This is a genomic window from Amycolatopsis speibonae (assembly GCF_042647925.1).
Taxonomy (GTDB): domain Bacteria; phylum Actinomycetota; class Actinomycetes; order Mycobacteriales; family Pseudonocardiaceae; genus Amycolatopsis; species Amycolatopsis speibonae.
Genome location: NZ_JBHRWK010000014.1, coordinates 728,739 through 782,855 on the forward strand (window position 1 = coordinate 728,739; position 54,117 = coordinate 782,855).

A 54,117-nucleotide genomic window follows, 5' to 3' on the forward strand; every position below is an offset into this window, starting at 1 on the left:
TCGCCACCCCAGGTCTCGCCGAGCGATGCACCTCCGTCGTGGTCGAGCGCGCCGAGTCCTACGACCAGCGCTGGTCGGATCACGCTCCCGTGACGGCGACCTACGGGAACTGAGCGTTCGCCGTGACCTGATGGGTCTGGTCAGGCACAATCAGGCTCAGGAGGTGGAGGTCGTGCATGAGTCGATCGAGCTCAAGAAGCGTGAGATCGAGGAGCTTTGCCGGAAACACTCGGTGAGCCGCCTCGATTTGTTCGGCTCCGCCGTGAGTGACAGGTTCGACTTGGTCTCCAGCGATGTCGACGTGCTGGTCGAGTTCGACGCGGGGCAGGGGTTCGACTACTTCGGCACTTACTTCGATCTGAAAGAAGGCCTGGAGCGGATACTGGGCCGCCCGGTCGACCTCGTCAGCGTGACCAGCATTCGCAATCCGTACTTCAAACAGCAGGTGCTGGAGACCCGGGAGCTTCTCTATGCGGCGTGATGCTCGCGCTTACCTGTGGGATGCTGCCAAGGCGGCGGAACTGCTGAGTGAGTTCAGCGAGGGCGAGGATTTCGATGGCTACCGGTCGAACGCGATGCTGTGCTCGGCGGTTGAGCGTCAGTTCGAAATCATCGGCGAGGCGTTGAATCAGCTGTCCGAACTGGACAGCGATCTTGCGGCGCAAGTGCCTGACCTCGGGCGTATCGTCGCATTTCGCAACATCCTGATCCATGGATACGCGACGGTTGACGATGCCTTGGTGTGGCAGGTGCTCACTGAAAGGCTTCCTGGCTTGATCGACGTTCTGCGGCGGTTGCGGGATGCGTGAATCGGGGAGTCATGGAGACTAACGAAGCCAGGCGTATCGAGGCGACGAACGCCGAGCGCTACGCGATGTCCGCCCAGTACGGGTGGGAGTTCAGCCCGGACGCGCCGAACCTCCTGGAGCGCTGGACGGTGCTGCCGTTCAACCAGCGCGGAGACAAGCGGATGGCGTTCGGCGCGCTGAGCGGCGCTTACAACGGGCTTCAGTTCAGCGTCTTCGACTACCACCGCCGCCCGACGGTCACGAGCGTGCATACGCGCTGGACCAACAAGAAGGTCAACGAACTCGACACGATCTCGATCGACACGGTCTGGGTGCTCACCCTGCCCGCGCCGATGCCGAACTTCCAGATCGCGTCGAGCATCGAGGCCGCCTGGGACGTCGATCAGTATCCCGAGCCCGCCACGGCGGACCGGAAGTTCAACCGCTGGTACAAGCTGATCGACACCGACCCGAACGTCGCGGTCGCGGTGCTGACACCGCAGGTCGCCGCCACGATGCGGTCATCGAAGCTGCACACCTGGTCGCTGGTGGGCGCGGAACTGGTCTACGTCGAGAATCCGACGTTCGGCCGGACCAAGCCGGACGACGTGCTCTTGACGCTGGGACTCCTCGGGAACCTGGTGTCGCTTCTGCCGTTTCACCTCGGTGGCGGGCAGCCCGCCGCGCCACCGTCGCACCAGCCCCAGCAACCGCAACAGCCGTATCCGCCGCAGAATCCCGGGTATCCGCAGCAGTACCCGCCTCCGCCGCAGTACGGCCAGCCGCCGTACCCGCCGCAACATCCGGGATATCCGCCGCCCCAGTACCCGCCGCCTCACTATCCGCAACCCCGGTACCCACAACCGCAGTATCCGCCGCCCCAGTACCCGCAGTCCGGGTATCCGCCGCAGGGCTATCCACCGCAGGGATACCCGCCGCGCGGTTACTGACGGGACTTCGCGCTCTCCGTCCACACCGGACTTTCGGTGAAGTGATTGTCGAACTTTTCCTGGCTGTCCAAGAGATCCTGGACGGTCGCTTTGCCGTGGCCGACTTTTTCCAGCAGGCGGAAGTAGTCGAACCGTTCCACGCCGGGGATGAACACGATCAGCACGTCCGCCGATGAGTCCACGGCGGCACGGAAGGCGTGCGTGGTCAGTGGCGGGACGACGAGCATGTCTCCCTCGGAAACGGTGACGATCTCTTCTCCCACAAGGACTTCCAGTCTTCCTCCGAGCATGAAGAACATCTCGGAGGAGCCGGTGTGATAGTGCGGAGCCGCTCCATCGGCGCCGACGCCCAGTTCTGTTCTCGCGCTGCTCATGACCCCGCCTGTGGTCGAGACATCGGCGAGCAGCGTGACGAGGGTGGGGGCCGCGCCGACGGTCTCGGCTTCGGCGGCACGGACGAGGACGGGTTCGCGGGTGTCGATGTGCTGTGTCATACCCGGATAGTTCCACCGCTGATAGTTCGCTGTCAAACTATCTCGTGTCGAATAGACTTCCGGACGTGAGTGAAGAGCGGAACGTCGACGCGATCGACGAGGTGGTCGGCGCGTGGCGGCGGGAACGGCCGGAACTGGACTTGGCGGCGATCGGGGTCGCCGGACGGCTCGGGCGCGTGACGATGCTGACCGCGCCGATGGTCGAGGCCGTGTTCGCGAGACACGGCTTGAAACAAGGTGAGTTCGACGTGCTCGCGGCGCTCAGGCGGTCCGGGAAGCCGTACACGCTGATCCCGTCCGAGCTGTCCGCGACGCTGATGATGTCCAGGGCCGGGATGACCAGCCGGATCGACAGGCTTGAGTCGGCGGGACTGGTCGAGCGGGCGCTCGACCCGGAGGACCGGCGCAGCTTCCGGGTCACGCTGACCGAGCGCGGGTTCGAAGTCGTCGACGCCGCGATGACCGAGCACACGGCGAACGTCGCGAAGCTTCTCTCGCCGCTGGGCGGGGATCTCGATGTCCTGGATGGGGCACTGCGCCGACTTCTCGGCTCTCTCGAATGACGAAGGGGCCCTTCGCTGCATTAGATGCGGCGAAGAGCCCCTTCAGCTCTCTGGATGGATCAGCAGGACAGGTTGCCGCCGGGGTCGACGCCGAGGATGCCGGTGAACTGCTGGTACTTGCTCACGCGGCTCTGCACCTGGCCGGGGTTGCCGCCGTTGCACTCGATGCTGCCGTTGATGCTGCGGATGGTCTCACCGAAGCCGCGGCTGTTGACCATCGCGTTGTGCGGGGTCATCGTGCCCGGGCCGTTCTGGGTCATCCAGTACCAGATGCCGGTCTTCCAGGCGACCGCCGCGTCGTTCTGCACCAGCCACGGGTTGGTCAGCAGCGGCAGGCCCAGCGCGTCGCCGGCGGCCTTGTAGTTGAAGTTCCAGCTCAGCTGGATCGGGCCGCGGCCGTAGTACGCGGCGTTGCCCGCCGGGCAGCCGTAGGACTGGCTCGTGTCGCAGTAGTGCGGGTAGTTGGCTTCGTTCTGCTCGACGATGTAGACCAGACCGCCGGTCTCGTGGCTGACGTTCGCCAGGAAGGCCGCCGCTTCCTGCTTCTTCACGGTGTCGCTGCCCGTGCCCGCGAAGGCCGGGTACGCGCTGAGGGCGGTGACCAGGCCGCTGTAGGTGTAGAAGGCGTTCCGGCCCGGGAACATCTGGTTGAACTGTGCTTCGCTGACCACGAAGCCGGACGGGTTCGGCGGGTTGGTCGTGCCGCCGCCGCAGGCGCCCTGATCTGCCCAAACCTGGGCCGTACCTGGGGTTTCGTTCTGCGTCCACCACTTCGCGGACCAGTTGTGTCCGTTGTGCGAGGCGGTGTTGCCGCCCCAGTAGACCGAGCTCGCGTTCCACGGTGCCACGCAGTCCGCGGCGGAGGCGGACTGGGCCGGGACGACCACGGCGACCGTGGTGGCGGCGAAGGTGGCGGCGACCGCCGCGAGAATACGTCGAAGAGACATCGGTGGCTCCTTCGTACGAGGGGACCATGCAGGGAGATATTGGTCTATACCTTTTAGGGGTATGGCCAACAGGTATAGACCATTGCGCACAAGAAACCAACCGGGGAAAGTCGGATCGTGCCTGTTCGGCCCTGTGGTGACATCCGAACGGCCTAACCCTGTCCGGTTTTGTCAGAAACCGTTTCCACGCACGACAACTCTGAGAAGAGGGGTGCTCGAAAGATCCCCCCTGTGAGGGGCTAGTGTCGTGCCCCGAGTTGATCAGAACCCACAGGTCTTGACACGCTCGGTAGTTTTTTGACCAGCAGCCTGGAAATGCTCACTCTTTCGGGTTAGCGTTCCGGTTCGGCAAAGTCACGTCACGGGAGGCACTCCGGTGCGGAACCCAGTTCATCTCCTGATGCGCTCGGCCCTGCCTGCGGCCAGGGCCACGGCGGTCATCGCGATCCCGGTCGCGCTGCTTGTCGCGGGCGCTGTCCCGGCGTCGGCCGCGGAGTCGACGTCGCGTTCGGAGATGGCGTTCGGTCTTCTGGGCCCGGTCGGCCTGATCGCCGTCGCGCTCGGCATCGTCGGCATGGCCTTCGGTGTGTTCCGTCAGCGTCGGAAGGCCCGCGCGGCCGCTGCCGCCCACGCTCCCGCCGCCCCGGTCCAGCCCGCCGCGCCGCACGTCGCCGCGATGGCCGAGGCAGTCCTCACCGACGAGGCCCTCGCCCGCCAGCGACGCCCCTGACCTGCTGATCTCCCGCCCCAGATCGCGATTAGCCCGCTAAACGCAGGTCGGCGGTAGGGCGGGGCGGGTCGCGATTAGCCCGCTAAAGGCGACGTGCCGGATTTCTTGGGTAGGGACACCTAGTCCGGCCCGGATTGTTTTGGGTAGCGGCGATCGCCACGCTCGGGTACATGACGGTGACGCGGCGTCGCAGCCAGCCCGGGGATCCCTTCCCCCGTGCCCTGGACCGTGCGATCGCGGACAGCGGCCTCGGACTCGACCGGATCCGGCACCGGCTCGCCCAGCAGGGCGTCCGGGTCAGCGTCGCGACCTTGAGCTACTGGCGGACCGGAAGAAGCCGCCCCGAGCGGTGCGACTCCCTGAAGGCGGTCGCGCTGCTGGAGCGGCTCTTCGAACTTCCGCACGGTTCCTTGCTGAACCGGCTGGGACCGCGTCGCCCCAGGGGGCGGTGGGGCGACGCGGGAACCGGATCAGACTCCGGAGTTGGTGCGGATCCAGCTGCGGAAGTAGGGGACGTCCACGTAGATCGACGGCCCGGTCGCGCAGGTGCTGCTGTTGTTCCCGGCGCGGCTGGTGGCGCCGACCAGCTGCCAGACACCGTTGACCTGCTTCACCTGCGGGCCGCCCGAGTCGCCGTAGCAGGCGCCCTTGTTCCCGCCGGGGTTGTTGGTGCAGATCTCGCTCGCGCCGCTGATCCCGAGGCACTTGTTGTCGGCGACGATCGAGGTGTCCAGCTGCTGCAGGGTGACCGGGGCACCGCAGCCGCCCTGCGGGGCGCAGGTCTGGCCCCAGCCGATGATCCGCGTCGCGGTGCCGACGGCCCCGGACGCGTCGGCGATCGTGACCGGCGCCTGCGAAACCGACGACGAGAGCCGCAGCAGCGCCAGGTCGGCGCTCGGGTGGGCGATCCGCTGGGCCACGCGGGCCACGGTGCCGCCGCTGGTGCGGTTCGTGGTGCCGACGCGCACCTGAGCCGGCGTGCCACAGTGCTTCGCGGTGACCACCCAGGTCGCGCTGATCAGTGAGCCACCACACTGGTGCCCACCGGAGCTCGACTGCTGGGACACCATGAACGAGTAGACCTGGGTCGCATTGCCGCCGCCGACGATGTTCGGCTGGACGCCGCCGGTGGGCTCGGCCGCCGTCGCGGCTCCGGGGAGCGTGAACACGGCCGCAGCCGCGATGGCCAAGCCCATCAGCAGGGATCGTGCCTTCATCTGGGTTCTCCTTCGGTGTGGCCGGAAGATCCGGTGCCATGAACGCTAGGAATCGGACACCGCGCCCAGAACCGTCGGAAGTATGTGGCGTTTAACCGTTTAGACCGTTCGGCGGGGGCGACCTCGGATGACCCGCCGCGGCGTGGCCTGACAGAATCCGGGCGTGTCCGACGAACTGAAGCGCCCGCGGGTGCTCTCCGGGATCCAGCCGACCGCCGACTCGTTCCACCTGGGCAACTACCTGGGTGCGCTGCGGCAATGGGTGCGGCTGCAGGACACCCACGAGACCTTCTACATGGTCGTCGACCTGCACGCGATCACCGTCGAGCAGGATCCGAAGGTGCTGCGCCACCGCACGCGCCGCTCGGCCGCGCAGTTGCTCGCCCTCGGCGTCGACCCGGCCCGAAGCGCGCTGTTCGTCCAGAGCCAGGTGCCCGAGCACGCCCAGCTGAGCTGGGTGCTGGAATGCCAGACCGGGTTCGGCGAGGCGAGCCGGATGACGCAGTTCAAGGACAAGGCCGCGAAGCAGGGCACGGATCGCGCCAGCGTCGGCCTGTTCACCTACCCGGTCCTGCAGGCCGCGGACATCCTGCTGTACCAGGCGAACGAGGTCCCCGTCGGCGAGGACCAGCGGCAGCACCTGGAGCTGACGCGCAACCTCGCGCAGCGGTTCAACAACCGCTACGGCAAGACGTTCACCGTGCCGGAGCCGCATATCGTCAAGGACACGGCGAAGATCTACGACCTGCAGGACCCGACCGCGAAGATGAGCAAGTCCTCGTCGACCGGCAACGGCCTCATCGAGTTGCTCGAAGACCCGAAGAAGTCGGCGAAGAAGGTCCGCTCGGCGGTCACCGACACCGGCCGCGAGATCGTCTTCGACACCGAGAACAAGCCGGGTGTCTCGAACCTGCTGACGATCCTCTCCGCGCTGACCGACCAGCCGGTCGCCGAACTCGTCACCGCCTACGAGGGCAAGGGCTACGGCGACCTGAAAAAGGGCGTCGCCGAGGCGTTCGTCGAGTGGGCCACGCCGGTGCAGGAGCGCGTCCAGTCCTACATGGACGACGTCGCCGAGCTCGACAAGGCGCTGGCCCTCGGTGCGCAACGGGCCCGCGAAGTCGCTTCGGTGACGTTGCGGAACGTCTACGAGAACATCGGGTTCCTTCCCCCGGCAGGCTGATTCGCGCTGCGATGTCGCCGACGTGTGGTTAGCGTTTGACGGTGGCGAAAGATGACGGCGCGAAGCCGGAAGAGGACAAGCTGTTACCGCGTTTGCGGCGGAAGTACGGCTGGCTCGATCACCTCATCCGGGCCAACGACGCCTTCACCGAGCGCTACGGCAACCACTACGCCGCCGCCATCACCTACTTCAGTGTGCTTTCGGTGATCCCGATCCTGATGGTCGCGTTCGCGGTCATCGGGATGGTGGTCGCCGGCGATCAGACGGTGCTCAACCAGATCACCGACGGCATCAACAAATCGGTGCCCGACGGCCTGCGCGACCTGGTCGGCGGCATCGTCGGCGCGGCACTGAAGTCCGGCGGCGGCATCGGGATCTTCGGCCTGGTGCTCGCGCTGTACTCCGGCATCGGCTGGATGACGAACCTGCGTGACGCGCTGACCGCCCAATGGGGTCAGGAAAAGCAGCAGCTGCCGCTGGTTTCGACGACGATCAAGGACTTGCTCTCCCTCGTCGGGCTCGGCGTCGCGCTGGCGGTCTCGTTCGGTCTCACCGCCGCGGGCAGCGGGATCGGGCGGTTCCTGCTCGAACTCGTCGGCTTGGAGAACCAGAGCTGGGCCGTGTTCCTGCTGAAGGTCGCGACGATCCTGCTCGGCCTGCTCGCGAACACCCTGGTGTTCCTCTGGGTCATCGCGAGGCTTCCTCGCGAGCACGTCGCGCTGCGCAGCGCGGTCAAGGGCGCGATCTTCGCCGCCGTCGGGTTCATCGTGCTCCAGCAGGGCGCGACCCTCTATCTGGGCAGTGTCACGAAATCACCGGCGTTCACGCTGTTCGGCCCGGTGATCGGCCTGCTCGTGTTCGCGAATCTCGTCTCGCGGTTCCTGCTGTTCGTCACCGCGTGGACGGCGACGGCGAAGGAGAACATGTCGACCGTCATCGAGCCGCCCGCCCCGGTGCTGATCCACCCGAGAGTGACCGTTCAGCAGGGGCCGGGGCTCGGTGCCGTCGGCGGGGCTTTCGCGACCGGAGCGCTTCTGGGCTGGTTCGGCCGCCGGAAGTCCTGATTCCCTACTCGCCCGCCATGGCCTTCTTGCGCTGGTGACCGACGACGAACGACGCCACGATGATCAGGAAGACGGCCAGCGTGATGATCCAGCCGGTCACCCCGAACGGGTCTTCGGCCGCGGCGGCGGCGCCGCTGTTCGACGTGCCGTCGGCGTTCGGCGCGGCCGCCGCCTGGCCCGCGTCCACGGCTTCCGTCGCCTTGTATTCGATGCGCCCGACCGATTCGGCCTTGGCCTCGCGCAGCGCGATGCCGTAATCGAGGAGCTTCGCGGCCTGTTCGGTGACGCGTGTCGGGCGCTGCTCGGCGCGGAGCATCACGACCGCGACCCGGTGGCCGTTCTGGAGCGCGCCGCCGACGTAGGTGTGCCGCGCGTCGTCGGTGAAGCCGGTCTTCCCGCCGATGAACCCGGGGTAGGACCCGAGGAGCTTGTTGTCGTTGTAGATCGTGATGACCGGCTTTCCCGCGATGGGCGGGATTTCGAAGCTCTTGGTCTTCACCACCTGCGCGAATTCCGGCTTCCTCATCGCGTAGTGGAAGATCAGGCTCATGTCGTAGGCCGAGGTCGACATGCCGGGGCCGTCGAGCCCGGACGGCGTCGCGGCCCGGGTGTCCGTGGCGCCGATGCGGGTGGCCAGCGCGTTCATCTTCGCGACGGTGGCGTCGACGCCGCCGAGCACGGTGGAGAGCGCGTGCGCCGCGTCGTTCCCGGAGTGCATCAGCAGTCCGTGCAGCAGCTGGTCCACTGTGTACTGACCGCCGGCCGCGATGCCGACGCAGGTGCACTCCTGCTCGGCGTCCTCCTTGGTCGGGATGATGACCTTCTCCGGCTTGAGCTCGGTGACCACCACCAGTCCGAGCAGGACCTTGATCAGCGACGCCGGCCGCTGACGGGCGTGCGGATCCTTCGCCGCGATGACGTCGCCGGTCTCCAGGTCCTGCAGCACCCAGGACGCGGCGGTGCTTCCTTCCGGCGGGTTCAGCGCGCGCTTCGGGAGCACGAGGCCGCATTCGGCCATCCGGTCGCCGCCCACCGGGACCGGCGGGACCGGCATCGGCTCCGGCACGGCCTCGCCGGGGCGCGGTTTCTCGGAGGTGTCGATCGGTGCGGGCGGTGTCGCCTTGTTCGCGCACGGCTGTGCCTGGACAGGTGGCTTCGGGGCGGCTGTGGCCACCGGCGTCACCGCGAGGGCGAGCACACCGGAAACGAGGACCATGAGCGACCGGGAGATAGCGCTGTGCACCCGAGCAATGTAGCGTCGCCGGGCTCGCTGCATACTCAGGGGCATGCGCATTTCGCGAGGTACTTCGATGTTCCTGCTGGGTTTCGGCGTGTGGTCGTGGATCATCTGGATCACGTTCGCCAAGAACCTCTGGGACAGCGACCGCGCCTGGGCCGCCGACGGGTCGCCCACCGCCTACTTCATCGTGCACGCCGTGCTGACGGTGGTCTCGTTCGTGCTCGGCACCGTCATCGGTCTCATCGGTCTGCGCACGCTTCGTGGCGCCAAGTCACGGGACGCGGAAAAGGCTGACGCCTGATCCGGTTTGTCGTCCTTTTGACGGTGGTGGGCGGGCTTCGGCTCGCTTACGTTCACTCCACCGAATCATGGAGGTGGAATGTCCCGGATCAGACGCCTGCTCGTCCCCGCGCTCGTCGCGGCGGCGGCGGGAAGTGTGTTCGCGGCCCCGTCGGCGAGTGCCGCGCCCGCACCGCAGTGCGACACCGCGAGCGCGCCGTTCAACTACGTTGTGCTCTACAACCCGCGTACCCCGGAGCGCAAGGTCGACACCGAGCTGCGCGCCAAGTGCGGCGAGAAGGTCGCGTACTACCCGGAGATCGGGGTCGCGGTGGCGACCTCGCGCAACGCCGACTTCCAGGCGAAGATCGGCGTCTTCCGCGCCTACTCGGGCGGCCGTGACGTGGCGTTCCCGCCCGCGGCCTCGAACCGTTCGACCCGCTCCGCCGTGGTCGACACCAAGGAAAGCGAAGAGACCACCAGCGTCGCGGCCGAAGAGGACTTGTCGGCCCAGCAGTGGGACATGCGGGCGATCCAGGCTCCCGAGGCGAACAAGGTCTCCGGTGGCAGCCGCTCGGTGACCGTCGGCGTGCTGGATTCGGGCATCGAGCCCACCCACCCCGCGCTGAAGAACGCCCTGGACCCGAAGACGTCGGCCGGATGCAACACCGGCGCGCCGGACACCACGCCCGCCGCCTGGGCGCCGACGAACTCCGACCACGGCACGCACGTCGCCGGCACCATCGCCGGCAAGGACACCGAGCGCGGCTTCACGGGCATCGCGCCCGGCGTCAAGCTGGCCTCGGTGAAGGTCGTGAACGACGACGGCCTGATCCTCCCCGAAGCCGCCGTCTGCGGGTTCATGTGGGCGGCGAAGCACCGCTTCCCGGTCACGAACAACAGCTACTACATCGACCCGGGCATGTTCTACTGCACGAAGGAGCCGGGCGACGCGGCCGCGTTCGAGGCCGTCCGCCGCGCGGTGACCTACTCGACCGGCCGTGGCGTGCTGAACGTCGCCGCCGCCGGCAACAGCGGCTTCGACCCGGACGAGCAGACCACCGACCCGAACCGGCCGCACCCGGTCGACAAGAGCTGCGGCATCCTGCCCAAGGCCATCGACGGCGTCGTCAACGTCTCGGCCATCGGCTACGCGGGCTCGAAGTCGTCGTACAGCAACTACGGTGACGACGTTTCGGTCACCGCTCCCGGTGGCGACCGTGCCCAGCTGCCGCCCACCGGCCAAGGTGCGGGCTGCCCGCTGTCGACCATCTTCAACGGCGCGTACGGCACCAAGTGCGGCACCTCGATGGCGTCCCCGCACGCCGCCGGTGTCGCCGCGCTGCTCGCGTCGCGTTTCCGCGGCGCTCCGCCCGTGGCGCTGAGGTGGCTGCTGGAGCACCAGGCCGACACCGTCCCGTGCGGCACCGCCGCGCCGGTCTGTGAAGGCCCGGCGAAGGACAACTCGTACTACGGCCACGGCCGCGTCAACGCTCTGGACGCGGTGAAGTAGCTCTTTTCGACTACCGGGGCCGGTCCACTTCCGTGGGCCGGCCCCGGTTTCGTTTTCGGGCACTTTCGCCGGATTCGCGACCGGTGCCGGACTCGCTACGTTGTGAACACCTTCGACAGTGGGGAGTTCACGATGTCGGTGTTCGGTCGGTTGGTTCCCGTGCTGGTGGGGTTGGCGGTGCTTCCGCTGGTCAGCGCACCCGCGGCGGTGGCGGCGCCGGTCCAGGCCTGCAGTGAGGAGCCGCGGGAGCTGCCCATCAACGAGTTCACCGACTACCGGGAGATGGTGCGCGAGCTCGGCAGGCTCGAACGGGTGAGCAAAGGCCGGGTGGCGGTCAAGGAGGTCGGGCGGTCGAATCGCGGCCGGGTGATCCATCAGGCGAGTGTCGGGACGGGGCCGAAGGTCTTCGTGGTCTCCAGCGAGATCCACGGGAACGAGAAGACCGGCACCGACGCGCTTCTGCGCATCCTCGACTACCTCGGCACGTCGGAGTCGCGGGACGCCGAGCGGCTGCGAAAGACCATCACGTTCGTCGCGGTGCCGAAACTGAACCCGGACGGCGCCGAACTCGACCGGCGCGGCAACGACCTGTCGTGGGCCGAAGTCCAGCGGAGGCTCCCGCAACTCAAGGAGCGGCCGCCCGCCTGGAACTACCTCAGCGACGTCATCCAGGGCGACGACTACCGGAAGCGTCCCGGTTTCGACGTCAACCGCGATTTCAATCCCGAGCTGAACTACCTCCCGCGCGCGGAGGACTTCCCCGGTGCGCCGGATCAACCGGGCTGGTTCATCACGCCCGAGGCGCGGGCTCTGCGTTCGGTGTACGTCTCGCTGACCGCACAGCGCGGGAAGGTGCCTGACGTGTACGTCGATCTGCACCATCAAGGTGCGTGCGTCCGGCAGGAAGGCAGCGACCGGCTCCTCGACGTCGGCATCGACTATCCGCCGCTGCCCGACAAGTTCTTCGAACCCGGCCGGAAATATGCGAAGTACCGCGATGTGTACACAAAGGACGAATCGCGGCAGCTGGCGATCAGCGGGTTCAACGGGATGACGTCGCGCGGGTTCGTCGGGGCGCGCTATCCGCATGCCCCGGATCGCGATCTGCCGGGGCAGGCGCGGTGTTCGTTCGCGCTGAACGGGACGGGGACGGTGCTGTTCGAGGTGCGCGGGCAGACGCAGACGCTCGGGCAACAGCACCGGGAGCACTTCACGCGCGCGGTGATGGCGGGGCTGTACAACATGCTGCGGGACGTGAGTACGGGTGCTGTGGAGGACATCGACCCGGAGGGTTTCGACCTGCTGCCCGGTACCGCCGATGCTTCCGCGTTGGCGCGGGTGCTGGAGTAGCCGTTGGGTCGTGAAGGCCTCCTTCCCTACCTTCAGAGTAGGGAAGGAGGCCTTCACGGAACCTCAGGCGGCGGTGGAGAGACGAACCTGTGGGCGTGGACGAGAAGCCGCGATCTGCCAGGCGGTTGTCAGGTCCGCGACCACGGCGGCCGGATCATCCAACAGTTGCGAAGGCAGCGTCTGGACGACGACGATCCCGGACGTCGCGTACCGGGTGTTCCTGTCCACGGTCCGCTGATATCCGGCTCGGCGGAAATGGAAGTCGAACGAATCGATTTCCCACACCATGCCGACGTCGTCCCACCACGCGTCCGGCCGCCCCAGATATCTGCCGGAAGTGTCGAAGAGTTCGGCATTCCAATGGCTGGGCGGCGTCTTCAGCCGCTGGCTGAGCACCTTTGCCCGAGACTCGGCCATCGAGCGGATGTCTACCCAGCCCGTCAAGAGACGTCTCGGCACCGCGGTTCCTCGCTGGGTGCCGTGATCGAGTTCCCACAGCAAAGCCTTGGGATGGCATCTACCTTGCTGGACAGCCTCGATAAGCAGCTCTTCCGACTCCAGCGGATCGGTGAGCCGCCGAACAGCGTCGGTAGTCGCGCGGATCAGCGGAGCGAGAGGAACTCCGTTCCGGTTTGCCGGCGAAGGTAGCCGTACCGTTCGTTCGGTGGTGACGAAGCCGACGCTTCGTACCTTCCGCCCGTGCGGTATCAGCAAATGCAGTCCCGAGTCGTCCGGCAGTGCGGACGGTCGGAGTCCGTGTAGCCGACAGGCTTCGATGCCGGTGAGTAGCGTCTTCGCGCCCGCGTACAGGAGCGCCGCTGTCACCAGTTCCGACGAGGTCGGCTTTTGATCGTGCAGCAGGACGATTCCGGGTAGGAGTCGCTGCCATGGACCACCTGGGAGGCATCGGCTGTAGATCGTCTTGCTGGGCATCTCCAGTGATTCCAGGTCGGCGACCCGGACGACGCCCTTATGGCTTCGCGCTAGCAGCAGTTCGGGATGCTGTGCCCATCTTCCCCTCTTGACCACGTGATCCAGGCTGTCCTGGATGGACCCATCCGCGGCAGCCCCACTTTGCGAACCTGTGGATAACTGGGGTGTTGTGGATAACTCCGGGAATGCCGTGAAGGCCTCCTTCCCTACCTTGAGAGTAGGGAAGGAGGCCTTCACGGACCGCTGAACCTAGACGCGCTTGAAGAGGAGGGCGCGTTTGACCTCTTGGATCGCTTTGGTGACCTGGATGCCGCGAGGGCAAGCGTCGGTGCAGTTGAACGTCGTACGGCACCGCCAGACACCCTCGGAGTCGTTCAGGATGTCGAGACGCTCTTCGGCGCCTTCGTCACGCGAGTCGAAGATGAACCGGTGCGCGTTGACGATCGCCGCCGGGCCGAAGTACGAGCCGTCGTTCCAGTACACCGGGCACGAGGACGTGCAGCAGGCGCACAGGATGCACTTGGTCGTGTCGTCGAACCGGTCGCGGTCGGCCTGCGACTGGATCCGCTCGCGCGTGGGCTCGTTCCCGTAGGCGATCAGGTACGGCTTCACCGCACGGTACGCCTCGAAGAACGGGTCCATGTCGACGTAAAGGTCCTTGAGCGTCGTCAGACCCTTGATCGGCGCGATCGTGATGGTCGTCTTCTTGCCGTCCTGCGACAGCAGGTCCTTCATCAGGACCTTGCACGCCAGCCGGTTGATGCCGTTGATCTGCATCGCGTCGGAACCACAGACGCCGTGCGCGCACGAGCGGCGGAACGAGAACGTCCCGTCGATGTAGTCCTTCACGTAGAAGAGCAGGTTCAGCAGCCGGTCGGTGCGCTGCGCCGGGACGTCGTAAGACTCCCAGTGCGGCTCGGTGTCGACCTCGGGGTTGAACCGCAGGATCTTCAGCGTGACGGTGATCGGCGTGTGGTCGGAGGACACGGCCTCCGACTTCTCGGGGGTGGCCGTGGTCATCAGTACTTCCGCTCCATCGGTTCGTAGCGGGTGAAGGTCACCGGCTTGTAGTCCAGTCGGATATCGGAGGCCAGCTCGGAACCCTGCTTGTAGGCCATGGTGTGCCGCATGAAGTTCGTGTCGTCGCGGTTCGGGTAGTCCTCGCGCGCGTGTCCGCCGCGGGATTCCTTGCGCGCCAGGGCGCCGACGACGAGGACCTCGGCGAGTTCGAGCAGGAAGCCCAGCTCGATGGCTTCGAGGACGTCGGTGTTGTACCGCTTCCCCTTGTCCGACACGGTGATCCGCTCGTACCGGTCCTTCAGCGACTGCACGTCGGTCAGCGCCTGCTTCAGCGTGTCCTCGGTGCGGTACACCGAAGCGTGCGAGTCCATCGTCTTCTGCAGTTCGGTGCGGATGTCGGCGACGCGCTCGTCGCCGTGCTCCGACAGCAGACCCGAGAGCTGGTCTTCGACGATGGTGGTCGGGTTCTCCGGCAGCTCGACGAAGTCGTGCGCCAGCGCGTACTCGGCGGCGGCGATGCCGGCGCGACGGCCGAAGACGTTGATGTCCAGCAGCGAGTTGGTGCCGAGCCGGTTCGAGCCGTGCACGGACACGCACGCCACCTCACCCGCGGCGTACAGGCCGGGGATGACGTTCTCGTTGTCCCGCAACGCTTCGCCGTGGATGTTCGTCGGGATTCCGCCCATCACGTAGTGGCAGGTCGGGAACACCGGCACCGGCTCGGTGACCGGGTCGACGCCCAGGTACGTCCGGGAGAACTCCATGATGTCCGGGAGTTTCGCGTTCAGTGTCTCTTCCGGGATGTGCGTGACGTCGAGGACGACGTAGTCCTTGTTCGGCCCGCAACCGCGGCCCTGCAGCACTTCCTGCACCATCGACCGGGCGACGATGTCGCGCGGCGCGAGGTCCTTGATGGTGGGGGCGTAGCGCTCCATGAACCGCTCGCCGTCGGCGTTGCGGAGGATGCCGCCCTCACCGCGCACGGCCTCGGAGATGAGGATGCCGAGCCCGGCCAGACCTGTCGGGTGGAACTGGAAGAACTCCATGTCCTCCAGCGGCAGGCCCTTGCGGAAGATGATGCCGAGCCCGTCACCGGTGAGGGTGTGCGCGTTCGACGTCGTCTTGAAGATCTTGCCCGCGCCGCCGGTGGCGAACACGATCGACTTCGCCTGGAAGACGTGCAGCTCGCCGGTGGCCAGCTCGTAGGCGACGACGCCGGAGGCGACCGGGTTGCCGTTCTCGTCCGGGGTGAGCACCAGGTCGAGCACGTAGAACTCGTTGTAGAACTCGGTGCCGTGCTTGACGCAGTTCTGGTACAGCGTCTGCAGGATCATGTGCCCGGTGCGGTCCGCGGCGTAGCAGGCGCGGCGCACCGCGGCCTTGCCGTGGTCACGGGTGTGCCCGCCGAAGCGTCGCTGGTCGATCTTGCCTTCGGGCGTCCGGTTGAACGGCAGGCCCATTTTCTCGAGGTCGAGGACCGCGTCGATGGCTTCCTTCGCCATGATCTCGGCGGCGTCCTGGTCGACCAGGTAGTCGCCGCCCTTGATCGTGTCGAAGGTGTGCCACTCCCAGTTGTCCTCTTCGACGTTCGCGAGCGCGGCGCACATGCCGCCCTGGGCGGCACCGGTGTGCGAACGTGTCGGGTAGAGCTTGGTGAGGACCGCGGTGCGCGTGCGCTGGCCGGATTCGATGGCCGCGCGCATGCCGGCGCCACCGGCGCCGACGATCACCACGTCGTACTTGTGGAACTGCATGAGGACTCCGCTTAACGTGTGGTGGGCGTCAGTTGGCCGAGATACCGGGATCGAAGGTGAAGATCACCATCGTGCCGACGGCGAGGATGAGCACCATCGAGACGTAGAGCACGATCTTCAGCCAGAACCTGGTGCTGTCCTTGCGGGCGTAGTCGTCGATGATCGTGCGCAGCCCGTTGCCACCGTGGATCTCGGCGAGCCACAGCATCGACAGGTCCCAGAACTGCCAGAACGGCGAAGCCCAGCGGCCGGCGACGAAGCCCCAGTTGATGCGGTGCACGCCGCCGTCGAGGATGTTCATGATGAACAGGTGGCCGAGCACCAGCACGATCAGGGCGAGGCCCGAGATGCGCATGAACAGCCAGCTGTAGAGCTCGAAGTTGCTGCGGCGGGCGGCGGCGCGCTTCGGGGCGCGCGGGCGCTCGAGAGCGAGTTCAGCCATGGTCAGTTACCCCCGAACATAACCTCGACGGTGCGCTTCATCATGAAGAAGGCACCGGGAATCATCACCACGACCCAGATGGCCAGGATGGTCCAGAGCATCGGCTTCTGGAACTTCGGTCCCTTCTCCCAGAAGTCGACCAGCATGACCCGGATGCCGTTGAGCGCGTGGAACAGCACCGCGCCGACGAGGCCGACCTCGAGGAGGTTGACCAGCGGGGTCTTGTAGGTCTCGATGACCTCGTTGTACGTGTCGGGCGACACGCGCACGAGCGCGGTGTCGAGCACGTGCACGAAGAGGAAGAAGAATGTCAGCACGCCGGTGATGCGGTGCAGCACCCAGGACCACATGCCGGGGTCGCCCCGGTAGAAGGTCCCTTGCCGGCGTGAGGCACCCGCCCGATCGCTCGCGGCCGCCTCAGAGGCGGTGCTAGCCGTGGTGGACATCGGTGAACGGCCTCCAACGTCATGGCTTGGGCCCGCTGACCGCTGGTTTCCGCGCCTGCGCCGGGTCGCCCACCTGGGGACGGCTCCGGCGACGGTGCCGAGATCATGGTCATCGAGCGTGGATGAAAAGGATGCTAGACCCGCTCCTCACGGTGGGCTCACTTCCGGGTTCGTCTGTGTGATGGACCAGACATCACGCCCTGTCGCGGGTGATACCGGCGAATCCGCCCCGGCTCCTCGTCGCCGCCCTGGCCACCGGTGCTCCGGACGCCGAACATCTGATCTCTCTCAGCGGTACATCCGGAAAGATTCGGCCAAAGGAGTTGTCGATACAGTGACTTGTTGACGAGTGATATGTCATATCTTACGTTCATCCGGTCAGACATCCGATGAATCGGCCGAGTTCACGATGGGGTGACCATGGGCCAGTCCGCTGGGTTCCCACGACGCGACCTGCTGGGTGGTACCGCCGCCGGGCTCCTCCTCGGGGCACTCCCCGTGACAGCGGCGGAAGCCGCTGAGACCTCTGTGGACACCGGCGATACGACGGCCGGATGCCACGGGATGAGCACGGACGCGGACTGGTCGCGGTTCCTCGCCGGACAGGATCCACGCTGGGAACGGTTGCCGCGCACCTGGTACGAGGGGCCGTTCTTGGGCAACGGTTTCGTCGGCGTGCAGGTCTACCGCGACCAGGACGCGCTGAAGTTCACCGTCGACCACAGCGAATCCCAGGACCACCGGCCTGCCTTCGGTAACGAATGGGGTGTCGCGCGGCTCCCGATCGGGAAGGTGCTGCTCACACCAGTGGGTGAACTCACCGGCGCCCGGCGGCGACTCGACCTCTGGAACGCCGAGCTCACCGGGACCGTGACCACCGACAAGGGCACCCTGGAGATCCGCGCGTTCGTGCACGCTTCACGTGATCTGATGGTGGTGGACGTCGCACCGAGCGCGGGCGAACGAGGGTTCGGTCTCACTTTCGCGCCGGTGCCCGCGGTGAGCCCGCGCATCGTCCGCGAGCAGCCACCGAAGGGTTTCGAGCCCAACCCGCCGCCGGTGACCCGTGTCGAGGGCGACACCACCGTGGTCGTCCAGCCGCTCGTGGCGGGCGGGCGGAACGCGACGGCGTACCGGACGCGCCCGGCGAGCCGCGGCGGCAAGACGCTCTTCCTGTCGACGGCGCACAGCCATCCGGGGCCGGAAGCCGAGGCACGGGTGCGATCCGCCGTCGCGGGAGTGTCTGGAGTGTCCACGGTGGACGCGCTGGCCGTGCTCCACCGGCGCTGGTGGCACGCGTTCCATCGCCGGAGCTTCCTGTCCATTCCGGACGCGAGGCTGCAGAGCTTCTACTGGATCCAGCTGTACAAACTGGCGTCCGCCGCCCGCGCCGAAGCGCCGATCATGGCGACGACCGGTCCTTGGCTGGAGCCGACGCCGTGGCCGTCGGTCTGGTACAACCTCAACGCCCAGCTCGAATACTGGCCGGTGCACGGGGCCAACCACCTCGAACTCGACCCGATCCCGCGCACGATCGCCGAGAACGGCCAGATGCTGATCGACGGTCTGCGGCCCGAGTACCGCGCGGATTCGATGGGACTGCGGCGCAGCGCCGACGCGCGGTTCGCGGACGCCGGGTTCGTCGGCGTGCCGGGGCCGGACGCGGACGCCGAGATCGGCGACCTGCCGTGGCTGCTGCACAACGTCTGGCTGAGCTACCGCCACACGATGGACGCTCCGATCCTGCGCGACGTCCTGTTTCCGGTGCTGCGCAAGGCGATGAACTACTACCTCCACTTCCTGAAGCCCGGCGCCGACGGCCGCCTGCACCTGCCGCCGACGTTCTCACCGGAGTACGGCCGCGCGCCCGACTGCCACTACGACCTCGCGCTGATCCGGTGGAGCTGCCAAACCCTGCTCGACGCCGCGAAGACCTTGCGGATCGACGACCCGCTGGCGCCGAAGTGGCGCGAGGTGCTCGACAAGCTCGTCGCCTTCCCTGTCGACGGAAACGGCCTGATGGTCGGCACCGGCGTCCCGTTCGCCAAGTCTCATCGCCACTACTCACACCTGCTCGCGGCGTACCCGCTGTACTTGCTGAACGTGGACGACCCGGCGCAGGCGGAGCTGATCTCGAAGTCGCTGGCGCACTGGATCAGCTTCGAAGGCGCCCTGCGCGGGTTCAGCTTCACAGGCGCCGCTTCGCTTTCGGCGGCGCTGGGACGCGGGGACGACGCGCTGGACCACCTGCGCGAGTTCGTCACGCGGTTCGTGCAGCCCAACACCATGTACTACGAAGCGGGCCCGGTCATCGAAACGCCGTTGTCCGCGGCGCAGTCGATCCACGACATCCTCTGCCAGAGCTGGGGCGACACGATCCGGATCTTCCCCGCGGTGCCCGCCACCTGGCGCGACGTCACCTTGCACGACTTCCGCACGCAGGGCGCGTTCCTGGTCAGCGCGGTGCGCAAGGCCGGGGTCACGAAGTTCGTCCGCGTCCGGAGCCTGGCGGGCGAGCCGCTGAAGCTCAGGCCGTCCATCCCCGGACGGCTCGAGGTCGAAGGCGCCCGGTCCTGGCGGCAGCGTCCCGACGGCACGGTGACCATCGACCTCGCGCGAGGTCGCGAAGTGCTGGTCTACGCGAGGGGAAGGCGTCCGGACACGACGATCGCGCCGGTGCCGGTCGGCGAACCCTCGACCGCGTGGGGGCTGCCCGCGCTGCCGCCCGCCGGGGACCTCGTCCCGGTGGATCTGGCCGCCGTGCTGAACTCCGACGGCGCGACCAGCGAGTTCTACCTCGGCGACGGCGATTTCGACGGTTCGGGCAACACCTATCCGGCCGCCCAGCTGCCGCAGACCGGGCAGACCGCCGACGACGGTGTCCCGTTCCTGTTCGTCAACGGCAGCGAGGGCACGCCGAACAACGTCGTCGGCGCGACGATCCCGTTGCCCGCCGGGAGGTACGCCACCCTGCACCTGCTCGGCGCCGCCGACACCGGCAACGCCGTGACCACGCTGAAGGTGTCCTATGTGGATGGATCGGTCGACCTCCCCCTCCGGCTCACCGGATGGCGTGCGGCGGCGGCGTTCGGCGAGAGCGAGGCCGTCACCACGAACCAGCTGCACTCGCGGGCCGGGATCCAGTCCGTGAAGCTCGCGATCTTCCACCAGCGGATCCCGCTCGACCCGGCGCGTGAGGTCGTGTCGGTCACGCTCCCCTCCGCCGCCACCCCGAGGCCGCACGTGTTCGCGGTCACCCTGGAGAAGGGAAAGTAGCCATGGAGAACTTCGACCGCCGGAAGGCGCTCATCCTGGGGGCGGGCGTGCTCGGCGCGGCCGCGCTCGGCACCGGGACCGCGCACGCGGCCACCTGGACACCGCGGTGGAGCCCGGACCCGGCGAAGGACGGCCTGCGCGCGTTCGAAGGCCTGGAGGACGACCGCGCCGGATCGCATCCCGGCGTGAAACACATCTACCCCGAAGGCGACCACTGGCGCTTCGACATGCACACGCGAGATGTCGACACGTCGACCGACCGGCAGCGCAACGAGTCGAAGGGGATGCGTGACGGCGACAAGACGTACAAGATCCTGAAGGACGAGACCTGGCGGATCTCGTACCAGGCCTTTTGGCCCACCGAACTGACCGCGACGACGGCGTTCACCCACCTGTTCCAGATGAAGGTGCCCGACGTCGGTGCTCCGCAGTGGACCCTCACGCCGCGCCAAAAGGGCGGCGAAGGGGTGCTGACCATCAGCGGTGACTCGGGCGCGGAAGCCGACCTCGCCGACTACGCGCCGCTGCAGAACAAGTGGATCGACGTGTCCTGGGAGTTCAAGGCTTCGCACAGCGGCTATCTGCGCTGCGTGCTCAAGGACGGTTCCCGGACCGTCGCCGACGTCCGGAAGGCCGCGGATCTGTGGCGCGACGTGAACTATCTGCGGCCGAAATGGGGCGTCTACCGCAGCCTGAACTCCGCCGGCCTGAAGAACTGCCACCAGAACATCCGCGGCCTGAAGTCTTCCCAGCTCGTCTGAGGTCACCGACGGTGGCGACGGCGTCCCCGCGACAGGGCTGTCAGCCGTCGCCTCGGCGCACCCTCGCAGGGCCCTGAACAGCGCGTGAACGCCCTCGTCGCCCGCCTCGAACGGGGTCCCGCGACTACTCCATTGTGATCACCGTAAGTACTCCCTTCGTCGCGCTTACGACTCATGAGTAAACGTTTGTGTTACGTAGCGTGCCTTTCCTATGGCAGCAAAGCGGCCGTTAGGTACCGTCTCTCGGTCGAACCCGGCAGCGTTGCCGGGTCGCTTTCTTCGGACCATCCGCTGGATCAGCGGGGAGGGAGACACACGTTGCGTCGCATGCGTGGAACCGCGCTGGCCGCCGCCGCCATGGCCGGTGCTTTGGTACTGACCGGGTGCGCGAAGGATTCGGGTGCGGGGAACAACAACAACGCGAGCACGGGGGACCAGTCCGCCAGCTGCGTGACGGCGCCGAAGCCGCCCGCCGCGGCGGCCGCGTCGACAAGCTCCGCGCAGGCGGGTGAGAAGGTCGACGGCAGCAAGCTCAAGGTCGCGCTGGCCTTCGACGTCGGCGGCCGTGGCGACGCGTCGTTCAACGACTCCGCCGCCGCCGGTACCGACAAGGCCAAGAGCGACCTCGGCGTCACCGCGGTCACCGAAAGCACCGCCGCGGCGACCGAGGACGAGGCCGCCAAGTCGCAGCGTCTCGACCAGCTCGCGTCGCAGGGCTTCAGCCCGGTCATCGCGGTCGGCTTCGCCTACGCCAAGGCCGTCGGCGCCATCGCGCCGAAGTACCCGAACACCCAGTTCGCGATCGTCGACGACGACTCCGTCAAGGCGCCGAACGTCACCCCGCTGGTCTTCGCCGAGGAGCAGGGCTCGTTCCTGGCCGGTGTCGCCGCCGCGTACAAGTCGAAGAAGTGCCACGTGGGCTTCGTCGGTGGCGTGAACACGCCGCTGATCCAGAAGTTCGAGGCCGGCTTCCTCCAGGGTGTGAAGGCCGCTTCGACCAAGGCCGTCATCGAGGACGAGTACCTCACCCCGGCCGGTGACTTCTCCGGGTTCCAGGACCCGGCGAAGGGCAACGTGAAGGCCGCCGCGCAGATCGCCAAGGGCGCGGACGTCGTCTACCACGCCGCCGGCGCCTCCGGTAAGGGCGTTTTCGAGGCCGCGAAGTCGAACAACGCGCTCGCCATCGGCGTCGACTCCGACCAGTACAACCAGAAGACGGTCGAGGCGTCGAAGGACGTCATCATCACCTCGATGCTCAAGCGCGTCGACGTGGCGGTGTTCGACTACCTCCGCGCGCTCGCGAAGGGCGACCTGACGTCGCTGCCGAAGCGCTTCGACCTCAAGGTCGACGGCGTCGGCTACGCCACCTCCGGTGGCAAGATCGACGACATCAAGGACGTCCTCGACGGCTACAAGGCGCAGATCGTCTCCGGGGCGATCACCGTCTCGGACAAGCCGCAGAAGTAAGCTCCACCAGGTAGCAGGGCTCGGAAGGACGACCCTTCCGAGCCCTCACCTGTTTACCCAGAACTGGATGGCTTTTTGATGAGCGCTCCCCAGGCCGAGGTCACCGACGCCCCCGACCGGGGTGAACCGGCCGTGCAGCTGACCGGGATCACGAAGCGATTCCCCGGTGTCGTGGCCAACTCCGACGTCAACCTCACCGTCACCAAGGGCGAGGTGCACGCCGTCTGCGGCGAGAACGGCGCGGGCAAATCGACCCTGATGAAAATCCTCTACGGCATGCAACAGCCGGACGAGGGCGACATCGCGATCAACGGCGAACCGGTGAAACTGCGCAACCCGCAGGACGCCATCAAGACCGGGATCGGGATGGTCCACCAGCACTTCATGCTGGCCGACAACCTGACCGTCGGGGAGAACGTCTTCCTCGGCGCGGAGAACCTGCACGGCATCGGCCGCGCGGCGAGGGCCAAGCTGGCGGAACTCGCCGGACGCGTCGGCCTGCACGCCCGCCCGGACGCGCTGCTGGAAGAGCTCGGCGTCGCCGACCGCCAGCGCGTGGAGATCGTCAAGGTGCTCTACCGCGGCGCGCGGATCATCATCCTCGACGAGCCCACCGCGGTGCTCGTGCCGCAGGAGGTCGACGCGCTGTTCGAGACCGTCCGTGCCATGCAGAAGGACGGCTTCACCTTCATCTTCATCTCGCACAAACTCGACGAGGTGCGCGCGATCGCCGACACGGTCACCGTGATCCGCCGCGGCACCACCGTCGGCACGGCCGATCCGAAGGCGATCACCTCGCGCCAGCTGGCCGAGATGATGGTCGGCTCGGAGCTGCCCAGCCCCGAGACCCGCGAGTCCACCGTGACCGATCGGGACGTCCTGCGCCTGGACGACGTCTGCCTGAAGGTCGAAGGTTCCGAGCGGAACGTGCTCGACCACATCTCCTTCACCGTGCACGCGGGTGAGGTGCTCGGCATCGCCGGCGTCGAGGGCAACGGCCAGACCGAGCTCGTCGAGACGATCATGGGCATGCGCAAGGGCGGCGGCCGCATCGAGCTGACCGAAGCCGATGGCGAGGTCGTCGAACTGCACAAACTGGGGACGCTCGCCCGCCGCGAGGCCGGGATCGGCTACATCGCCGAAGACCGCACGCGGCACAGCCTCCTGCTCACGCAACCCTTGTGGGTCAACCGGATCCTCGGTTACCAGACGCGCGAGCCGGTCGCCAAGGGCCAGCTGCTCGACATCGCCGGCGCGCGTGAGGACACCCGCCGCATCGTCGAGCAGTACGACGTCCGCACGCCGGGCATCGACGTCCCGGCCGCCGCGCTTTCCGGTGGCAACCAGCAGAAGCTGATCGTCGGACGCGAGCTTTCCGGCAACCCGGTCCTGCTGATCGCCTCACATCCGACGCGTGGTGTCGACGTCGGCGCGCAGGCGCTGATCTGGGAGCAGATCCGCCAGGCCCGCGCGGCCGGGCTGGCCGTCCTGCTGGTTTCGGCCGACCTCGACGAGCTGATCGGGCTGTCGGACACCATCCAGGTCATGCTCCGCGGCCGTCTGGTCGGCGAGGCCGACCCCGCGACCGTGACCCCGCAGCAACTGGGCTCCGCGATGACGGGTGCTTCCGAAGACTCCGAAGAAGAAGGTGCATCGTGAGTTCCTGGCGTACGAGGCTGCTGCCGCCTCTGCTCGCGATCGTTTTCGCGGTCATCCTGACCGCCATCGCGCTGATCATCTCGGGCGCGGACCCGCTCCAGGCCTACGGCACGATGGTCGGGCAGCTCTTCAAGGGTTCGACAGCCGTCGACACGGTGAACCTCGCGACGATCTACTACCTGTCCGGGCTCGCGGTGGCCATCGGCTTCCAGATGAACCTCTTCAACATCGGTGTCGAGGGCCAGTACCGGTTCGCCGCCATCGTCACCGCCATCATCGGCGGGGCGCTGCGGCTGCCGCCGGTGATCCATGTGCTCGCGATCTTGGTCGTCGCGGTCGCCAGCGGCATGCTCTACGCGGCGATCCCCGCGGTGCTGAAGGTGACCCGAGGCGTTTCCGAGGTCATCTCGACGATCATGCTCAACGCGATCGTCGGCGGCATCGTGGCGTTCCTGGTCAACGCCGACCAGTTCGGCGTGCAGACCGGCAACAACATCGCCACCCGCGAGATCGCCGAAACCGGCCGCATTCCCGGGATCCCGATCGGATCGGGCGAGCTGTTCGGCTTCGTGATCATCGCGGCGCTGATCGGCGCGGCCTACTGGTTCATGCTCAACCGGACCAGGTTCGGGTTCGAGCTGAAGGCCTCCGGCGAATCGACGACGGCCGCGGCGGCGGGTGGCGTCAACGCCAAGAAGATGACGCTGATCGCGATGCTGCTTTCCGGCGGTGTCGCCGGTCTGATCGCGATGCCGGAACTGCTCGGCCGCGACTTCACCTACGGCATCACCTCGACCCAGATGTACGGCTTCACCGGCATCGCGGTCGCGCTGCTCGGCCGGAACCACCCGGCGGGGATCGCGCTGGGCGCCCTGCTGTGGGCGTTCCTCGACCGGTCCGCGGTGTCGCTGGAGCAGATCAACGTGTCCAAAGAGATCGCCACGATCATGCAGGGCGTGATCGTGCTGTCGGTCGTCATCGCGTACGAGATCGTGCGCCGCGCGGACCTGGCCGCCGAACAGCGTCGCGTGGGTCGCGCGCTGGCGGGTAAGGGTTCCAGCGTTTCCGAGGGAGGTGCGGTGTGAGCACGGATGTTCTTTCGTCCAACACGGGCGGGACCACCATGCCGGTGAAGCCGCCGAAGCGGCGTATCCCGGGCTGGCTCAAGGGCGCCATCTGGGGTCTGCTGGCTGTCGGGGTGCTCGCGATCGCGTCGTACGCCACCGGCGTCAACACGCTGACCTCGACCAACACCGCGCACACCGCGCTGCGGCTGGCGCTGCCGATCCTGCTGTGCGCGCTCGGCGGGCTCTGGGCCGAACGCGCGGGCGTGATCAACATCGGCCTCGAAGGCATGATGATCCTCGGCACCTGGGGTGCCGCGTGGGGCGCGTACCACGGCGGGGTCTGGGCCGGGCTGATCTCGGCGATCGTGTTCGGCGCGCTCGGCGGTCTGCTGCACGCCGTCGCGACGGTGACCTTCAACGTCAACCACATCGTCTCCGGTGTGGCGATCAACCTGCTCGGTCTCGGGGTCGCGAAGTACCTGGCGAACCTGATCTTCACCCCGCTTTCGGGGAACCCGCGCCAGTCGCCGCCGGTGCCGAAGTTCGACACCTATTCGGCGACGTTCCTTTCGGACTGGCTCGCGGATCTGGAGAAGATGCAGCGGGTCTTCATCTCCGACCTCGCCGGGATCCTCAACGGCCTGGTGACCGAGGTCGCGCCGCTGACGATGATCGCGATCGCGCTGGTCCCGATCAGCTACCTCGTGCTGTGGCGCACGCGGTTCGGCCTGCGGTTGCGGTCCTGCGGTGAGAACCCGGTCGCGGCCGAGTCCCTCGGCGTCAACGTCTACCTGCACAAGTACGTCGCCATGATCATCTCCGGCGGGCTCGCCGGGATGGGTGGCGCGTCGCTCGTGCTGCTCGCCGGCGGCGCGGACTACCTGGAGAACCAGACCAACAACCGCGGGTACATCGGTCTCGCGGCGATGATCTTCGGCAACTGGCGGCCGGGTGGCCTGCTCGGTGGCGCCGCGCTGTTCGGGTACGCCGACGGTCTCCAGCTCGCCGGCGGCGGCACCGCGGTGCTCGCGCTGCTGTACGGCGCGGTGATCCTGCTGGCCGTGATCGTGGCCGTGCAGCTGTTCCGCCGTCAGTGGATCGCCGCCGCGCTCGGTGTCTTCGGCGCGGCTCTGCTGTACGCGATCTACTGGACGAACGACGATCTGCCCAGCGACCTCATCCCGTACACGGCGCACTTCGTGACGCTGATCGTGCTGGCGGTGGCTTCGCAGCGGCTGCGGCCGCCCAAGGCGGACGGCGCGCTGTACCGACGAGGTGAGGACTGACATGGCCGAGTACGACTGGGAAGCCCTGCGGGCTCAAGCCGTCGAGGCGGCGAAGTCGGCGTACGCGCCGTACTCGGGGCTGCACGTCGGTGTGGCGGCCGTGGTGGACGACGGCCGGATCGTCGTCGGCTGCAACGTCGAAAACGCTTCGTACGGCTTGGGAATGTGCGCGGAATGCACGATGGCGGGGCAGTTGCGGCTGACCGGTGGCGGCAAACTCGTCGCCGTCGCGTGCCGCAGTGGTGAAGGCGCTCTGCTGATGCCGTGCGGGCGTTGCCGTCAGATCCTGTTCGAGCACGGAGGCGCGGAGTGCCTGGTGGACACCCCGAGCGGGATCCTGCCGATGTCTTCGGTGCTGCCGGACGCCTTCGGCCCGGACGATCTGCCATGAGCGAGTTCGCCGCCGTCGACGTCATCCGCGCGAAGCGGGACGGCGGACGGCTCTCCGACGAGCAGATCGACTGGACGATCGACGCGTACACGCGCGGCGACATCGCCGAAGAACAGATGGCCGCGCTCGCGATGGCCATCTTCCTGCGGGGGATGGATTCGGGCGAGATCGCGCGCTGGACCGGCGCGATGATCTCCTCGGGGGAGCGGCTTGATCTGAAGGTCAGCCGTCCGACGATCGACAAGCATTCGACGGGCGGGGTCGGCGACAAGATCACGCTGCCGCTGGCGCCGCTCGTCGCGGCGTGCGGGGCGGCCGTGCCGCAGCTGTCCGGGCGCGGGCTCGGGCACACCGGCGGGACGCTGGACAAACTGGAGTCGATCCCGGGCTGGCGTGCCGCGTTGTCGACGTCGGAGATCATCCGGCAGCTCGACGAGGTCGGCGCGGTGGTCTGCGCGGCGACGTCCGGGCTGGCTCCGGCGGACAAGAAGCTGTACGCGCTGCGGGACGTGACTTCGACGGTGGAGTCGATCCCGCTGATCGCGAGCTCGATCATGAGCAAGAAGATCGCGGAAGGCTCGGCCGGGCTGGTCCTCGACGTGAAGACCGGTTCGGGCGCGTTCATGAAGACGCTTCCGCAGGCGCGGGAACTCGCGCGGACGCTGGTGGAGATCGGGACCGCGCACGGCGTCGCGACGACGGCGCTGATCACGGACATGAACGTGCCTTTGGGATATGCCGTCGGGAACGCGATCGAGGTCGCGGAGTCGGTCGAGGTGCTGCGCGGCGGCGGTCCGGCCGACGTCGTCGAGCTGACCGTGGCTTTGGCGCGGGAGATGCTGGCGCTGGCGGGACTGTCCGATGTGGACCCGGCCGCGGTGCTCGCGTCGGGGAAGGCCTACGAGACGTGGTGCCGGATGATCGCCGCTCAGGGCGGGGATCCCGAAGCCGCTCTGCCGCGGCCTAAGCACGTGCACGTCGTCCCGGCGCCCGCTGATGGCGTGTTGACGTCTTTGGACGCGTACTCGGTCGGGGTCGCCGCTTGGCGGCTCGGGGCCGGGCGGGCGCGCAAGGAGGATCCGGTGCAGGCCGCGGCCGGTGTGCTGTGCCTGGCGAAGCCGGGCGACAAGGTGTCGGCCGGGCAGCCGCTGCTGGAGCTGCACACCGACACTCCGGACGCCGTTGCTTCGGCTCTCGCTGCGCTCACTGACGCCTACGCGGTCAGCTCCTCGGAGGCCCCGGACTCCGCTCCGCTCGTCCTGGAGACCGTGCGCCCCTGACCTGCGTTTAGCGGGCTAAACGCGATCTGTGGCGGCGCCCGACCCCGGGTCGCGGCCTCGTGTCCTGAAGGCCCCCTTTGAGACGTTGAACGTCTCAAAGGGGGCCTTCACGCGGAACCTGTCGCGGTCAGTCGGTGGTCTCGTCGGTGCCGTCGGCCTTCGCCTTGGCGTCGGCCGCCTTGGGCGCCCGGCCGTTGCGCGAGCTGCGACGCGGCTGACGCGGCGCGGGCGGCGGCGGGGAGATCTGCTGCACGGCCGGGCCACCGCCGAGCATCAGCTCCGCGAAGGTCGCCATGGCCTCGTCCAGCTGACCACCGATGCGGCGCACGGACTCGTCGTTGCTCTTGCGCACCAGCGTGTCGACCGAGTCGGTGTCCGGCTGCTTCTGCAGCGTGCTCTCGACCTTCGACAGACCACTGCGGATCGAGCCGTCGAGGTCGCCGAGGCGCCCGGTGAAGCCGTCCTCGACCTTGTCGAGCCGCTCGGCCAGCTGGTCGAGGCGCGAGGTGACCTTCTCGAGGCGGTCGCCGAGGCCGTCGAGACGGTCCGAGGCGTCGATCATCTCGCCGGTCTCGGTCAGTGCGGTCTTCAGCGCTTCGGTGTTCGCGGTGAGGCTTTCCTTGGTGGCCTTGTCGAGGTTCTCGACGCGGGTGCGCAGCTCGCGGTCGACGGTGTCGACGCGGTCGCGCAAGGCCGACTCGGCCTGCTCGACGCGCTCGCGCACCGGGCCGATCACCGACTGCGGCAGCGAGTCGGTCTTCACGTCCTGCTTGTCCAGGTGCGCGCCGAGCTCGTCGAGACGGCGGTGGATGTTCTGGAGCTTGTCCTCGAGCCCGTCCATCCGCCCCCCGACGCCTTCGAGGCGCGCGGCCATGCCGTCGAGGCGGCCGTCGAGCTGGGCGAACGGCTTGGCCAGCTTGTCGACGATGCTCTCGACGGCGCGGGTCAGCGCGGCGATCGCGGTGTCCTGCGCTTCGAGCCGCGACATGGTCTCGTCGAGGCGCTCGGCGAGCACGCCGGTCTCGGTGCGGTCGGGCATCTCCGAGAGGCGCTTGCGGACCGCGCCGAGCGAGTCGACCGGCGCCAGACGTGCGTAGATGTCGTCGAGCGCGTCGAAGATCTGCTGCTGTTCGCTCTCACGCACTTCGGCCGCGCGCACCAGCATGTTGCGCATCCGGTCGAAGGACGGGGCTGCAATGTGGTTGTCAGTGGTCACTGCGGTGTCCTTCGGGGGCGGGGAAATGGGAGGGACGTGACGTGAAGCTTATCCATTGCGAAATTGCTGTGCGTATGGCCCCCGGGTATCGGACAATGCCGAGCTCTGCCCCTGATGGCCGATTCAGCCCGTGATCGACAAAGCTGAGGGTTAACCAGAGCCGGTGACTTACCACCATGTAGGGGAATGACAGCCTGGTTACCGTTACGTATGTCCTCTGAAAGCAGCAGATCCCGCATCCCGGAGGCGGTACTGACCCGCGCTCCCAAGGTTCTCCTCCACGACCACCTGGACGGCGGATTGCGTCCCGCCACGGTCGCCGAACTCGCCGAGCGGACCGGGTACCGGGCCTTGCCCACCACCGATCCCGTCGCACTCGGCCGTTGGTTCCGCGAGGCCGCCGACTCCGGCTCTCTCGTCTCGTACCTTGAGACGTTCGCGCATACCTGTGGCGTGATGCAGACCGAGGAAGCGCTGGTCAGAGTGGCCGCCGAGGCGGTGGAAGACCTCGCGGCCGACGGCGTCGCCTACGCCGAGGTGCGGTATGCCCCCGAACTCTTCGTCGAACGCGGACTGTCACTCGATGCGGTGGTCGAGGCTATTCAGGCAGGGTTCGCGGAAGGTGAACGGAGAGTGGCGGCCGCCGGTGGCCGGATCCGCGTCGGGACGTTGCTCTGCGCGATGCGCCAGCACGCCAGGGCCCTCGAGATCGCCGGTCTCGCCGTCCGCTACCGCGACGCCGGCGTGGTCGGGTTCGACATCGCCGGACCGGAAGACGGATTTCCGCCTACCAGGAATCTCGACGCATTCGAGTTTCTGCGGACGAATAATGCGCATTTCACCATTCATGCCGGCGAGGCGTTCGGGCTCGCGTCGATTTGGGAGGCGATTCAGCATTGCGGCGCGGAGCGGCTCGGCCACGGTGTGCGCATCGTCGACGACATCAAGACCGACAGTGACGGCACGGTCCATTTGGGACGGTTGGCCGCCTACGTCCGCGACCGCCGGATCCCGCTGGAGATCTGCCCCACGTCCAATGTCCAGACGGGGGCGGCGCGCTCGATCGGCGAACATCCCATCGGCCTGCTCGCCCGGCTGCGCTTCCGGGTCACCGTCAACACCGACAACCGGCTGATGAGCGGCTGCTCGATGACCAGCGAATTCGCCGCCCTGGCCGAGGCCTTCGGCTTCGGGCTGGCCGATCTCGAGTGGTTCACCATCAATGCGATGAAATCCGCGTTCCTCGATTTCGACCAGCGGCTCGACATCATCAACACGGTCATCAAGCCCGGGTACGCCGCCTTGCGTTAGTTAGCACCGGCAACTATCGTTCACTATGTAGGAGAGCTTTCTCAAATAATGAAACGGTGACGATGATGGCGCAGGTCGCGGACGTGGGGATCGGCGGAAAACGACGCTGGCTCATCCTCGCGCTCGGCCTCGCCGCGCAGACCGCGAGCTGTTCGTTCCTCTACGGGATCCCGTTCCTGGTGCCGTCCATGCAGCGTGCGGAGGGACTCACGCTCGCCGAAGCGGGAACGGTGGTCGCGGCGCCGAGTCTTGGCCTGCTGTTCACCTTGATCCTGTGGGGTGCGGCCGCGGACCGTTACGGAGAGCGTTTGGTAATGGCTCTCGGACTCGGCGTCTCGGGGTTACTCCTCGTGTACGCGGCCGCCGGCGATCACTCGCTCGGGACCCTCTTTGGGGTGTTCCTGCTCGCCGGCGCGAGCACCGCGTCAGTGAACGCCGCGAGCGGCCGGGCCGTCCTCGGCTGGTTCGGCCCGGCCGAACGCGGCCTCGCGATGGGTATCCGCCAGATGGCCCAGCCGCTCGGGGTGGGCGTCGCCGCCTTCGGCCTCCCGCCGCTCGCGGATCGCTGGGGGTTCCAGGTCTCGCTCATGCTGCCCGCGCTGACCGCGGTCGTCGTCGCGCTGCTCGTGGCCTGGCTGCTGGTCGATCCGCCGCGGCCGGGGTCCGGGACCGCGCCGGGGGAGAAGCCGCCGTCGCCGTACCGGAAGCCGGCGTTGTGGCGGGTCCACGGCGCGAGCGCGCTGCTCGTCGTCCCGCAGTTCACGGTTTCCGCGTTCACTCCCGTGTACCTGGTGACCATGCATCACTGGATGGCGGCGTCCGCGGGCTGGTTCGTCGGCGCCGTCCAGATCCTCGGCGCGCTGGGCAGGCTGGTGTCGGGCTACTGGTCCGACCGCGTCGGCAGCAGGCTGCGGCCGATGCGGCAGCTGGCGATCTCGAGCGCCGGGGCGATGCTGCTGGTCGCGCTCGGGGACGCGACGTGGCCGTGGCTGGTGCTGCTCGCGCTCGTCCTGGCCGCGGTGATCACCGTGTCCGACAACGGGCTCGGGTTCACCGCGTCGGCGGAGATGGCCGGGCTCGCGTGGGCGGGGCGGGCGATGGGCACGCAGAACACCGGCCAGAACGTCGCCGCCGCACTGACGCCGCCGATGCTGGGCTTGGTGATCGGTGATTCGCGGTACGCGCTGGCCTTCTGCGTGGCCGCGGTCTTCCCGGTGCTGGCCGTGGCCCTGATCCCCGTCAAACACGAAAAGAGCCCCTCAGGACGAACCTGAGGGGCCCGCGAGGTGACCGGCGGACTGTCTCTCGGAAGCGCGTCAGCGCGACGAGAGACTTCACCGCGCGCGCCCTCTTTCGGGCCGAAGGCCCACGAAAACGCGATGAAGGGGCGCCCTCCGCACCCAACGCGAGTTGCGTACGGCCCGGCGCCCCTTCGGCGCGCTTTTCGTCAGCGCGCGAGCTACAACACAGCCAACCTGTTCTCGAAGGTCTCGACGAGCTTGCGCCACTCGGACTGCTCGGCGTCGAACGGAGCGCTCGGCTCGAGGCGCGTGGGGTCCGGCCGCAGCACGAACGACACCAGCCAGCCGAGGCTTTCGTTGGCGGCCAGTGCGGTGTCGACGCTGTCGTCGTCGGCCCATTCGGCGGCGTCGGTGATCAGCTCGACGGCCAGCTCCAGCTGGGTCGGGTCGATCGACTCCGGGCCTTCGGCGATGTCGTCGGCGATACCGGTCAGCACGTAGGTGTTCTCGGTGTCGACCTCGATCTCGAGCTCGCCCGCGGTGGCCTTCGTGGTCACCTCGTCCCAAGTGGACACTTGGGCGAGGTCGTTGTCCGCCAGCTCCTTGCCGTCCGCGATCGCGCGGATGAGGGCCTTCTCGGAGGAGAAGACGTCGATCTCGCCTTCGCTGCCGAGGAAGATCGGCTTGTCGTCGAGGTAGCAGCGCAGCGTGTAGTACTCGGCGCCGGAGGTGATGATCTTGATCGGGTCGATGCCGACCTCGCCCCAGAAGCCGACGGGCTCGTCGTCTTCGTCGTCATCGTCCTCGTCGACGTCTTCGAGGTCGTCGTCCTCGGCGGCGGCCGCCTCGGCTTCGGCGGACTCCGCGAGGAAGGTCGCGAGCTCCTCCGCCGTCTGCTCCAGCACCTTCTCGTCGACGTCGGGAGCGGTCGCCAGACCGTCGATCGCGTCGAGCACGATGTCCCACTTCTCGGAGACCGCTTGTGACAGGTCCGCCCACAGGCGTTCGCCGTCGCGGCCGGAGAAGGGCAGCGTGCCCTGGTCCAGCAGCGAGAAGCTCTCGTGCGCGTCGAGGACCTCGTGGACCTCTTCGAGCTCGCACACGTCCGCGAGCGAACGCACGATGCCGATGATCTCGGCGAGCTCGCCCAGCGTCCACTGGTCCGGCTTCTCGGCGACCAGCTCGGGGACGCCCACCAGGTCGTAGGTGTGGTCGTCGTCCGGGATCAGCTCGGGCACGTTCAGCGCCGGCACGACCTCCCACGCGGGGTGGTCGAGCAGGTCGTGCTGCTCGGAAGTCCGCACGAAGGCGGCGAGATGCGCGGCGTCCGGGAAGGCGTACAGGTCCTCCTCGTCGCCGAGGAAGGCTTCCCATTCCTCGCCGTCTTCCCGCCAGCGCGGCGCCCAGAGAGTGACGACGTCACCCTGTGGCAGGCCGAGTTCGATCGGGATGATGTCCTGTGCCATTCCTTAGCCCTCTCGGATTACCGCCTGTGTGCGCGCGGCCGGGTGATGCTGCCCGGTGGGTGCGCGGTACCGCGAAGCCTACGGGTTTCCACCGATGGGCGCGATCACCCCTGGGCAAGAAGCGACCAACGGATGGCACGATAGGTCCTCTGATGACACTTACAGACCTCCTGCCTGCGGCTCCCGACCCCGACTCGCTGTTCGAAGCCTTCTCGACCTGGACAGCCGAGCGCGGGTTAGAGCTGTACCCCGCGCAGGAGGAGGCCATCATCGAAGTGGTCTCCGGGGCGAACCTGATCCTGTCGACGCCGACGGGCTCGGGAAAGAGCCTGGTCGCCGTCGGGGCCCACTTCACCGCCCTCGCGCGCGGCCTCCGCAGCTACTACACGGCGCCGATCAAGGCGCTGGTCTCGGAGAAGTTCTTCCAGCTCATCGAGATCTTCGGCGCGGAGAACGTCGGCATGATGACCGGCGACTCGGCGGTGAACGCCGACGCGCCGATCATCTGCTGTACGGCGGAAATCCTGGCGAACATGGCGCTGCGGTTCGGCGCGGACGCGCCGGTCGGCCAGGTCATCGCGGACGAGTTCCACTTCTATTCGGAGCCGGATCGCGGCTGGGCCTGGCAGGTGCCGCTGCTGGAACTGCCGAAGGCGCAGTTCGTGCTGATGTCGGCGACGCTGGGCGACGTCTCGTTCTTCGAAAAAGATCTCACCCGGCGCACAGGCCGCCCGACCGCGGTGGTCACCTCGGCGGAACGGCCGGTGCCGCTCACCTTCCGCTACGCGCTGACACCATTGCACGAGACGATGTCCGAGCTGCTCCACGGCGGTCAGTCGCCGGTCTACGTCGTGCACTTCTCACAGGCGGCGGCGATCGAGCGCGCGCAGACACTGATGAGCATCAACGTCACCTCGAAGGCGGAGAAGGAGGCCATCGCCGAGATGCTCGGCGACTTCCGCTTCTCGGCCGGGTTCGGGAAGACGTTGTCGCGGCTTGTCCGGCACGGTATCGGCGTGCACCACGCCGGCATGCTGCCGAAGTACCGGCGCCTGGTCGAGCAGCTCGCGCAAGCCGGGCTGCTGAAGGTGATCTGCGGGACCGACACGCTCGGCGTCGGCATCAACGTACCTATCCGCACAGTGGTCTTCTCCGCGCTGACGAAGTACGACGGGGTCCGGCAACGGCATCTCAAGGCGCGTGAGTTCCATCAGATCGCCGGGCGGGCGGGCCGCGCCGGGTACGACACCGACGGCTATGTCGTCGTGCAGGCGCCGGACCACGTCGTCGAAAACGCCAAGGCGCTGGAGAAGGCGGGCGACGACCCCAAGAAGAAAAAGAAGATCGTCCGCAAGAAGGCGCCCGAAGGGTTCGTCAACTGGACGGAAAGCACCTTCGACCGGTTGATCGCGGCCGAGCCGGAGCCGCTGACGTCGAGTTTCCACGTCAGCCACTCGATGCTGCTGAACGTCGTTTCCCGGCCGGGCAACGCGTTCGACTCCATGCGGCATCTGCTGGAGGACAACCATTCCGACCGTCCAGCCCAGCGGAAACTGATCCTGCGCGCGATCGCGATCTACCGCGCGCTGCTCGCGGCCGGTGTCGTGGAGCGGCTCGACGAGCCCGACGAGCAGGGCCGGATCGTCCGGCTCACCGTGGACCTGCAGTTCGATTTCGCGCTGAACCAGCCGCTTTCGCCGTTCGCGCTGGCCGCGATCGAACTCCTCGACCTCGAATCGCCGTCCTATCCGCTCGACGTCGTGTCCACTGTGGAATCCACTGTGGACAACCCGAGGCCGGTGCTTTCGCAGCAGCAGTTCAAGGCGCGCGGCGAGGCCGTGCAGGCGATGAAGGCCGAGGGCATCGAGTACGACGAGCGGATGGAACTGCTCGAAAACGTCACGTACCCGAAACCGCTGGAGGAACTGCTGGAGGCGGCGTATTCCCGCTACCGGCAAGGGCATCCGTGGGTCGACGACTACGAGCTCAAGCCGAAGTCCGTCGTGCGCGACATGTACGAGCGCGCGATGAACTTCGTGGAGTACATCGGTTTCTACCAGCTCGCCCGCTCGGAAGGGCTGGTGCTGCGGTATCTCACCGACACCTACGACTCGCTCCGGCACACGGTTCCCGACGAGGCCAAGGACGAGGGGCTGCAGGACCTCATCGAATGGCTCGGTGAGCTGGTGCGGCAGGTCGACTCCAGCCTCCTCGACGAGTGGGAAGCCTTGCGGAATCCCGAAGAGGAAGGCCCCGTTTCGGCGAGGCCGCCGTCCGAGCCGCCCGCGGTCACGCGGAACGAGCGGGCTTTCCGGGTGCTCGTGCGGAACGAGCTGTTCCGCCGGGTCGAGCTCGCCGCGCGGCGTTCTTACGGGACGCTCGGCGAGCTGGACGCCGCTTCGGGCTGGGACGCGGAGGCGTGGGAAGACGCCATCGAGGACTACTTCGACGAGCACGAAACGCTCGGCATCGGGCCGGACGCGCGCGGGCCCAAGCTGCTGATCATCGAGAAGGAACCCGAGATCTGGCGGGTGCGGCAGATCTTCGACGATCCGGCGGGCGATCACGACTGGGGTATCGGCGCCGAGGTCGACCTGGCGGCGTCGGACGAGGCGGGTTCGGCGGTCATCCGGATCACGGCGGTGGACCAGCTCTGAGGTCGGCCGCGCGCTACGAGTAGCCGTCCGTGAAGGCCTCCTTCCCTACGCTGAAAGTAGGGAAGGAGGCCTTCACGACCTTGGGGCAGTGAGCTCCCGACGGCGTCGGACCAGCTGGACGACCAGCACGATCAGCGAGAGCGCGGGCAACGGTGCCACCGGCAGTTTCGCGCCTGTGCGGGCCTTTCCCCACGGTTTCGCGATCGAAAGCCAAGCCTGGAAAGCCAAAGCGCTCGCCATCAGCGCCGTTCCGGCCACCAGCGCCGGCGGTGTGGGCGCCGCCACGACGGAATCCCGCAAAGCGCCCGACAGCAGGAAGATCCCGGCGTGGAGCTGCACGAGCGTGATCGCGAACTTCGCCAGCACCCACCAATGCCGGGTGAACCCCCAGGCCGTCGCCGCCGCGAGCATGAAGCCGGTGAAGGCCGACGCGTTGGCGAGCGGTGCCAGCAGGAGCGAGTCGATCTCGTGCGCCATGGACGTCGCGGCGGCGCGGATCGCGCCGTCGGTGGTGGTGCGGCTGATCGCCAGGAGGGTGAACAGTGCCAGCGCCTCTCCCATCCAGCCCACCGAAGTGATCACGTGCAGCCACACGGTCAGCTGCCGCCAAGTCTTCTTCTCCATGCCGCACACCTTCGCCCGGCCGCCCGGCCCGGCACATCGGGGACGACCCTGAACTCAGGCGGGAAGGGGCGGGAAGCAGGCCTGCGCGTCGTGACCGTCGAACCACAGCCCGACCATGAACGCCATGGTCGCCTCCATGAGCTCCGCCCGGTCGAGCCCGCCGGCGTTCAGGGGCGTGCAACCGAGGTCGCGGACCAAAGAACTCACCACCTCGACGGCGTCCGGCGAGCCGCAGAGCGGCACCGCGAGCGGGCGGCCGCCGAACACCGGGGGAGTCATCCGCCAGACGTCCACCGGGCACAGGGTGAACGCCTTGACCACGTGCGCGTCCGGCGCGGCGGCGGCGATCCGCTCCGCCTGGTCGGGGATCGTGAGAACGGCGCCGGGGCCGACCGCGTTGGTGCAGTCGATCAGCACCTTTCCGGCGAGATCTCCTGCCATGGCAACGACTTCCGCCACCGACGGCGCGGGGACGGCGAGCAGGATCACGTCGCTCCAGTGCGCGGTTTCCGCCCAGGTGCCCACGCGGGCGGAGACCTTCGCGGCCTTGGCCCCGTCGCGTGCGGCGACCATCACCTCGTGCCCGGCCCCGGCCCACTGGCCCCCGAGCGCCTCCGCCATCCCGCCCGCGCCGAAAATACCGATACGCATGTGCCGCTCCCTAAGATCGAGTCACGACACGACCGTAGAAAGCCGCGCGGGTACCAAGTGGTTACCGGAGGTCCCATGAACGACGTCTTCCTCGCCGACTGCCGGGCCCGGCTGGCCTTCGACCTGATGGCGAACACGTGGAACCCGGTCGTCCTGTGGGCGCTGCGCGACGGGCCACAGCGGCCCGCCGAGGTACGGCGACGGCTGGGCGGGATCAGCACGAAGGTGCTCACGGAGACCGTCCGGCGGCTGGAGTTCAACGGCCTGGTCCACCGGCGTGACTGTGGGCGGACGGCGAAGGTCGAGTACTCGCTGACGGACCTCGGGGCCGGCCTTCTCGGTCCGATCGAGGCCTTTGGGGAGTGGGCCCATCGCCACGGCGACGAGGTGATGGCAGCTCAGGACAGGGCGGCCCAGGAGAAGGCGGTCGGTCTCGTGAGTGGCAAGGACGGTTCTTGAGGGGTAAGTCAGTCGTGTCGTGCCGGGACACACTGCCCTGACTTTCGGTACAGCACATACGAGGCCGGCGACACCCGGAGCCGACAGACGCGCGAGCGGCCGAGTACGAAACCTTTGCCTTACCTCTCAATAGAACCCGTACCTGCGGCCGGGCGGTTTCGCGTGATCGGTGGGACGACACCCGGTGGATTCGGCGTCGCCGAGTGTAGTCTCACTGGTCGCGGGTGTCGTGATCAGGCGGCGATCTCGCGTGATTGGAAGGCGATCACGCGTGATTGAAGGCGGAACTCGCGTGATCGGTCAGGGGAGCGGGCGAGCCTCGGCCAGTCGGAGGAGCGGGATGGCCGCGGCGGCGTCGGTGATCAGCGTCGCAACCATGCCGGAGCGCAGGACGGCGTCTATCGCTTCGGCCTTCGGTTCCGTGTAGCCGAGCGCGATCACTTCAGGAACCGCCAGCAGTTCCTCGGCGCTGATGGCCAGCACGTGGTGGGCCAGCCCGGTGGACATCGGCGTCCCGTCGGCGTCGAACAGGCGCGCGGACACCTCCGCTTTGGCCCCGCGTTTCGCTATCGCGCTCCGCTCCGTCTCGTCGAGCGCGTCGTAGACCGTCGACTCCTCGGGTTTCCACGCGCCGATGCTGACGACGGCCTTGGTCAGGTTCTTGAACTGCCCGAAGGTCTCCGCGATCCCGGGCTGCCTGCGCAGCGTCTCGGTGGTGCGGCGGTCGGGGAGGACGAGCGGGCCGAAGATCGGGTACGGCTCGCCGCCGGAGACCGACGCGACCCGGCTGACCGTTTCCACCGACCGGTCCCGCATGTCCATCCCCGCCTGCACCCCGCACAGTTGCACGACCGGGCATTTCGGCAGCGACTCGATCGCGTCGGTCATCGCGTTCACGGAACGTGCCCACGACAGCCCGAGAACGTCGCCGGGAGTGATGATTTCGGTCAGGAGCCGGGCGGCGAGCGCGCCGATCTTCCGCCGAGCCACTTCGCGGGTTTCGGGTTCCGGCGCTCGTTCGAGCACGAGGACGCGGTCCAGCCGGTACGCGGAGCGGATCTCCTCGGACAGCACGAGATCGACCGGGGCGGGCAAGCGGAACTCGACCGTGACGATTCCGGTTTCCCTGGCCGTGTCCAGCATCCGGGCGACCTTGAACCGGCTGATCCCGAACTCGTCGGCGATTTCCAGTTTCGAGGCGCCCTGCTCGTAGAAACGCCGGGCCACGGCGGCCAGGCGCAGCGACTCCACCAGGCCGGGACCCACCTTCTTCCCGCTCATCTGAGCACTGTACCGCGAAATGGGCTCGAAAGGTTGACGTAACACCTGGGAAAAGTTCACCATGCGGGGACATCAACAGCCTCGACATGCAGTCCGAAGCATAGGCCCGTCCCGCTCATTTGAGCGGAGAGAAGAGGAGCTGGCATGCGTGCCGCGATCGTGGACAAGCCCGGGGAGATCAGGGTCGGCGAAGTACCCGATCCCAAACCGGGGGATCGCCAGGTCGTCGTCAAGGTGGGTGCCTGCGGGATCTGCGGGACCGACCTCCACATCGCCGACGGGCATTTCCCGCCGACGCCCTACCCGATCGTCCCCGGCCACGAATTCGCCGGTGAGATCGTCGAACTCGGCGCCGACGTGCCGGGCGGCTGGAAGGTCGGCGACCGGGTGGCCGTCGACCCGTCGCTGTTCTGCGGCTACTGCAAGCCTTGCCGGTCCGGCCGCGGCAACCTCTGCGAGAACTGGAACGCGACCGGCGACACCGTCAACGGCGCTTTCGCCGAGTACGTCGCCGTTCCCTCCGCGAACTGCTACCGCATGCCGGACACGATGACCTGGGAGCAGGGCGCCCTCGTCGAGCCGGTCTCCTGCGCGGTCCACGGCGTGCGCCGGATCGGCGTCGAGGCGGGGGAGCGGTTCCTCGTCGTCGGCGCGGGCACGATGGGGCTGATCATGCAGCAGTTGCTGCAGCGCGCGGGTGCCCAGGTCACGGTGGTCGACCGCAACACCGCTCGCCTCGGCCGGGCCATGGACCTCGGCGCTGTCGCCGTCGCGGGTGATGTGAAAGACCTGGACGACGAGAAGTTCGACGCCGCCGCGGACTGCACCGGCGCCGCGCCGGCCATCGAAGCCGCCTTCGACTCGCTCCAGCGCGGAGGCCGCCTGCTGGTCTTCGGCGTCGCGCCGGAGGAAGCACGCGTCGCGCTTTCGCCGTTCCGGATCTACAACGACGAGATCACCGTCGTCGGCTCGATGGCCGTCATGAACAGCTTCGGTGCCGCGCTCGACCTGGTCGCCAGTGGCGCCGTCGACACCGGTGCGCTGCTCACCGACACCCTGCCGCTGGAGCGGTACCCCGACGCTCTCGCCCTCATGCGCAGCGGCGCCGGCCTGAAGGTGCAGGTAATACCGGGAGGCGAAAGTGCGTAAAGCAGCCGCCCTGTTCGCGGTCCTCCTGCTGAGTCTCACCGGATGCGCCGGTGCGGGCGCGCTCGGGACCGGTGACCGGACACTCGTCGTCGGGATCGTCGCGAACCCGCAGATGAAGGACGCCATCGAGCTTTCCGGCGAGTTCGAGAAGGCGAACCCCGGAGTCACCCTCAAGTTCGTTTCGCTGCCGGAAAACCAGGCCCGCGCGAAGATCACCGCGTCGACGGCCACCGAAGGCGGCGAATTCGACGTCGTCATGATCAGCAACTACGAGGCGCCGCAGTGGGCCGCGAACGGCTGGCTCGAAAACCTCGAGCCGCATATCGCGGCGAACCCCTCCTACGACGCGGGCGACTTCATCCCGAGCATCAAGGAATCCTTGTCGCACAACGGATCGCTCTACGCGGTGCCGTTCTATGGCGAGTCTTCGTTCCTGGCCTACCGCAAGGATCTGTTCGAGCAGGCCGGGCTCACGATGCCCGCCAAGCCGACGTGGTCGCAGATCGCCGAGTTCGCCGCGAAGCTCGACGACAAGGCGAAGGGCGTGGCCGGGATCTGCCTGCGCGGCAAGCCCGGCTGGGGCGAGAGTCTCGCGCCGTTCACCACGGTCGCCAACACCTTCGGCGCGCAGTGGTTCGACAAGGACTGGAACGCCAAGCTGACCAGCCCCGAATTCAAGGCGGCCGCCGAGTTCTACGTGAATCTCGTGCGGAACCACGGCGAGGTGGGCGCGTCGAGCGCGGGCTTCTCCGAATGCGGCACGCGGTACACGCAGGGCCAGGCCGCGATGTGGTACGACGCCACGGTCATGGCGGGCACGAACGAGGACCCGTCGGCGAGCAAGGTCGTCGGGAAGTCCGGCTACGCCCCGGCTCCGGTGGAGAAGACGCAGGCGAGCGGGTGGCTCTACACCTGGGCGCTGGCGATCCCGAAGGTCGCCAAGGACAAGGAAGCCGCCTTCAGGTTCATGGCCTGGATGACCGACAAGGCCTACGTGCAGCGGGTCGCCGGCGAGTTCAAGGACTGGAACAGGGTCCCGCCGGGCGTGCGGAAGTCGACCTACGACATCCCCCAATACCGCGAGGCCGCCAAGGCCTACGCGCAGCCGACGCTGGACGGGATCGCGGACGCCGACCAGCGGAAGGCGATGGCGAATCCGGTGCCCTACCCCGGCATCCAGTTCGTCGGCATCCCCGAGTTCCAGGATCTCGGCACGCGGGTGAGCCAGCAGCTTTCGGCGGCGATCGCGGGCCAGATCACCGTGGACGAAGCGCTGAAGCAGTCACAGGAGTACGCGCAGACCGTCGGCAAGTCGTATCAGGAGGTGCAGTGATGGCCACGCTCTCCGCTCCTGCCCGCACCGAGCCCGCCGAAGCCAGGAAGGCGGCCCCGAAGCGCGGCACCGACACGCCGTTCAAACGACGGCTACCGCTGCTGCCCGCCCTGCTGTTCGTCGTCGCCGTGACGCAGCTTCCGTTCGTGCTGACGGTGTTCTACTCGTTCCAGTCGTGGAACCTGGTGCGGCCGGGGTCGCGGCATTTCGTCGGGCTGCAGAACTACATCGACGTCTTCGCCGACTCGACGTTCCTCGGCGCGCTGCTGAACACCGTCGTCCTCACGGTCGTCTGCGTGTTCTTCTCACTGCTGCTCGGCCTGGGACTCGCGATCCTGCTGGACCGTAAGTTCCTCGGCCGCGGCGTGGTCCGGACCCTGCTGATCACGCCGTTCCTGATCCTGCCCGCGGCGGGCGCGCTGCTGTGGAAGACGACGATGTTCGACCCGACCTACGGGTTGCTGCACTTCGTCTTCGGCACCGACGTCGACTGGCTTTCGGAGTTCCCGCTCGCCGCGGTGATGGCCCAGGTCGTCTGGCAGTGGACGCCGTTCATGATGCTGCTGATCCTGGCCGGGCTGCAGAGCCAGCCGAAGGACGTCCTGGAGGCCGCGTCGGTCGACGGCGCCGGCCGCTGGCGGACGTTCACCGCGATCACGCTCCCGCATCTGAGCCGGTTCCTGCAGCTGGCGACGCTGCTGGGCGCGATCTACATCGTGAACAGCTTCGACGCGATCTTCCTGATGACCCAGGGTGGTCCGGGAACGGCCAGCACGAACCTGCCCTTCTACATCTACCAACGGGCTTTCCAAGGTTTCGACGTCGGGCAGTCGTCCGCGATGGGCGTGATCGTCGTGATCCTGACGATGATCGTCGCGACTTTCGCGCTGCGCCTGATGTTCCGCTCGTTCTCGGTGCAGGGAGGCGTGAAATGAAGGCCCGGTTCGGCGCGGGCGCGCTGACTGTCGCGACCTGGGTGATCGCGATCCTGTTCGTGTTCCCGCTGCTGTGGATGATCCTCACGGCCTTCAAACAGGAGGCCGACGCCTACACCGATCCGCCGCGGCTGTTCTTCACCCCGACACTCGACCAGTTCGCCGGGGTGCTCGAACGCGGTTTCCTGCCGTACCTGTCGAATTCCGCGTTCGTCACCGTCGTTTCGACGATTTTCGTGCTGCTGCTGGGAATCCCGGCGGCGTACGCGCTGTCGCTGGCGCCGGTGAAGGGGACGAGCAACGCGCTCGGCTTCTTCCTGTCGACGAAGATGCTGCCGATCGTGGCGGCGATCATCCCGCTCTACGTGATCTCGCAGAACGTCCAGCTGCTGGACAACGTGTGGGCGCTGATCATCCTGTACACCTCGATGAACCTGCCGCTGGCCATCTGGATGATGCGGTCGTTCTTCCTCGAAGTGCCGCACGAGATGATCGAAGCCGGCCGGATCGACGGCGCGACCCTGCCGGTGCTGCTGCGGAAGATCATCATGCCGGTCGTCGCGCCCGGGGTGGCCGCGACCGCGCTGATCTGCGTGATCTTCTCGTGGACCGAGTTCTTCTACTCGGTCAACCTCACCGCCGCGCGCGCCGGGACCGTGCCGGTGTTCCTGGTCGGGTTCATCACCAGCGAGGGCCTGTACTGGGCGCAGCTGTCCGCGGCCGCCCTGCTCGCGTCGCTGCCGGTGATGATCGTCGGCTGGATCGCGCAGAACCACCTGGTGCGCGGGCTGTCGATGGGCGCGGTCAAGTAAAAGCCTCGTGAGTGGTGAGGACGGTTCTAACCGTCCTCACCACTCACGAGCCCCAACGCCTACGCGAGCGACAACGCCTGACCCGGGCAGATGTGCACGGCCGTGCGTGCGTTCTCCTCGGCCTCTTCGCCTTCGGGCTCGGCGTTCAGCACGAGGACCGTGCCGTCGTCCTCGCTCTGATCGAACAGATCGGGATCGGTGAGCACGCACTGGCCCGCGCCCACACATTTCCCGGTGTCCGCGATGATCTTCATGGCTCCTCCTACCAGGTGACCGGGAGGGCGTGGAGGCCGTAGATCGTCGAGTCGTGCTTGAACTGCAGCTCGTCGACCGGAACGGCGACCTTGATTCCCGGCATACGACGGAACAACGTATCGAACACGATCTGGAGTTCCATCCGCGCCAGATTCTGGCCGAGGCACTGGTGCACCCCGAACCCGAACGCGACATGGTGCCGCGCGCCGCGCTCGATGTCGAAGTCGTCGGGGTTCTCGAACCCGTCCGGGTCGTGGTTGCCGGCGTTGCTCAGCCCGACGACGCCTTCACCCGCGCGGATGAGCGTGCCGCCGATCTCGACGTCCGCCGTCGCGACGCGTGAGGTCGCCGTCTCGGCGATGGTGAAGACCCGCAGGAGTTCTTCGATCGCGGCGAGGGTCTTGCCCGGGTCCGCCTTGATCTTCGCCAGCTGGTCGGGATTCTCCAGCAAGGTCACCGTGCCGAGGGAAATCATGTTCGCCGTCGTCTCGTGACCGGCGATGAGCAGCAGGAACGCCAGGCCGACGAGTTCGTCGTGGTCGGCTTCGCCGGTTTCCCGTTGTTTGAGGATCTGGCGGCCGAGGAGGTCTTCCTCGGTGGCGTTCGCTTCCTTCTTGGTGACGAGCTCGACGAGATAGCCTTCGAGTTTCTCGAAAGCCACCATTCGCTCTTCGGCGCTCACTTCCCGGCTGAGCAGCTGGGAACTGCAGCCCTGGAAGAACTCGTGATCCGAATAGGGGACACCCAGCAGTTCGCAGATCACCAGTGACGGAATCGGCAGTGAGAGCGCCTGGACGAGATCGGCGGGTTTGGGCCCGGCGAGCAGGGCGTCGATGTGTTCGTCGACGATCTGCTGGATTCGCGGCTGCAGCGCTTTCATGCGCTTGACCGTGAATTCCCCGACGACGTCACGCCGGGCCTGGCTGTGTTCCGGCGGGTCCATCGCGATGAGGGACGCGCGGAACGGCTTGTCCTCGCGCCGGATCTGGCGCTTCACCATCAGCGGAAAATCCGGATTCTGCCGGTCGGAGCTGAAATGCGGGCTGCTCAGCATTTCGCGGATGTCTTCGAGCCGGGTGAGTGCCCACGCCGTTTGCCCGGACGGGAGACCGACCCGGGAAATCGGACTTTCCGCGCGAAGCTTCTCATATTCCGGAGGCGGGGAAAACGGGCATTTGCGCATGAGCGGCAAGGTCGCGGTGGTTTCCTCGACGTCAGTCATCGGGTTTGTCCTTCCCCAGGTGTCGGGTGGGTTCGGGCGATATCGGACAGGAGGCCCCAAAACGTATGCGGATGGTTTCATTCCGCTTATGTCACCAAGGTACTCAAGTGGAGGCAGGTCGTCCACTCGCGAAGGGGTGGTTTCCCGGGAAGCGTGAGGGGCACGCCCTTACGTGCGAGAATCACTGCGCCAAAGGACCCCTGAGAGGCGAGGACCATGACAGCCGACCCCGAGACCCGCTTGCGTGCCGACGCGCGCCGGAACCGGGATCAGATCCTGGCCGCGGCGAGAACCATCTTCGCCGCGCAAGGCGCCGAGATCCCGATGGAGGAGATCGCGCGCTCGGCGGGCGTCGGCGTCGGCACCCTTTACCGGCGTTTCCCGGACCGGGACGCGCTGATCCGCGCGGTCGCCGTCGACAACTTCGATCGGGTCCTGAGGGACGCGAAGGCCGCGAAGGAGCAGGAGCCCTCGGACTGGGACGCCCTGATCCGGCTCCTGCACCAGTCGATGGAACTCCAGTTGAGCATTCAGCTCGCGATGGTGTCGCCTCGCGCGCTGGTGATCCTCAGGAGTGATCCCGCGATCAAGGCCCTGCGTGACGAGCTGCTGGTGGTGCTGAGCGGTTTCGTCCAGGGCGCGCAGGCGGAGGGCAAGCTCCGCAAGGACGTCGCCACCGGGGACGTCGCGATGTTGTTCGCGACGTTGCTGCGGCAGATGCCGGGCAAGAACGAAGAGGTCGCGCGGATGGCGATCCGGCGCTGCATCGGCATCATGATCGACGGTCTGCGGGCCGGGGATACCGAGCCGCTCCCGGGCCGGGCGCTGACCGGCTCCGACCTCGACCCCTGACGCTCTCGCTGCTTCCGGATGTCATGAAAGGGTCGTTCAGGACGTTTTTCGTCCTGAACGACCCTTTCATGACATGTGGGACTCGGTAATCCCGCCGCATTCAGAGGACTAAACGCGGACGTCAGACGCCCAGCGGGTGCCAGACGGTCTTCGCTTCCAGGTACCGCCGCAGCCGCGCGATGTCGGCGTCGGCCGTCCAGTCCGGCTCGGCGTCCGGGACGGTCAGGACGCGCTTCACGGTGCCCGCGGCGTCACGCGCCAGGTCCGCCCGCGCGGACGGCTCCGCGCCTGTCGGGTCGAGCGCGTTGACGTCGCCGTGCGAGGCCAGCCACGAGCCCAGCTCCGACGCCCGTCCGGTCAGGATGTTCGCGACCCCGCCGGGCAGGTCGGACGTCGCCAGGACCTCCGAAAGCGTGATCGCGGGCAACGGCCGCTCCGCGCTGGAGACGACCACCGCGGTCGAACCCGTCGCCAGCACCGGCGCCAGCACGCTCACCAGGCCCAGCAGCGACGACTGCTGCGGCGCCAGCACACCCACGACACCGGTCGGTTCGGGCACGGTGAAGGAGAAGTACGGGCCCGCGACGGGGTTGGCCGCGCCGAGCACGGTCGCGATCTTGTCCGTCCAGCCCGCGTACCAGACCCAGCGGTCGATCGAAGCGTCCACAAGGGACTGTGCCTTCTTCGCCGCGACGCCTTCGGAAGCGGCGACCTCCGCGACGAACTGCTCGCGGCGGCCTTCCAGCATCTCCGCGACCCGGTACAGCACCTGGCCGCGGTTGTACGCCGTCGCCGCCGACCAGCCGCCGAAAGCCTTGCGGGCGGCGGAAACCGCGTCGCGGACGTCCTTGCGGGACGCGTGCGAGGCGTTCGCCAGGAACTTGCCCTTGCTGTCGGCGACGGGGTACACGCGGCCCGACTCCGAGCGCGGGAACTTGCCGCCGATGTAGAGCTTGTAGGTCTTGGCTACCGAAATACGGTCAGACATCGAGGTAGGCCTCCAGTCCGGTGCGTCCGCCTTCGCGGCCGAAACCCGACTCCTGGTAGCCGCCGAACGGCGCGGCGGGATCGAAGCGGTTGAACGTGTTGGCCCAGACGACGCCGGCGCGGAGCTGGTTCGCCATCCACAGGATGCGCGAGCCCTTCTCGGTCCAGATACCGGCCGACAGCCCGTACGGCGTGTTGTTCGCCTTGGTGACGGCCTCGTCCGGCGTGCGGAAGGTCAGCACCGAGAGCACCGGCCCGAAGATCTCCTCGCGGGCGATGCGCATCGACTGCTGGACGTCCGAGAACACCGTGGGGGCGAAGAAGAAACCGCGTTCCGGCACCGGGCACGGGCTGGTCCAGCGCTGCGCGCCCTCGGCGTCGCCGGACTCCACCAGTCCCTTGATCTTCGCGAGCTGCTCGGCGGAGTTGATCGCGCCGATGTCGGTGTTCTTGTCCAGCGGGTCGCCCAGCCGCAGCGTCGAGACGCGGTAGCGGAGCTTTTCGAGCAGCTCCTCGGCGATGGACTCCTGCACCAGCAGACGCGAGCCCGCGCAGCAGACGTGGCCCTGGTTGAAGAAGATCCCGTTGACGATCCCCTCGACGGCCTGGTCCAGCGCGGCGTCGTCGAACACGATGTTCGCCGCCTTGCCGCCCAGTTCCAGGGTGAGCTTCTTCGAGGTGCCCGCCACCTGACGCTGGATGGCCTTGCCGACGTCGGTCGACCCGGTGAAGGCGACCTTGTTGACGTCGCCGTGGCCCACCAGCGCGGCGCCGATGTCCCCGGCGCCGGGCAGGATGTTGACCACGCCGGGCGGGAGTTCGGCCTGCTGGCAGATCTCCGCGAACACCAGCGCTGTCAGCGGGGTGGTCTCCGCGGGCTTGAGCACCACGGTGTTGCCGGTGGCCAGCGCGGGCGCGATCTTCCACGCCAGCATCAGCAGCGGGAAGTTCCAGGGGATTACCTGGCCCGCGACGCCCAGCGGCTTCGGGTTCGGGCCGTAGCCCGCGTAGTCGAGCTTGTCGGCCCAACCGGCGTGGTAGAAGAAGTGCGCGGCGGCCGTCGGCACGTCGGAATCGCGCGATTCCTTGATCGGCTTGCCGTTGTCGAGGCTCTCCAGGACAGCCAGCTCCCGCGAACGCTCCTGGATCAGGCGCGCGATGCGGAACAGGTACTTGGCGCGTTCCGAGCCCGGCATCTTGGACCAGACATTGTTGTACGCCTTGCGCGCGGCCTTCACCGCGATGTCCACATCGGACACCGACGCGGTGCCGACCTCGGCGAGCACCTCTTCGGTGGCCGGGTTGATCGTCTTGAGCGGCTCACCCGAGCCGTCGACGAATTCGCCGTTCACGAACGGCCGGTAGTGCGGTTTGAGGTTCGCGAGGTCGCGCGATTCGGGCGCGGGCGCGTACTCGAAGATGCCCATGGATCAGTCCACCGTCACGTAGTCGGGGCCGCTGTAGTGGCCGTCGGCCTGGGTGCGGCGCTGCAGCAGGAGGTCGTTGAGCAGGCTGGACGCCCCGAAACGGAACAGATCCGGGGTCAGCCACTGCTCGCCGGCGACCTCGTGCACCGCGACCAGGTACTTGATCGCGTCCTTGGTCGTCCGGATGCCACCGGCGGGTTTGACGCCGCGCAGTTCCCCGGTCTGGACGAACCAGTCGCGGACGGCCTGCAGCATGACGTGGGTGACCGGCAGCGTCGCGGCGGGCGAGACCTTGCCGGTGGAGGTCTTGATGAAGTCGCCGCCTGCCAGCAGCGCGAGCCAGGAGGCGCGGCGGACGTTGTCGTAGGTGACGAGTTCGCCGGTCTCCAGGATGACCTTGAGGTGAGCGCTGCCACAGGCGGCCTTGATCGCCTGGATCTCCTCGAAGACCTCCAGGTAGCGGCCTTCCAGGAACGCGCCGCGATCGATCACCATGTCGATCTCGGCGGCTCCGGCGTCGACGGCGATCTTGGTGTCGGCCAGCTTGATCTCACGGCTCGTGCGCCCGGCGGGGAAGCCGGTGGCGACACTCGCGACGTGGATGCCGGTGCCGCGAAGCGCCTCGACAGCCGTCTCGACCATGTCCGGGTACACGCACACGGCCGCCACCCGCGGGGTGTCCGGGCGTTCCGGGTCCGGCCGCTTGGCCTTCGCCGCGAGCGCGCGGACCTTGCCCTGGGTGTCGGCGCCTTCGAGGGTCGTCAGGTCGACCATCGAAATGGCGGTGTCGATCGCCCAGAGCTTGGCGGCCTTCTTGATGCTGCGCGTGCCGAGGCCCGCCGCCCGCTGCTCGACGCCGACCTGGTCGACACCAGGCAGCCCGTGCAGGAACCGGCGCAGGCTCGCCTCGTCGCGAGTCGCGTCCGTCAGTGGCGCCGGGGTCCCCGGCGCCACTGACGAGCTGGTCGTAGCTGTCATACGGGTGAGTGTAAGCGGCCTACAAGCTGGGCACCGGGGCCTGGGCGGCGGCCTTGGCCGAGGGCACCGCCGGGGCGCAGAACTCGGTGACCATCGGCAGCTGGCGTTTGAGCGCGGCGTCCGGCGACGCGGTGAGGTCCACCGTGGCCATCGTGGAGATGTTCTTGCCGGACTCGTCGTGGAAGCTGAGGGTGTTGTACCCCGGCAGGTCGCCGCCGTGCCCCCAGATGACGTGGTCCTCCGCGCAGCCGCCCGCGGTCTTGAGGTTCAGCTTCATCAGGCCGAGGCCGTACTCGAGGGCGCCGCCCGCCGGGACCGTCTTCTTCATCTGGGTGAGGAGGTCGGCGGGCAGCAGACGGCCACCCAGCAGGGCCTCGAAGAACCGGTTGAGGTCCTTGCCCGAAGAGACGACGCCTCCCGCGCCGAAGTAGCGCGAGTAGTTGTAGGTGGTGACGTCGGTGAGGCCGCGCGGAGCGTCGTACAGCTGCTCGTAGCCGCGGGCGGCCGCGCCGATCAGGAAGGGGAAGTCGCGCGGCAGCGAGGTGTCGCGCAGGTGCAGCGGCCCGGTGATGCGTTCGGCCAGCACACGTTCCAACGGCTTCCTGGTGGTCTTCTCGACCAGCAGGCCGAGGACGTTGTAGCCGGTGTTGGAGTAGGCCCAGCTCGTCCCGGGCTTGAACTGAAGCAGCTGCTTCGTCACGCTCAGGCGGATTTCGTCGTCGCTGTCGAAGTGCTCGAAGCGTTCGGTGTCGATCTCCGGTCCGGACGCCCAGGAGTCCTCGGGGAGCAGGTCACGCGGCAGGCCGCTGGTGTGCTGCAGCAGCTGGCGGACGGTGATCGGCTCGGGATACGGCAGCAGGCCGGGCAGGTAGCGCTGCACGGATTCGTCCAGCCCGACGCGCTTTTCGGCCACGAGCTGCAGGACGAGAGTCGCGACGAACACCTTGGAGACGCTCGCCACCCGCCAGCGTCCCGAGGCGTCGGGTTTGCCGGGCCGTTCGATGTTCGCGACGCCACTGGCGCCACGGAAGTCATCGGCGACGGCGACCATCCCCGGAATGCCCGCGGCGACAGCCGCGTCCATCGCGGTCTGGCGCGGATCGGCCTTCCCGGCGGCCGCCGCCGGGAAGGCGGTGGCGGAAAGCAGTGCGGCACAAGCGATGGCGACGAAACTTCGGCGCATCAGATGGTCCCCCGGATGTGTGGTCAGCCTTCGATTTCAGGTACGTCTTTCCGGCGTGGCTTCCGCTTCACGACGACGCCGCCCCAGAACGCCAAGCCGTTGATCTTCACCGTCGGCGCTGTCGGCGGCGCGGGCGGCGCGCCGCTGCGGTCCTCCAGCTCGAAGGCGCCCATGAAGCCGATTCCGGTGACGTCGACGTTGATGTCGTCGGGCACGATGATGTCGATCCCGCCCATGATCGCGACCGCGGTGATCGTCGTGTGCTTCTCGGCGAACCGCGCGTTTCGCAGGTCGAGGTCGGCGCCGCCCCAGAACGCGAAACTGTTGTGCTGCGGCGGGACGACCCAGCTGCCCTTGCGCGACACGCCGGACATGACGGCGATCGAGGCGCCCGAGCCCGGGTGCCCGCCGATGCGGTCGTCGGGCAGGCCCAGCGCCCGCGAGGTCGCCGGTTCGATCGCCGATCGTGCCTGCTGCGGCAGATCCGCGGTGACCGGTTTCAGGTCCCCGACGGTCTTGGCCGCGTATACGATGGTGAGCCGTTCTTCCAGCTCGTTGATGGTGATGCGCCCTTCGGACATCGCCGCGTGCAGCACCTGCGCGACCTGCTCGCGGTCGGCGTCGGAGATGCGCATCTGTTCGGGTCCTGGCAAGGCCGGCTCTTCGCTCACCCGCAGAAGCCTAGCGCTGGTGGGAGAGCCGGACGTCCAACTTATGGCCGACAGTGGCATTCTCGCGTGATGGGGAACTCACTACCCGACGCCTTGGAGCTGCCGGACGGGGTGAAGGTACGGGGACGGGGCCTGGGTCGGCCCTGGCCAGACGGGCCTTCACCGGATTTCGGGCTGTATCTCGGCGGCGCGAAGCTGCGCCGGAAGCACGACCACAAAATGGACTGGGAGCGGGCGTGGATCCGCTGGCCAGACTTCCTGCTGCCGACGGACTGGGCGGACGCGCGGCGGCGGATCGTGGACCTGCACGAGCGCGCGGCGGCGGGGGAAAGTGTCGAGGTCGCCTGTCACGGCGGTGTCGGGCGGACCGGGACCGTGTTGTCCTGTCTGGCCACGCTCGGCGGGCTGACCGCCGACGAAGCCGTGGCGTGGGCGCGGGCGAACCACGACAAGCGTTCGGTGGAGACGCCGTGGCAGCGCCGCTGGGTCGGCTGGTTCGCGCGGCAGGCCTGAGGAGATAAATTGACGGGCATGGATGTGCACGTCGTTGATCACCCGCTGGCCAAGGCCAGGCTCTCCACCATGCGCGACGCGCGCACCGACAGCGCCGCCTTCCGCGCGGCGCTGCACGAACTGACGGTCATGCTGGTCTACGAAGCCACCCGCGCCATGCCTGTGCGCATCGAGCGGATCCACACGCCGGTCGCGCGCACCGACGGCTACGCGCTGGCGAGCCCGCCGCTGCTGGTGCCGGTGCTGCGGGCCGGGCTGGGGATGGCGGACCAGGCGCACAAGCTGATCCCGGACGCCCAAATGGGCTTCGTCGGGCTCGCCCGCGACGAGGAGACGCTCAAGCCGACGCCGTATCTCGAATCGCTGCCCGAATCGCTCGCCGACCGGCCGGTGCTGGTGCTCGACCCGATGCTGGCGACAGGTGGGTCGATGGAGTACACGATCCGGTTGCTCACCGACCGGGGCGCCACCGACGTCACCGCGATCTGCGCGCTGGCGGCTCCCGAAGGCATCGAGCACCTGGAGAAGACCGGGCTGCCGCTGCGCGTGGTGACCGCGAGCATCGACGAGCGGCTGAACGACTCCGGCTTCATCGTGCCCGGTCTCGGGGACGCGGGGGACCGGCAATACGGCGCGGTCTGACCCCCTCCGGATCGCGTTTAGCGGGCTAAACGCGATCCGGTGCCCGGGTGTCGCAACATCTCGCCGGGTGCCGGTCACTGATGGACGTGACCAGAACAGCGACCGGATCGGCGGGGGTGCCGGTGGATTCGTCCGGACCTCCTCCCGACAGGAGCGACACGGAGCTTTGGCACGCGGCCGCGGGCGGTGATCACGGGGCGTTCACCGAGCTCTTCGAACGCCATGCCCAAGCGGTGTGGAACCACGCGTACCGGCTGACGGGGTCGTGGGCGTCGGCGGAAGACCTGACGTCGACGACCTTCCTCACCGCTTGGCGGCGCAGGGCGGACATCACGCTCATCCGCGACAGCGCGCTGCCGTGGCTGTACACCGTCGCGGGGAATCTCGCGCGCAGTGAACATCGCAGCTCGGGGCGGCGGCTCCGGCTCGTCCGGCGGCTGCCGGAGCCCCGGTCGGTGTCCGACCACGCCGAAACCGTCGTCGACCAGCTCGACGGTGAAGAGCGTCTCCGGAGAGTGCTCGCGTTGGTCGCGAAGCTGCCGAAGTCACAACGCCAGGCCGTCGAACTCTGTCTGCTCGGGGATCTCTCCCTCCCGGACGCCGCCGAACTGCTCGGCGTCGCCGAGGTGACCGTTCGCGCCCACATCTCGCGGGCCCGCGCGCAGCTGCGGGTCGCCCTGGAGGAGAAATGACCGACGACCTCGGCCTGCCCGACAGGCGTGAACTCCCTCCGGAAGTGCTGGACAACCTGCGGATGTCGCTGCGGGAGGGGATGGGAAAACCCGTGCGGCGCCGATGGCCGATCGTCGCCGCCGCGGCCGCCGTCGTCGGAGTCCTCGTGGGCGCACTGGTCGCGACCGTGCTCGTCCGGGAGCCGGACGGGCCGGGCCCGGCCGTCGCGTCGGACCCTGACTTCGCCCTCGACCTGCCGAAGGCGATCCCGGCCTTGGACAGGTGCTGGGCGGCGATCCAGAGGCAGAACCGGACAGCGGACTTTCCCGCCCGTGACGAATGGGTGCCGCAGTTCACCGTCGCTCCATACTGGACGTCCGTCACCGTCGTCGCGGTGAAAACGGGAGACAAGGTCTTCTTCTGCGAGACCACGGTGACCACGGTGACCGTCTCCGATCCCGGTGCCGCCCCGTCCTACGCCACGGGTACCAAGACCGCCGCCTTGCTGACGAGCCGCTCCGGGACGGTGGCGGGGGTGGCGGACCCCGGCTGGGAGAAAATGGTGATCTTCTCCCGGACCGCGGACTCGACCGGCTCGACCGACGTGAACGTCTTCGGGAACGGGAACCTGTTCGTGATGATTTCGCAGAGCATCCCTTCGCGGACGACGTACTCGGTCGGGCCGTACCCCGGGGCGCCGGGTGACGGGAGCGGTGCCGGGCCGTACGGCCTTCGGCCCGCGCCCGACCCGGCCGTGACGGACATCGATCGCGTCCCGCCCTCGGTGCCGGCCCGGGACACGCCGGCGGGGGAGTTCTTCACCACTTGCGTGCGGGGGGCGACCGAACCGCTGCCCGACGAGGACAGTTACGAGGTCGGCACGCTACTCGAAGGCGATGACGTCAAGGTGGTCGTCGCCCGGTTCGGCGACCGGTTCGTGGTCTGCCAGGGCGGGCTCGGCTATCACGACGGGAAGAGCGAGTACTACCGCCTCTTCCCCGAACTGGGTGCCCAGGCCGACCCCCGAGCGGTGCGCGACCTGTTCACCGAAACACTCGGCGGCGCCGAACAGGGCGGGTCCGGCCGTTCGAAGACCCCGTTCATCGGGGTCGTGCCCGAGGCCGCGGCCAAGGTGAAGCTCGACTTCGGGGCGGGGAAGAAGGTCGAGGCGGCGGTCGTCGGGGGGACGTTCGCGGTGTGGCGACCGGAAGGCGTCAACGCGGCCGGGCCGGACGCGCGGGTGGGCATCGTCGTCCTCGACGCTGGGGGGAAGACGCTGCACGACGGCACTCTGCCGCTCTCGTGAGATCGCGTTTAGCCCGCTAAACGCGATCCGGTACCCGGTGGGCGAGGTAGTGAAGGCCTCCTTCGCAACCCTGAGAGGCTGTTGCGTTTTGGGGCGACCTGCTGGTGATGATTTTGGTGTGGGCTGGTGATGCTGGGAGAATCCTGGTGTGGCTATGGGTTTTCGTCCGGTGGA

The 54,117-nt window shown here is 67.8% G+C and carries 53 protein-coding genes (1 of these 53 cut by a window edge); 32 read left to right on the forward strand and 21 right to left on the reverse strand.

The features are described 5' to 3' along the window. The 4 genes in view from ACFOSH_RS11635 to ACFOSH_RS11650 are tightly spaced (at most 59 nt apart) and all read left to right on the forward strand, a layout consistent with a single transcriptional unit that may run on beyond the window. On the forward strand, positions 1-113 hold the final stretch of the coding sequence (locus tag ACFOSH_RS11635; protein WP_378238750.1) for an exodeoxyribonuclease III. 694 nt of this gene lie to the left of the window's left edge; only the last 113 of its 807 coding nucleotides appear in the window; its start codon lies beyond the left edge, outside the window; its stop codon occupies positions 111-113. Positions 114-172: 59 nt separating this feature from the next. Next, the gene (locus ACFOSH_RS11640) at positions 173-481 is read left to right on the forward strand and encodes a nucleotidyltransferase family protein (protein WP_378238751.1); all 309 of its coding nucleotides are present in this window, start codon (positions 173-175) and stop codon (positions 479-481) included. Beyond that, positions 471-809, forward strand: a complete 339-nt coding sequence (locus ACFOSH_RS11645; RefSeq protein WP_378238752.1) for a HepT-like ribonuclease domain-containing protein — start codon at positions 471-473, stop codon at positions 807-809. Before ACFOSH_RS11640 ends, ACFOSH_RS11645 begins: the two co-directional genes overlap by 11 nt. A gap of 11 nt (positions 810-820) precedes the next feature. Continuing rightward, entirely contained in the window at positions 821-1,738 is a 918-nt protein-coding gene (locus tag ACFOSH_RS11650; RefSeq protein ID WP_378238753.1) for a hypothetical protein, read from the forward strand. On the opposite strand, the gene ACFOSH_RS11655 is transcribed toward ACFOSH_RS11650, so the two are convergent. Then, on the reverse strand, positions 1,732-2,232 hold the full coding sequence (locus tag ACFOSH_RS11655; protein ID WP_378238754.1) for a cupin domain-containing protein: 501 nt from the start codon (positions 2,230-2,232) through the stop codon (positions 1,732-1,734). The genes ACFOSH_RS11650 and ACFOSH_RS11655 overlap by 7 nt on opposite strands. A gap of 65 nt (positions 2,233-2,297) precedes the next feature. On the opposite strand from ACFOSH_RS11655, the gene ACFOSH_RS11660 reads away from it, so the two are divergent. Further along, a complete protein-coding gene (locus ACFOSH_RS11660) occupies positions 2,298-2,795 on the forward strand; it encodes a MarR family winged helix-turn-helix transcriptional regulator (RefSeq protein ID WP_378238755.1) in 498 nt (165 codons plus the stop codon). A gap of 59 nt (positions 2,796-2,854) precedes the next feature. Here ACFOSH_RS11660 and ACFOSH_RS11665 read toward each other — a convergent pair whose 3' ends face one another. After that, a complete protein-coding gene (locus ACFOSH_RS11665; RefSeq protein WP_378238756.1) occupies positions 2,855-3,742 on the reverse strand; it encodes a glycoside hydrolase family 19 protein in 888 nt (295 codons plus the stop codon). A 400-nt stretch (positions 3,743-4,142) separates the two neighbouring features. On the opposite strand from ACFOSH_RS11665, the gene ACFOSH_RS11670 reads away from it, so the two are divergent. After that, a complete protein-coding gene (locus tag ACFOSH_RS11670) occupies positions 4,143-4,472 on the forward strand; it encodes a hypothetical protein (protein ID WP_378238836.1) in 330 nt (109 codons plus the stop codon). Positions 4,473-4,942: 470 nt separating this feature from the next. On the opposite strand, the gene ACFOSH_RS11675 is transcribed toward ACFOSH_RS11670, so the two are convergent. Further along, on the reverse strand, positions 4,943-5,689 hold the full coding sequence (locus tag ACFOSH_RS11675) for a S1 family peptidase (RefSeq protein ID WP_378238758.1): 747 nt from the start codon (positions 5,687-5,689) through the stop codon (positions 4,943-4,945). 163 nt (positions 5,690-5,852) lie between these two features. Between ACFOSH_RS11675 and trpS the strand changes: the two genes are divergently transcribed. Then, on the forward strand, positions 5,853-6,872 hold the full coding sequence (gene trpS / locus ACFOSH_RS11680) for a tryptophan--tRNA ligase (protein WP_378238759.1): 1,020 nt from the start codon (positions 5,853-5,855) through the stop codon (positions 6,870-6,872). 35 nt (positions 6,873-6,907) lie between these two features. After that, positions 6,908-7,936, forward strand: coding sequence for a YhjD/YihY/BrkB family envelope integrity protein (locus ACFOSH_RS11685; RefSeq protein ID WP_378238760.1), 1,029 nt, complete (start codon positions 6,908-6,910; stop codon positions 7,934-7,936). A gap of 4 nt (positions 7,937-7,940) precedes the next feature. Here ACFOSH_RS11685 and ACFOSH_RS11690 read toward each other — a convergent pair whose 3' ends face one another. After that, positions 7,941-9,179, reverse strand: coding sequence for a D-alanyl-D-alanine carboxypeptidase family protein (locus ACFOSH_RS11690; RefSeq protein ID WP_378238761.1), 1,239 nt, complete (start codon positions 9,177-9,179; stop codon positions 7,941-7,943). A gap of 43 nt (positions 9,180-9,222) precedes the next feature. Between ACFOSH_RS11690 and ACFOSH_RS11695 the strand changes: the two genes are divergently transcribed. The 3 genes from ACFOSH_RS11695 to ACFOSH_RS11705 all read left to right on the forward strand — a co-directional run bounded on the left by ACFOSH_RS11695 (position 9,223) and on the right by ACFOSH_RS11705 (position 12,318). Further along, a complete protein-coding gene (locus tag ACFOSH_RS11695; protein ID WP_276366612.1) occupies positions 9,223-9,477 on the forward strand; it encodes an SCO4848 family membrane protein in 255 nt (84 codons plus the stop codon). 78 nt (positions 9,478-9,555) lie between these two features. Further along, positions 9,556-10,968 (forward strand): S8 family peptidase, encoded by a 1,413-nt coding sequence (locus ACFOSH_RS11700; RefSeq protein WP_378238762.1) that lies wholly within the window; start codon positions 9,556-9,558, stop codon positions 10,966-10,968. A gap of 132 nt (positions 10,969-11,100) precedes the next feature. After that, on the forward strand, positions 11,101-12,318 hold the full coding sequence (locus ACFOSH_RS11705) for a M14 family zinc carboxypeptidase (RefSeq protein WP_378238763.1): 1,218 nt from the start codon (positions 11,101-11,103) through the stop codon (positions 12,316-12,318). Between the two features lie 63 nt (positions 12,319-12,381). Here the strand turns inward: ACFOSH_RS11705 and ACFOSH_RS11710 are convergent, their stop codons facing one another. The 5 genes from ACFOSH_RS11710 to sdhC all read right to left on the reverse strand — a co-directional run bounded on the left by ACFOSH_RS11710 (position 12,382) and on the right by sdhC (position 16,913). Next, positions 12,382-13,347, reverse strand: coding sequence for a hypothetical protein (locus ACFOSH_RS11710; RefSeq protein WP_378238764.1), 966 nt, complete (start codon positions 13,345-13,347; stop codon positions 12,382-12,384). 153 nt (positions 13,348-13,500) lie between these two features. Continuing rightward, positions 13,501-14,271, reverse strand: coding sequence for a succinate dehydrogenase iron-sulfur subunit (locus ACFOSH_RS11715; protein ID WP_005165560.1), 771 nt, complete (start codon positions 14,269-14,271; stop codon positions 13,501-13,503). Beyond that, complete coding sequence (gene sdhA / locus ACFOSH_RS11720; RefSeq protein WP_378238765.1) at positions 14,271-16,025, reverse strand: succinate dehydrogenase flavoprotein subunit; 1,755 nt, start codon at positions 16,023-16,025, stop codon at positions 14,271-14,273. Before sdhA ends, ACFOSH_RS11715 begins: the two co-directional genes overlap by 1 nt. A 28-nt stretch (positions 16,026-16,053) precedes the next feature. After that, positions 16,054-16,467: a succinate dehydrogenase hydrophobic membrane anchor subunit gene (locus ACFOSH_RS11725; protein WP_005165555.1), complete on the reverse strand. Its 414-nt coding sequence runs from the start codon at positions 16,465-16,467 to the stop codon at positions 16,054-16,056. Positions 16,468-16,469: 2 nt separating this feature from the next. After that, positions 16,470-16,913 (reverse strand): succinate dehydrogenase, cytochrome b556 subunit, encoded by a 444-nt coding sequence (sdhC, locus tag ACFOSH_RS11730; protein WP_378238766.1) that lies wholly within the window; start codon positions 16,911-16,913, stop codon positions 16,470-16,472. A gap of 420 nt (positions 16,914-17,333) precedes the next feature. Between sdhC and ACFOSH_RS11735 the strand changes: the two genes are divergently transcribed. From ACFOSH_RS11735 to ACFOSH_RS11770, 8 genes are all read left to right on the forward strand, one after another. Further along, positions 17,334-20,189 (forward strand): glycosyl hydrolase family 95 catalytic domain-containing protein, encoded by a 2,856-nt coding sequence (locus ACFOSH_RS11735; RefSeq protein ID WP_378238767.1) that lies wholly within the window; start codon positions 17,334-17,336, stop codon positions 20,187-20,189. Between the two features lie 2 nt (positions 20,190-20,191). Then, on the forward strand, positions 20,192-20,950 hold the full coding sequence (locus tag ACFOSH_RS11740) for a Tat pathway signal sequence domain protein (RefSeq protein WP_378238768.1): 759 nt from the start codon (positions 20,192-20,194) through the stop codon (positions 20,948-20,950). Positions 20,951-21,277: 327 nt separating this feature from the next. Further along, positions 21,278-22,417: a BMP family lipoprotein gene (locus tag ACFOSH_RS11745; protein WP_378238769.1), complete on the forward strand. Its 1,140-nt coding sequence runs from the start codon at positions 21,278-21,280 to the stop codon at positions 22,415-22,417. Between the two features lie 78 nt (positions 22,418-22,495). Beyond that, the gene (locus ACFOSH_RS11750; RefSeq protein WP_378238770.1) at positions 22,496-24,076 is read left to right on the forward strand and encodes an ABC transporter ATP-binding protein; all 1,581 of its coding nucleotides are present in this window, start codon (positions 22,496-22,498) and stop codon (positions 24,074-24,076) included. Continuing rightward, positions 24,073-25,161 (forward strand): ABC transporter permease, encoded by a 1,089-nt coding sequence (locus ACFOSH_RS11755; protein WP_378238771.1) that lies wholly within the window; start codon positions 24,073-24,075, stop codon positions 25,159-25,161. The genes ACFOSH_RS11750 and ACFOSH_RS11755 overlap by 4 nt, the downstream gene beginning before the upstream one ends. Before the next feature lie 38 nt (positions 25,162-25,199). Beyond that, entirely contained in the window at positions 25,200-26,429 is a 1,230-nt protein-coding gene (locus tag ACFOSH_RS11760) for an ABC transporter permease (protein WP_378238837.1), read from the forward strand. A 1-nt stretch (position 26,430) separates the two neighbouring features. Further along, positions 26,431-26,820, forward strand: coding sequence for a cytidine deaminase (locus ACFOSH_RS11765; RefSeq protein WP_378238773.1), 390 nt, complete (start codon positions 26,431-26,433; stop codon positions 26,818-26,820). Next, positions 26,817-28,100 (forward strand): thymidine phosphorylase, encoded by a 1,284-nt coding sequence (locus ACFOSH_RS11770; protein ID WP_378238774.1) that lies wholly within the window; start codon positions 26,817-26,819, stop codon positions 28,098-28,100. Before ACFOSH_RS11765 ends, ACFOSH_RS11770 begins: the two co-directional genes overlap by 4 nt. A 127-nt stretch (positions 28,101-28,227) precedes the next feature. On the opposite strand, the gene ACFOSH_RS11775 is transcribed toward ACFOSH_RS11770, so the two are convergent. After that, complete coding sequence (locus ACFOSH_RS11775) at positions 28,228-29,316, reverse strand: PA containing protein (RefSeq protein ID WP_378238775.1); 1,089 nt, start codon at positions 29,314-29,316, stop codon at positions 28,228-28,230. A gap of 210 nt (positions 29,317-29,526) precedes the next feature. Here ACFOSH_RS11775 and ACFOSH_RS11780 point away from each other — a divergent pair, with 210 nt between their 5' ends. Together ACFOSH_RS11780 and ACFOSH_RS11785 are read left to right on the forward strand one after the other, a co-directional pair. Then, positions 29,527-30,627, forward strand: a complete 1,101-nt coding sequence (locus ACFOSH_RS11780; RefSeq protein WP_378238776.1) for an adenosine deaminase — start codon at positions 29,527-29,529, stop codon at positions 30,625-30,627. A gap of 65 nt (positions 30,628-30,692) precedes the next feature. Next, complete coding sequence (locus ACFOSH_RS11785) at positions 30,693-31,901, forward strand: MFS transporter (RefSeq protein WP_378238838.1); 1,209 nt, start codon at positions 30,693-30,695, stop codon at positions 31,899-31,901. Positions 31,902-32,086: 185 nt separating this feature from the next. Here the strand turns inward: ACFOSH_RS11785 and ACFOSH_RS11790 are convergent, their stop codons facing one another. Continuing rightward, positions 32,087-33,334: a primosomal protein gene (locus tag ACFOSH_RS11790; protein ID WP_378238777.1), complete on the reverse strand. Its 1,248-nt coding sequence runs from the start codon at positions 33,332-33,334 to the stop codon at positions 32,087-32,089. Between the two features lie 152 nt (positions 33,335-33,486). Here ACFOSH_RS11790 and ACFOSH_RS11795 point away from each other — a divergent pair, with 152 nt between their 5' ends. Continuing rightward, the gene (locus ACFOSH_RS11795; protein WP_378238779.1) at positions 33,487-35,991 is read left to right on the forward strand and encodes a DEAD/DEAH box helicase; all 2,505 of its coding nucleotides are present in this window, start codon (positions 33,487-33,489) and stop codon (positions 35,989-35,991) included. Between the two features lie 72 nt (positions 35,992-36,063). Here the strand turns inward: ACFOSH_RS11795 and ACFOSH_RS11800 are convergent, their stop codons facing one another. Together ACFOSH_RS11800 and ACFOSH_RS11805 are read right to left on the reverse strand one after the other, a co-directional pair. Further along, a complete protein-coding gene (locus ACFOSH_RS11800; protein WP_378238780.1) occupies positions 36,064-36,615 on the reverse strand; it encodes a hypothetical protein in 552 nt (183 codons plus the stop codon). A gap of 54 nt (positions 36,616-36,669) precedes the next feature. Continuing rightward, positions 36,670-37,266, reverse strand: coding sequence for an NADPH-dependent F420 reductase (locus ACFOSH_RS11805; protein ID WP_378238781.1), 597 nt, complete (start codon positions 37,264-37,266; stop codon positions 36,670-36,672). Positions 37,267-37,341: 75 nt separating this feature from the next. Here ACFOSH_RS11805 and ACFOSH_RS11810 point away from each other — a divergent pair, with 75 nt between their 5' ends. Next, positions 37,342-37,725, forward strand: a complete 384-nt coding sequence (locus ACFOSH_RS11810) for a winged helix-turn-helix transcriptional regulator (protein ID WP_378238782.1) — start codon at positions 37,342-37,344, stop codon at positions 37,723-37,725. Positions 37,726-38,025: 300 nt separating this feature from the next. Here the strand turns inward: ACFOSH_RS11810 and ACFOSH_RS11815 are convergent, their stop codons facing one another. Further along, on the reverse strand, positions 38,026-39,006 hold the full coding sequence (locus tag ACFOSH_RS11815) for a sugar-binding transcriptional regulator (protein ID WP_378238784.1): 981 nt from the start codon (positions 39,004-39,006) through the stop codon (positions 38,026-38,028). Between the two features lie 144 nt (positions 39,007-39,150). Between ACFOSH_RS11815 and ACFOSH_RS11820 the strand changes: the two genes are divergently transcribed. The 4 genes from ACFOSH_RS11820 to ACFOSH_RS11835 are packed head-to-tail and all read left to right on the forward strand — an operon-like array spanning position 39,151 to position 43,235. Next, positions 39,151-40,155, forward strand: coding sequence for a zinc-dependent alcohol dehydrogenase family protein (locus ACFOSH_RS11820; RefSeq protein WP_378238785.1), 1,005 nt, complete (start codon positions 39,151-39,153; stop codon positions 40,153-40,155). Continuing rightward, on the forward strand, positions 40,148-41,488 hold the full coding sequence (locus ACFOSH_RS11825) for an ABC transporter substrate-binding protein (RefSeq protein WP_378238786.1): 1,341 nt from the start codon (positions 40,148-40,150) through the stop codon (positions 41,486-41,488). The genes ACFOSH_RS11820 and ACFOSH_RS11825 overlap by 8 nt, the downstream gene beginning before the upstream one ends. After that, the gene (locus ACFOSH_RS11830; RefSeq protein WP_378238788.1) at positions 41,488-42,423 is read left to right on the forward strand and encodes a carbohydrate ABC transporter permease; all 936 of its coding nucleotides are present in this window, start codon (positions 41,488-41,490) and stop codon (positions 42,421-42,423) included. The genes ACFOSH_RS11825 and ACFOSH_RS11830 overlap by 1 nt, the downstream gene beginning before the upstream one ends. After that, complete coding sequence (locus ACFOSH_RS11835; protein WP_378238789.1) at positions 42,420-43,235, forward strand: carbohydrate ABC transporter permease; 816 nt, start codon at positions 42,420-42,422, stop codon at positions 43,233-43,235. The genes ACFOSH_RS11830 and ACFOSH_RS11835 overlap by 4 nt, the downstream gene beginning before the upstream one ends. 59 nt (positions 43,236-43,294) lie before the next feature. Here ACFOSH_RS11835 and ACFOSH_RS11840 read toward each other — a convergent pair whose 3' ends face one another. Both ACFOSH_RS11840 and ACFOSH_RS11845 read right to left on the reverse strand, forming a co-directional pair. After that, a complete protein-coding gene (locus ACFOSH_RS11840; protein WP_034304647.1) occupies positions 43,295-43,489 on the reverse strand; it encodes a ferredoxin in 195 nt (64 codons plus the stop codon). Between the two features lie 8 nt (positions 43,490-43,497). Then, a complete protein-coding gene (locus ACFOSH_RS11845) occupies positions 43,498-44,712 on the reverse strand; it encodes a cytochrome P450 (protein WP_378238790.1) in 1,215 nt (404 codons plus the stop codon). Positions 44,713-44,928: 216 nt separating this feature from the next. Here ACFOSH_RS11845 and ACFOSH_RS11850 point away from each other — a divergent pair, with 216 nt between their 5' ends. Then, positions 44,929-45,564: a TetR/AcrR family transcriptional regulator gene (locus ACFOSH_RS11850; protein ID WP_378238791.1), complete on the forward strand. Its 636-nt coding sequence runs from the start codon at positions 44,929-44,931 to the stop codon at positions 45,562-45,564. A 121-nt stretch (positions 45,565-45,685) separates the two neighbouring features. Here ACFOSH_RS11850 and ACFOSH_RS11855 read toward each other — a convergent pair whose 3' ends face one another. The 5 genes from ACFOSH_RS11855 to ACFOSH_RS11875 are packed head-to-tail and all read right to left on the reverse strand — an operon-like array spanning position 45,686 to position 50,774. After that, complete coding sequence (locus ACFOSH_RS11855) at positions 45,686-46,552, reverse strand: aldehyde dehydrogenase family protein (RefSeq protein WP_378238793.1); 867 nt, start codon at positions 46,550-46,552, stop codon at positions 45,686-45,688. Beyond that, the gene (locus tag ACFOSH_RS11860) at positions 46,545-47,978 is read right to left on the reverse strand and encodes an aldehyde dehydrogenase family protein (protein ID WP_378238794.1); all 1,434 of its coding nucleotides are present in this window, start codon (positions 47,976-47,978) and stop codon (positions 46,545-46,547) included. The genes ACFOSH_RS11855 and ACFOSH_RS11860 overlap by 8 nt, the downstream gene beginning before the upstream one ends. A 3-nt stretch (positions 47,979-47,981) precedes the next feature. Beyond that, positions 47,982-48,956, reverse strand: a complete 975-nt coding sequence (gene deoC, locus ACFOSH_RS11865) for a deoxyribose-phosphate aldolase (RefSeq protein ID WP_378238795.1) — start codon at positions 48,954-48,956, stop codon at positions 47,982-47,984. A 19-nt stretch (positions 48,957-48,975) separates the two neighbouring features. Next, a complete protein-coding gene (locus ACFOSH_RS11870) occupies positions 48,976-50,139 on the reverse strand; it encodes a serine hydrolase domain-containing protein (protein ID WP_378238796.1) in 1,164 nt (387 codons plus the stop codon). 23 nt (positions 50,140-50,162) lie between these two features. Beyond that, positions 50,163-50,774: a DUF1707 SHOCT-like domain-containing protein gene (locus tag ACFOSH_RS11875; protein WP_378238839.1), complete on the reverse strand. Its 612-nt coding sequence runs from the start codon at positions 50,772-50,774 to the stop codon at positions 50,163-50,165. Positions 50,775-50,879: 105 nt separating this feature from the next. On the opposite strand from ACFOSH_RS11875, the gene ACFOSH_RS11880 reads away from it, so the two are divergent. The 4 genes from ACFOSH_RS11880 (at position 50,880) to ACFOSH_RS11895 (ending at position 53,943) form a co-directional block, all read left to right on the forward strand. After that, a complete protein-coding gene (locus ACFOSH_RS11880) occupies positions 50,880-51,323 on the forward strand; it encodes a protein-tyrosine phosphatase family protein (protein WP_378238797.1) in 444 nt (147 codons plus the stop codon). Between the two features lie 18 nt (positions 51,324-51,341). Then, positions 51,342-51,965 carry a uracil phosphoribosyltransferase gene (gene upp, locus ACFOSH_RS11885; RefSeq protein WP_378238798.1) on the forward strand — a complete coding sequence of 208 codons (624 nt, stop codon included), beginning with the start codon at positions 51,342-51,344 and terminating at the stop codon, positions 51,963-51,965. 80 nt (positions 51,966-52,045) lie between these two features. Further along, the gene (locus tag ACFOSH_RS11890) at positions 52,046-52,657 is read left to right on the forward strand and encodes an RNA polymerase sigma factor (RefSeq protein WP_378238799.1); all 612 of its coding nucleotides are present in this window, start codon (positions 52,046-52,048) and stop codon (positions 52,655-52,657) included. Beyond that, positions 52,654-53,943, forward strand: coding sequence for a hypothetical protein (locus tag ACFOSH_RS11895; RefSeq protein WP_378238800.1), 1,290 nt, complete (start codon positions 52,654-52,656; stop codon positions 53,941-53,943). Before ACFOSH_RS11890 ends, ACFOSH_RS11895 begins: the two co-directional genes overlap by 4 nt. Positions 53,944-54,117 lie beyond the last annotated feature (174 nt).

Coding starts and splice junctions, on each gene's coding strand:
- ACFOSH_RS11750 (WP_378238770.1), top strand. CDS start 22,496: ATGAGCGCTCCCCAGGCCGAGGTCACCGACGCCCCCGACCGGGGTGAA.
- ACFOSH_RS11835 (WP_378238789.1), top strand. CDS start 42,420: ATGAAGGCCCGGTTCGGCGCGGGCGCGCTGACTGTCGCGACCTGGGTG.
- ACFOSH_RS11675 (WP_378238758.1), bottom strand. CDS start 5,689: ATGAAGGCACGATCCCTGCTGATGGGCTTGGCCATCGCGGCTGCGGCC.
- ACFOSH_RS11840 (WP_034304647.1), bottom strand. CDS start 43,489: ATGAAGATCATCGCGGACACCGGGAAATGTGTGGGCGCGGGCCAGTGC.
- ACFOSH_RS11665 (WP_378238756.1), bottom strand. CDS start 3,742: ATGTCTCTTCGACGTATTCTCGCGGCGGTCGCCGCCACCTTCGCCGCC.
- ACFOSH_RS11785 (WP_378238838.1), top strand. CDS start 30,693: ATGGCGCAGGTCGCGGACGTGGGGATCGGCGGAAAACGACGCTGGCTC.
- ACFOSH_RS11795 (WP_378238779.1), top strand. CDS start 33,487: ATGACACTTACAGACCTCCTGCCTGCGGCTCCCGACCCCGACTCGCTG.
- sdhA (WP_378238765.1), bottom strand. CDS start 16,025: ATGCAGTTCCACAAGTACGACGTGGTGATCGTCGGCGCCGGTGGCGCC.
- ACFOSH_RS11815 (WP_378238784.1), bottom strand. CDS start 39,006: ATGAGCGGGAAGAAGGTGGGTCCCGGCCTGGTGGAGTCGCTGCGCCTG.
- ACFOSH_RS11810 (WP_378238782.1), top strand. CDS start 37,342: ATGAACGACGTCTTCCTCGCCGACTGCCGGGCCCGGCTGGCCTTCGAC.
- ACFOSH_RS11700 (WP_378238762.1), top strand. CDS start 9,556: ATGTCCCGGATCAGACGCCTGCTCGTCCCCGCGCTCGTCGCGGCGGCG.
- deoC (WP_378238795.1), bottom strand. CDS start 48,956: ATGACAGCTACGACCAGCTCGTCAGTGGCGCCGGGGACCCCGGCGCCA.
- ACFOSH_RS11715 (WP_005165560.1), bottom strand. CDS start 14,271: ATGACCACGGCCACCCCCGAGAAGTCGGAGGCCGTGTCCTCCGACCAC.
- ACFOSH_RS11870 (WP_378238796.1), bottom strand. CDS start 50,139: ATGCGCCGAAGTTTCGTCGCCATCGCTTGTGCCGCACTGCTTTCCGCC.
- ACFOSH_RS11800 (WP_378238780.1), bottom strand. CDS start 36,615: ATGGAGAAGAAGACTTGGCGGCAGCTGACCGTGTGGCTGCACGTGATC.
- ACFOSH_RS11765 (WP_378238773.1), top strand. CDS start 26,431: ATGGCCGAGTACGACTGGGAAGCCCTGCGGGCTCAAGCCGTCGAGGCG.
- ACFOSH_RS11875 (WP_378238839.1), bottom strand. CDS start 50,774: ATGCGCATCTCCGACGCCGACCGCGAGCAGGTCGCGCAGGTGCTGCAC.
- ACFOSH_RS11820 (WP_378238785.1), top strand. CDS start 39,151: ATGCGTGCCGCGATCGTGGACAAGCCCGGGGAGATCAGGGTCGGCGAA.
- ACFOSH_RS11890 (WP_378238799.1), top strand. CDS start 52,046: ATGGACGTGACCAGAACAGCGACCGGATCGGCGGGGGTGCCGGTGGAT.
- ACFOSH_RS11845 (WP_378238790.1), bottom strand. CDS start 44,712: ATGACTGACGTCGAGGAAACCACCGCGACCTTGCCGCTCATGCGCAAA.
- ACFOSH_RS11830 (WP_378238788.1), top strand. CDS start 41,488: ATGGCCACGCTCTCCGCTCCTGCCCGCACCGAGCCCGCCGAAGCCAGG.
- ACFOSH_RS11895 (WP_378238800.1), top strand. CDS start 52,654: ATGACCGACGACCTCGGCCTGCCCGACAGGCGTGAACTCCCTCCGGAA.
- ACFOSH_RS11805 (WP_378238781.1), bottom strand. CDS start 37,266: ATGCGTATCGGTATTTTCGGCGCGGGCGGGATGGCGGAGGCGCTCGGG.
- ACFOSH_RS11790 (WP_378238777.1), bottom strand. CDS start 33,334: ATGGCACAGGACATCATCCCGATCGAACTCGGCCTGCCACAGGGTGAC.
- ACFOSH_RS11760 (WP_378238837.1), top strand. CDS start 25,200: ATGCCGGTGAAGCCGCCGAAGCGGCGTATCCCGGGCTGGCTCAAGGGC.
- ACFOSH_RS11740 (WP_378238768.1), top strand. CDS start 20,192: ATGGAGAACTTCGACCGCCGGAAGGCGCTCATCCTGGGGGCGGGCGTG.
- ACFOSH_RS11735 (WP_378238767.1), top strand. CDS start 17,334: ATGGGCCAGTCCGCTGGGTTCCCACGACGCGACCTGCTGGGTGGTACC.
- sdhC (WP_378238766.1), bottom strand. CDS start 16,913: ATGTCCACCACGGCTAGCACCGCCTCTGAGGCGGCCGCGAGCGATCGG.
- upp (WP_378238798.1), top strand. CDS start 51,342: ATGGATGTGCACGTCGTTGATCACCCGCTGGCCAAGGCCAGGCTCTCC.
- ACFOSH_RS11850 (WP_378238791.1), top strand. CDS start 44,929: ATGACAGCCGACCCCGAGACCCGCTTGCGTGCCGACGCGCGCCGGAAC.
- ACFOSH_RS11745 (WP_378238769.1), top strand. CDS start 21,278: ATGCGTGGAACCGCGCTGGCCGCCGCCGCCATGGCCGGTGCTTTGGTA.
- ACFOSH_RS11650 (WP_378238753.1), top strand. CDS start 821: ATGGAGACTAACGAAGCCAGGCGTATCGAGGCGACGAACGCCGAGCGC.
- ACFOSH_RS11695 (WP_276366612.1), top strand. CDS start 9,223: ATGCGCATTTCGCGAGGTACTTCGATGTTCCTGCTGGGTTTCGGCGTG.
- ACFOSH_RS11645 (WP_378238752.1), top strand. CDS start 471: ATGCGGCGTGATGCTCGCGCTTACCTGTGGGATGCTGCCAAGGCGGCG.
- ACFOSH_RS11670 (WP_378238836.1), top strand. CDS start 4,143: ATGCGCTCGGCCCTGCCTGCGGCCAGGGCCACGGCGGTCATCGCGATC.
- ACFOSH_RS11725 (WP_005165555.1), bottom strand. CDS start 16,467: ATGGCTGAACTCGCTCTCGAGCGCCCGCGCGCCCCGAAGCGCGCCGCC.
- ACFOSH_RS11780 (WP_378238776.1), top strand. CDS start 29,527: ATGTCCTCTGAAAGCAGCAGATCCCGCATCCCGGAGGCGGTACTGACC.
- ACFOSH_RS11705 (WP_378238763.1), top strand. CDS start 11,101: ATGTCGGTGTTCGGTCGGTTGGTTCCCGTGCTGGTGGGGTTGGCGGTG.
- ACFOSH_RS11860 (WP_378238794.1), bottom strand. CDS start 47,978: ATGGGCATCTTCGAGTACGCGCCCGCGCCCGAATCGCGCGACCTCGCG.
- ACFOSH_RS11655 (WP_378238754.1), bottom strand. CDS start 2,232: ATGACACAGCACATCGACACCCGCGAACCCGTCCTCGTCCGTGCCGCC.
- ACFOSH_RS11770 (WP_378238774.1), top strand. CDS start 26,817: ATGAGCGAGTTCGCCGCCGTCGACGTCATCCGCGCGAAGCGGGACGGC.
- ACFOSH_RS11855 (WP_378238793.1), bottom strand. CDS start 46,552: ATGTCTGACCGTATTTCGGTAGCCAAGACCTACAAGCTCTACATCGGC.
- ACFOSH_RS11880 (WP_378238797.1), top strand. CDS start 50,880: ATGGGGAACTCACTACCCGACGCCTTGGAGCTGCCGGACGGGGTGAAG.